This window comes from Christiangramia qingdaonensis (genome assembly GCF_048381525.1).
In the GTDB taxonomy this organism is placed as follows: domain Bacteria; phylum Bacteroidota; class Bacteroidia; order Flavobacteriales; family Flavobacteriaceae; genus Christiangramia.
The window spans coordinates 1-43,038 of sequence record NZ_JBLWIM010000008.1; the positions used below are offsets into that span (position 1 = coordinate 1).

Consider the following 43,038-nt stretch of genomic DNA (forward strand, 5'->3'; position numbering starts at 1 on the left):
TAAATTTTAATTCAATTTTTTAAAGCCAGATCCTTCCGCATTACCCACCATTACTACTCTCAACGAACATACGCCTTACTCCCAAAGCGGCTGCAAATATACACCCCAATTTTAATTACACAATAGCTTTCTCAAGAAAAATATAAAATAAATACAAGATTATTTATAAGTGGTTGAAGATCAAATACTGATCTTTAAAATTAATTTAAAGCTTTTCTTAAATCCTGTTTTTTATTCCACTTATCACTAAGATCAAGATATTCGAAATCCAGTGCAGAAGATTGTCTTTCCAGAATATTATCCCTGAATGATCTTTGTAGGATATCTTCTATCAGGAAATCTTCCTGATTATTTTTCGGGTCGTACTCTTCCTTTAAGGAAATATCAAACATACTGGCAGTTGTATTATACCAGAAAGCTCTCCACCCACTCTTGAGATCTTTTACGAGTTCAAAAGCTGTTGTTCCAGTTTGACGGTGGATAAGCTTTACCAGAATCTGACCTTCAGTTCTGGTTAGTTTCTTTAATTCAGCAGAAAATTCATCTTCAATATAATCCTGGACGATCTTCGTATACTTCTTACGGGCACGCCTTGACTTTATGTCGTCCAACCTGGAATTGAGCGTAAGTAATCTTTCCGAAGCCATTTTAGCATAAGGATACACTTTTCTGGTTTTTCTCCTTAATATAAGGTAACGCTTCCTATCTGCATTACTATCAAACTTCAGTCGTCTCAATAGCACCACTTCTTCCAGATCAATAAGTTCTCTGGGAATCGAATCTCCTGCAATAATCATATACTGTGTGGTCATGGACGTATCGACTTCCGTAGAATCCGTAGGCCTTGATAAAGTATCAGATTGAGCTACTACTGTAGCTGAAGTAAGTAAAAGTAAGATGTAAAATATACGAATCACTATAAATTTTAAATTTGGATCATCAATTCTTTTTGCTAAAACCATTCCAAAATTAGTCAATAGCCTCTTCTCTCCAATCTAAATTTTTTAAATTCGTGAAAATTAAAAGAAACTATGGATAAAACTGAAGTACTGGATAAGAAATCCCTCGAATTTCTAGAAAAATACCTTAATAATGCAGCTCCCACCGGTTATGAGTCTGAAGGCCAGAAATTATGGATGGAATATCTAAAACCTTACGTGGATGAATTCATTACTGATACTTATGGAACCGCAGTTGGTGTCATAAATCCAGAAGCTAAATATAAGGTGGTTATAGAAGGTCATGCTGATGAAATTTCATGGTATGTGAATTATATCTCAGACGAGGGTCTTATATATGTAGTTAGAAACGGCGGTAGTGATCACCAGATTGCTGCTTCTAAACGTGTTAATATCCACACTAAAAATGGTATCGTTAAAGGAGTTTTTGGATGGCCGGCGATCCATACCCGTGATAAGGAAAAGGAGCAGTCCCCAAAAATGGACAATATTTGTATAGATGTTGGATGTACCAATAAAGAGGAAGTTGAAGCTTTAGGTGTTCATGTAGGATGTGTAATTACTTATCCTGATGAATTCTTTATTCTGAATAAGGACAAATTCGTATGTCGCGCTCTGGATAATAGAATTGGTGGCTTTATGATCGCCCAGGTAGCCAGATTGTTGAAAGAAAAAGGCGAAAAATTACCTTTCGGACTTTATATCACCAATTCAGTTCAGGAAGAGATTGGTCTTCGTGGTGCAGAAATGATCACACATCGTATACAGCCAAACGTTGCTATAGTGACTGATGTTACTCATGACACCACTACTCCAATGATCGAAAAGAAAACCAACGGACTTAATAGGATTGGTGACGGACCAGTAATTTCTTACGCTCCGGCGGTACAGAATAAACTAAGAGAGTTGATCATTGATACTGCGGAAGAAAAGAAGATTCCTTTCCAGAGACATGCTTCTTCAAGATTCACAGGAACAGATACCGATGCTTTTGCTTATAGCAATGGCGGTGTTCCTTCGGCATTGATCTCTTTACCTTTGCGCTATATGCATACAACCGTTGAAATGGTGCACAAGAATGATGTTGAAAATGTGATCAATCTTATATATGAATCATTGTTGAAAATAAAGGACGGAGATACATTTAGTTATTTTGACTAATTGAACACTTCTCAAGATGTTGTTAAACTCCCTGTAATCAGGGAGTTTTTTATTTTGAAACCTTAAACTTTCACTTTTCTTTAATTCTGAAGTGCTCAATTTCATCCTATATTTAAACAAAAAAAAGAATGACGCTATCGCCTGATGATGTAGAAGTAATGATGAGTGATACTCATGAAGCCGTAAAACTTGCAAATCTTAGATATGTAAATGAAAACTTACTCTCAATAAGCAGGAAGAAAGTAGGACGCGGTTTTGCATACTATCGTAAGGACGAAAAAGTTACTGACACTAAAACTATCGAGCGTATAAAAAGTCTAGTGATTCCACCAGCCTGGAAAAATGTAAAGATTACGCATCTACATAATGGACATCTTCAAGTAGTAGGTAGAGATGAAAAGGAGCGAAAGCAATATATGTATCACCCAACCTGGTCCAAAGTTCGAAATCAGACGAAGTTTTTCAAAATGACTGCATTCGGGAAGATGTTACCAAAGATCAGAAAGCAGGTGGATGAAGATCTCAATCTTAAAGGAATGCCCAAGCGAAAGGTTCTCGCCTTGATCATTAGACTTATGGAGGAAACTCATATAAGGATTGGTAATGAGTATTATGCAAAGAATAATAAGACTTATGGTCTATCTACTTTTCGTACCAAGCATGTGAAAACTATGGAAGACGGACTCAAATTCGAATTCATAGGAAAGAAAGGGAAAGAACATTCTATTTCAGTAGAAGATAAAAGACTAATTAAATTAATCAATCAATGTGAGGAGATTCCTGGATGGGAACTTTTCAAGTTCTATAATGAGAATGGTGTTAAGCAAACCATAGATAGCGGTATGATCAACGATTATATCCATGAAATTAGTGGAGACATGTACTCAGCTAAAGACTTTAGAACCTGGTCTGCCACTAAAATATTTTTTGAAACCCTGCACGAATTAGGATATACGGAAGAAGAAAAGCAAAACAAAAAGAACATTCTTATTGGTTTTGATGCTGCTGCTGAAGGCCTTGGCAACACACGTTCTGTTTGCAGAAGTTACTATGTTCATCCAAAAGTGATTGAAACTTATGAAAACGGAGAGATAGAACCATACTTCAAAAAGGTGAAAGAAGATATAAAACCTGAATACATTCAACTTTCAGAAACTGAAAAAGCAATCTATAAGCTTATCAAAGATTACGAGATAGAAATTGCTGACTAATCTAGAGGTGTATTGTCGAATTTTCGGATAAATTTGAAATATGACAAATTCCATTGCCGCCCGTATCGCCGATTTCCTGGAAAATTATCCGCCATTTTCACTTCTGGAAAAATCTGAATTACTGAAAATTTCAGAATCGATTACGGTTTTCTATTTTGAGGCTGGTAGAATGATCTTCAGAAAAGATGAGCAAGTTCATGATCAATTTTATATAGTTCAAAAAGGAGCTGTAGACCTTCAGAAGGTTGAAGAATCGAAAGAACCTGAAACTATTGATAAATGTGATGAAGGTGATATTTTTGGATTACGACCTTTATTCGCAAAAGAGAATTACCAGATCAATGCCATTACAGATGAAGAAAGTGTCATCTATGGAATTCCGCTGAACCTTTTCAAACCCTACGCGATCAACAATCCTGAAGTAGGGGATTTTCTTATGGAAAGCTTTGCTTCGAATACCCGTAACCCCTATTCAGAAAAACACCGTGGGAGACTATTTACAGATGAAGATGATATTCAGCTAAATAAAGATCCTTTATTTGAGCTTCAACCTATCCCGATTGTCAAGAAAATGGTGACAGTATCCAGGAACACCAGTATTCAAAAAGCAGCTACCCTTATGAGTGAGCGCAGGGTTGGATCTGTTATCGTGGTGGAAGATAAAAAGCCTGTTGGCATAGTTACCGATGTGGATTTTAGAGAATTGGTCGCTACCGGCATTTTGCCCATTACCAGTGACATTTCCGAAGTCATGAATTCTCCAGTGATCTGTTACTCGAAGAACCTTACCATAGCACAGGCACAGCTTACGATGATGAAACACAAGATCAATCATATATGCATCACCAAAGATGGTACTCCAAATACAAAAGTAAAAGGGATTGTTTCTGAACATGATATTATCGTTTCTCAGGGTAACAATCCTGCTGTTTTGATGAAAGCCATTAATCGAGCTAATTCTACTAAGAAGCTTAAGAAAATTAGAACAAAGATCATGCTGTTGCTCGATGGATATATTAAAAGCAATATTCCGGTATCCCACATTAGTACGATTATTTTTGAATTAAATGATGCAACCATCAAAAGAACAATTTCGCGTTGCATCGATAAAATGGAGGAACCACTACCGTGTAACTTTAGCTGGATGTCTTTGGGTAGCCAGGGAAGAAAGGAGCAGTTACTACTCACAGATCAGGATAATGCGCTGGTATTCGAAAATGTTGAGGAAGAAGAACTGGAAGAAGTAAGAGCCTATTTTCTCAAACTAGCCAGAAAGATCACTAAAAGACTTAATATCATTGGCTATCAATTTTGTCCAGCGGAGATGATGGCCCGGAATGAAAAATACTGCCTGTCTTTATCTGAATGGAAGGATCAATTTTCGAACTGGGTTACTACTTCAGGCAATGACGAAATTCTACTCTGTCAGATATTTTTCGACTATGACATTAGTTATGGTGAATCGAGGCTAACCAATGAACTTTCAGATCATGTCTATGATATTTTAAAAGGAAATCGCAATTTCTTGAATCGTCTTGCGGCACAAGCATTGCGGAATCCTTCTCCTTTAGGATTCTTCAGGCAATTTTTAGTAGAACATGATGGAGAAAAAAAGGATCTTTTTGATATTAAAAAACGCGGAATCATGCCCCTTACAGATGCAGCGAGACTTCTAATTCTGGAACACCGAGTTAAGAATATTAGTAATACTGCGGAAAGATTTGAAAAACTGGCCCAGTTGGAACCAAATAACAAAGAAATCTACCAGGCTTGCGCCTATTCTTCCAAAGCACTTATTAAATTTAGAACAAAACAAGGTCTTAAAAATAAGGATAATGGTAGATTTATAAATCTTGAAGATCTTGGAAAAGAGGATAAGATCAAATTAAAGCGTTGCTTTAAATCCATTAAAGAAATTCAGGAGCTTATCAAGATTCGTTTTGAAACTACTTATTATTCATGATTCGAGAATGGTTCAAAAAAAATGAGCAACCGGAAGATCTGCCAGAATATTTTACCAGGTATCTTTCTTTGTTTGATAAAGATAAAGCAGAAGAGGTTGCAGATCAACGCTTTGTTATTTTTGATACCGAAACTACCGGATTCGATATAAACGAAGATCGAATTTTAAGCATAGGCGCGGTCGCTATTCAGAATAATCAGTTGAAAGTGAAAGATCATTTTGAAGTCTATCTAAAGCAGAACACCTTTAATCCTGAAACTGTAAAAATCCACGGGATAATTAAAAACGAACGTTTTGCTCAGTTACCGGAAGCTGAAGCTTTAGAATATTTCATTGAATATGTCGGGAATTCCATACTTGTTGCCCATCACGCCGGTTTCGACAAAAACATGATGAATAAAGCATTAGAAAGAAATGGTTTACCTCGCCTTCAGAATAAGTTCTTAGATACCGCCATTCTTTATAAAAAAACCAGAATAGCTACAAACTTTATAGATAAGAATAAAGTGTATTCATTGGATGAGATCGCAGAAGATTATAACATTGATCTTACCGATAGGCACACTGCTTCTGGTGACGCATTTATTACAGCGCTAATATTTATGAAGTTAATAGCAAAGATCGACGCGAAAAATATCAAGATTCGAAAATTACTTAGATATAGATATTAAAAAAGCCCCGTTTCGGGGCTTAATGCTTATAATTTTCCTTCTATAATTTCGTCAACCACTTCAGGATTTAGCAATGTTGAAGTATCCCCAAGATCAGAAGTATCATTACTTGCGATCTTTCGTAAAATTCTACGCATAATCTTACCGCTTCTGGTTTTCGGTAAACCTTCCACAAACTGTATTTTGTCTGGTTTTGCTATAGGCCCAATTTTATCAGCGATTTGTTGATTGATCTCTTTTCTTAAATTATCGTGATTTCTGGATTCTCCAGATTCCTTCAGAATAACGAATCCGTATAGAGCGTTCCCTTTAACTTCATGAGGGAATCCAACAATGGCAGATTCAGCTACCGCCGGATGTTCATTAATGGCATCCTCAATTGGTGCAGTTCCTAAATTATGTCCTGACACTATAATGACATCATCTACTCTACCGGTAATTCGGTAATAACCAACCTCATCACGCATCGCTCCGTCACCAGTAAAATATTTGTTCGCAAAAGCAGAAAAATAAGTATCTCTATACCTATTGTGATCTCCCCATATTGTTCTCGCCATGGAAGGCCACGGGAATTTTATACATAACCTGCCATCAACCTGATTTCCTTTAAGCTCCTTTCCATACTCATCCATTAAAGCAGGCTGAATTCCAGGGAAGGGTAAAGTTGCAAAGGTTGGTTTTGTAGGAGTGGCAAAGGGTATTGGAGAGATCATGATTCCTCCAGTCTCCGTTTGCCACCAGGTATCAACTATCGGACTTTTATTCTTTCCTATATTATTATCGTACCAGTGCCAGGCTTCCTCGTTAATTGGCTCGCCTACCGTACCCAGCACTTTTAAAGAAGAAAGATCGTATTTATTGACAAAGTCCAGGTTTTTCTTCGCTAAAGCCCTAATTGCTGTTGGTGCCGTGTAAAACTGATTTACTTGATGTTTTTCAACAATTTCCCAGAATCTACCGTAATTTGGATATGATGGAACACCTTCAAACATCAGGGTGGTAGCACCATTTAGAAGCGGTCCATAAACTATGTACGAATGCCCTGTAATCCATCCAATATCGGCAGTACACCAATAGACATCATCATCCTGATAGTTAAATATGTTCTTAAAGGTGTAAGCTGAATAAACCATGTATCCTGCAGTCGTGTGCAACATACCTTTGGGTTTGCCTGTAGATCCCGAGGTATATAATATAAAAAGTGGATCTTCTGCATCCATGATCTCAGGAGTACAGGTATCAGCGGCTTTAGACATTTCCTCTTCCAGCCATACATCTCTTCCGGCTTCCATATGTATGTTAGCCCCTGTTCTTTTAGCAACCAGTACTTTTTCGACATTTGGGCAACTATCAAGTGCCTTATCAACAATACCTTTAAGATCAATCTTTTTATCTCCTCGGAAGGAACCATCGGAAGTGATCATCATCTTACAATCGGCATCCTGCGTTCTGGCGGCCAGAGCCGAAGCTGAAAATCCAGCAAACACGACAGAATGTATTGCTCCAATTCTTGCACACGCTAAAACTGAATAAGCCAGTTCGGGAATCATAGGAAGATATATGCATACCCTATCCCCTTTTTCAATGCCGTTTTCTTTTAGAACATTTGCAAACTGACTTACTTTTTTATGTAGCTCCCTATAGCTGATCTTCAAAGTTTCTTCTGAAGGATCATTTGGCTCCCATATAATAGCGGTTTTATCTCCTTTCGCGAGTAGATGTCTATCTATGCAATTTTCAGTAATATTCAGCTTGGCATTTTCAAACCATTTAACTTCCGGCTTGCTAAAATCCCAGCTAAGGACATTATCCCATTTATTTCTCCAGGTAAAATGTTCTTCAGCAACTTCCTGCCAGAAGTTTTCAGGTTCACGTATAGATTTGCGGTACACCTGAAAATATTCTTCCAGGTTCTTTATATGGTAGTTACTCATAAATAATATCGTTTATAAAAGAAGAAAACCGGAATTACCGGTTTTCACTAAAAATATTAAATACTGAGCAATCAGAAAAAGGATCTGCTAAAAAATCATGGTATCAATTACATAATTAATAGAAATGTTCATCTTCTGTACATATTATTTTTGAGTTTCGAGATATTTGAGAACGTTCTGTTCAATTCTAGCGTCAATATTAGTAATGTCTGCCTTTTTAAAAGTTTCGCCGGTAATATTCTCATAAAGCTCAATATATCTTTCAGAAACAGTTTCAATATACTCATCACTCATCAAAGGTACTTCCTGGCCTTCAAGTCCTTGAAAACCTTCACCTATAAGCCATTGCCTAACGAATTCTTTAGAGAGTTGTCTTTGTGCCTCCCCCTTAGCCTGTCTTTCTTCATACCCTTCCTTATAAAAATATCTAGAAGAATCTGGCGTATGTATTTCGTCTATCAATACAATTTTTCCTTCGGAAGTTTTTCCAAATTCATACTTAGTATCTACCAGGATCAGGTTTTGTTGATCAGCGATCTCAGATCCTCTTTGAAATAGTTTACGAGTGTAATCTTCCAGCTGAAGATAATCTTCCTTTGAAACGATATTTTTAGCTATAATGTCCTCTCTGGAAATATCCTCATCATGATCTCCCATTTCTGCTTTTGTAGCAGGAGTGATTATAGGATCAGAAAATTTATCATTTTCCTTCATTCCTTCAGGCATCTTAACTCCACACAATTCTCTCTTCCCTGCTTTATACTCTCTGGCAGCGTGACCAGAAAGATAACCACGAATAACCATTTCAACCTTAAAAGGCTCGCAGTTTTTCCCGATTGCTACATTAGGGTCTGGTGTGGCTTCCAACCAGTTCGGAACGATGTCTTCAGTTTTTTCCATCATTTTTGTAGCGATCTGGTTAAGGATCTGACCTTTAAATGGAATCCCTTTTGGCATTACCACATCAAATGCTGAAAGCCTGTCTGATGCGATCATTAACAACCTGTCACCTTCCAGGGTATATACATCTCTTACCTTACCTTTGTAAACCGATTTTTGTCCCGGGAATTGAAAGTCTGTTCTAATTATGGTATTACTCTTCACGAGTTGAAAATTTAGTCGTTGTGTTCAATTGTTTTATAAGCGGCAATGATCTTTTTAACCAGTCGGTGTCTAATTACATCCTTGTCATCAAGATAAACCATACCAACACCTTTCACATCTTTTAGCACCAGTAGTGCTTCTTTAAGACCTGAAATAGTTCTTCTAGGCAGATCGATCTGTCCTGGATCACCCGTGATCATAAATTTCGCATGTTTTCCCATTCTGGTTAAGAACATCTTCATTTGAGCGTGTGTAGTGTTCTGTGCTTCATCAAGGATCACAAAAGCATCATCCAGAGTCCTACCACGCATAAATGCTAAGGGTGCAATTTGGATAACACCTTTTTCAATAAATAGCTCGAGCTTTTCATGCGGAATCATATCCCTTAAAGCATCATATAATGGCTGCATATAAGGGTCCAGTTTTTCTTTAAGATCACCCGGCAGAAATCCAAGATTTTCACCTGCTTCTACGGCGGGTCTGGTAAGAATGATCCTTTTGACCTGCTTCTCCTTAAGAGCTTTTACCGCGAGTGCTACGCCCGTATACGTCTTTCCGGTTCCAGCAGGTCCAATGGCAAAAATAAGATCATTCTTTTTGGTAAGTTCTACCATCCTGCGTTGATTCGCAGTTTGAGCTTTGATCACCTTTCCACTTAAACCATGAACGATCGTTTCGCCACTTTCTTTAGTGGTTTGGTAATCCTCTTCACTTTCGCTGGTGAGAACTCTTTCAATAGTATTTTCGTCCAGTTTATTATACTTTCCAAAATGATCCATCAACATGGAAAAACGCTTGTCGAACTCCTCCAGCATTTCTTCATCGCCAAAAACTTTAATTTTATTACCTCTGGCAACTATTTTGAGCTTGGGAAAGTATTTTTTTAGTAATTCGATATGTTCGTTCTGTTGCCCGAAGAATTCGCGTGGGCTAATTTCTGAGAGTTCAATAAGAAGTTCGTTCAAAAGCTAGAATTTTAGATGAAGCATTGTGAATTTTTCAGTTAGAATTTATTTGTCCTTCGTATTTGTATGTTCTAATTTTGGGCTGAGAAAAGCGTTACTTTTGACTGCTATCCTCGAGCGAATCACTAAAATAAAATTTATATTCGCTACCTATACAAACTTAAGGAAAATTACCTGTTTCAGGTTAAAAAAATATTAACAATCGCCTATGGCAATCATCACTTTAACGACCGATTTTGGGGAAAAGGATTATTTCGCTGGAGCGGTTAAAGGTGCTATCTACAATGAGCTAAGTGATGTTAGAATTGTTGATATTTCGCATTCGGTTTCACCATTCCATATTAGTGAAGCTTCCTATATCATCAAGAACGCCTATAAAAGTTTTCCGAAGGGAAGTATTCATATTATTGGGATCGATTCAGAACTTACACCAGAGAACAAACACCTCGCGGTAAAACTGGATGACCACTACTTTATTTGTGCCAACAACGGGATACTTTCTTTATTAGCTTCAGAAATAAGACCTGAGAAAATCGTGGAAATCAATATACATGATAAAATACAAACCAATTTCCCTGTACTGGACGTTTTTGTAAAAGTAGCTTGTCATATTTCCCGGGGAGGAACTCTGGAAGTAATTGGTAAGAATATCGAGCAAATTAAGCATCTCAAACAGTTCGAACCCATCATCAATAGTGAAAAGAACCAGATACTGGGACACGTGATCTATATTGATAACTACGGAAATGTGATTACAAATATTTCTCGAAAATTATTTGAAAGCACTGGCAAAGGCCGACCGTTTAAAATTAGTGCACGCAGACATAATTTCGATGCGATCTATGAAACTTACAGTCATGCGATTAATTTTGAGGTAGAAAAGGAAAATCGCAAAGAAGAAGATGGCAAGAAGCTGGCAGTGTTCAATTCTGCCGGCTATATTGAACTGGCCATTTATAAAAGTAATCCCAATACAGTGGGTGGTGCGGCCAGTTTATTTGGTCTGGAATACCTTGACACTGTAACCATAAATTTTGAATAGATGTTCGTAAGAATTGTGAAAATGGGCTTTAAGGAAGATAAGATCGAAGAGTTTCTGAACAACTTTGAGCAGGTAAAATCAAAGATCAGAAATTTTGAAGGCTGTCAATTTTTGGAACTATACCGTGATAAAAACAATACGAATACATTTTTTACGTATAGTTACTGGGTAGATGAAAATGCTTTGGAGAACTATCGGCATTCAGATCTATTTAAAAAGGTTTGGGCAGAAACGAAAGTTCATTTTAATGCAAAACCTGAAGCCTGGAGCGTCGATAAACTTGTAATCCTGGACTAAATGTTCGCGATTTTAAAAAAAGAAATACAATCATTTTTTGCAAACCTTACCGGTTACCTGGTGATTGGTATCTTTCTATTGGTTAGCGGACTGTTCCTTTTCGTATTTAGTGGAGGTTACAATATTCTGGATAGTGGTTTTGCAGATCTTAAACCATTTTTTGATCTGGCACCATGGATCTTTATATTTCTTATTCCTGCGATAAGTATGCGCAGCTATTCCGAAGAAAAGCGAATGGGGACTATGGAGATCTTGCAAACCCGCCCTATTAGTAACTGGGATCTTGTGTTCGGTAAATATTTTGGCGGACTAATTTTGGTTCTTCTTGCGATCATTCCAAGCTTGATTTATTTGTTAGCTATCGGAGAATTGGGACAGATGGCCTACAATTTTGATACGGGTGCAACTATTGGATCTTATCTAGGTTTGATCTTTCTGGCAGCAAGTTATACCGCAATAGGCACCTATGCCTCCAGTATTACTTCCAATCAAATTGTGGCCTTTTTACTGGGAGTTTTTCTTTGTTTTGCCATCTATTATGCATTTGAAGCACTCGCCACGATCAACATTTTAGGCGATTTTACCTATCTACTGGAATACTTCGGAATAAGTTATCATTATCGCAGTATTAGCCGCGGTGTATTAGATACTCGCGATCTCATTTATTTTGTTAGTGTGATCGCTTTATTTCTGAAGCTTACCCAGGTAAATATTTCATCAGCAAAAAACCGAAGATGATCCGTAATAAGAACATATCGAGTTTATTGGTTTTTGTGATCATTTTGATCGTACTTAACATAATTGCTGCCAATTACTTTACAAGACTGGATCTTACAGAAGACCAGCGGTACAGCCTATCTTCAGCAGCCAAAGAGATCGTGGACGATGTGAATTCCCCAATTATCATCGATGTTTTTCTTGAAGGCAGTTTTCCTTCGGAATTCAGACGGTTAAAAGAAGAAACACGGCAAATGCTTGAGGAGTTTTCTGCCTATAATTCGAATATAAAATTCAATTTTATCAATCCTTTAGCTGAAGGGGATGATGCCAATGCCATTGCTGAAGAGTTCTATAAATTAGGGATGACTCCTGCCCGACTCAAGGTTCAGGAAAACGGAAAAAATAGCGAAACCATCATTTTCCCCTGGGCTATTGCTAATTTCGAAGATAAAACGGTCAAAATTCCTTTGCTGAAGAACCAGATTGGAGCAACCGATGAGGAGCGAGTGAATTCTTCCGTACAGCAATTAGAGTATGCTTTTGCTGACGGTTTAAACAAACTTATTTATCCAAGAGAAAAAAAGATCGCGGTGATGCGTGGGAATGGAGAGCTTCCAGACTCGAGAATAGCAGACTTTATCAAAACCGTGCAGGCATATTATTTCCTGGCACCTTTTACGCTGGATTCGGTTGCCAGCAATCCGCAGAAAACGCTGGAAGACCTAAAGTCTTATGATTTGGTGATCGAAGCTAAACCCATAATCCCTTATTCTGAAAAGGAGAAGTATGTGCTCGATCAATATTTGATGAATGGCGGCAAAATGCTCTGGCTTGCAGAAATGACCAGTATGGAGAATGACAGCCTATTTAATGAAAGGGGTTCAGCTCTTGCCTTACCAAGAAATCTAAACCTTGGTGATTATTTCTTCTCATATGGCTTGCGCATAAATTCAGAACTGATAAATGACCTGTACTCTGCTCCTATCATTCTTGCCAGTGGAACTGGAAATGAAACTCGTTTTAATCCATATCCATGGTATTATAGTCCGCTTACAAGTTCTATGGCCAATCATCCAATTGTCAAAAATATTGAAGCTGTAAAATTTAATTACGCCAACCCGATCGATCTTTTGAAGAATGACCTTGAGAAAACTGTTTTACTTAGCAGTTCTACTAAAACAAAGCTGGAAGGAGTTCCGCTGCAAATTGGACTGGATATCATTGGTTCAAAACCAGTAATGGAAAGTTATACTGCCGGTGAACAACCTTTGGCTGTGTTACTGGAAGGTCGTTTTAAATCTGTTTACAACAATAGATTAAAGCCTTTTGAGACTACGCACCTGGATAACAGCGAGAATACCAAAATGGTGGTGATCTCTGATGGAGATGTGATAAATAACGAACTTCATCAAGGAAAACCACTGGAACTTGGTTTTGAACGGTATACGGGGATGACCTATGGCAATAAAGAGTTTTTGCTTAATACTGTCAACTATCTGCTGGATGACTCGGGACTGGTGGACGTGAGGACAAAAGAGATCAATCTGGCATTTCTAAACAAGGACAAAGTTGCCGCGCAACGTGAAATGTGGCAGGTCATTGCTATTGGTGCACCATTGTTAATGCTTGCACTACTTGGTGCTGCCCTTACCTACTTCCGTAAACGAAGATATATACTTTAAAACTTCGATAGAAGCCTACGGGGTATTCAATTTGAACATATTAACAATTATTACTAAATAAAAATCTGTAACAATTTATTTTACAGCTATTTAGATCTAATAATAAGATAATTTCTGTTAATAAAAACTATGGGTTTAAAGGGTCAATTTCTACATATTAAAATATATTTGTAATTGATTCAAAATAAATCAATAAAAGCCGATGAAATTTATTGTATCCAGCAATTACCTGCTGAAACAGCTACAAATACTTGGAGGGGTAATCAATAATAGCAATACGCTACCAATTTTAGATAATTTTCTTTTTGACCTTCAGAATGACGAATTGACTGTATCTGCTTCAGATCTTGAGACTACCATGTCTGCAAAGCTTAAAGTAGAGTCAGATTCAGAAGGAAAGATCGCAGTTCCTGCAAAACTTCTTCTGGACACCTTGAAGACATTTCCGGAGCAGCCTCTAACTTTTGTAGTTGAAGACAATAACACGATAGAATTGAGTTCGAACCATGGTAAATATGCACTTGCCTATGCCGATGGTGAGGAGTTCCCGAATCCGGTCGCTCTGGATGAACCTAGCAGTACGATCGTGGAAGCCGATATTCTTTCTTCAGCAATTAGCAAAACAATATTTGCTTCAGGAAATGACGATCTCAGACCAGTAATGAGTGGTGTCTTTTTCCAGTTTAAGGAAGACGGATTAACTTTTGTCGCTACAGATGCTCACAAACTTGTGAAATATTCACGTGAAGACATCCAGGCGAATGAAGCAGCAGAATTTATTATGCCGAAGAAACCTTTGAATCTTTTGAAAGGAATTCTGGCAGGAAGTGAATCTGAAGTTTTGATCGAGTACAATGATTCGAACGCTAAATTTACTTTCAATGATACTCAGTTAATCTGTAGATTGATCGACGGAAAATATCCTAATTACGAAGCCGTAATTCCTAAAGAGAATCCGAACAAACTTACTATAGAGAGAAATCAATTCTTAAGCTCTGTAAGAAGGGTTTCTATTTTCTCCAATAAAACTACGCACCAGGTAAGACTTAAGATCGCCGGGGCCGAATTGAATATTTCAGCAGAAGATGTAGATTACAGCAATAAAGCTGAAGAACGTTTGACCTGTGATTACCAGGGCGACGATATGCAAATAGGCTTTAACTCTCGCTTCCTTATTGAGATGTTAGGAAATCTTACAGCAGACGAGGTGATGCTTGAAATGAGCTTACCAAACAGGGCAGGAATTTTAACTCCTGTAGATGGGCTTGACCCGGGAGAAAAAATTACCATGTTGGTTATGCCCGTGATGCTTAATAGCTAAATAAAATTCTCAAATAATAGAAAAAGCACGTTCGATCGAACGGGCTTTTTTATTGTTGTACTTCAGCATCACTATTTTAAAAACTGGATGGTAAGAGGATAATATGGCATTTCTCCATTGCTTACTTTAATCGCATTCAGAATAGGTAGAACAAGTGCTAGCAAACCAACAAGAATTAGTAAGATGATTCCCAGACCTAGAAAAATGATTAACGGAATACAGATAATGCTATAAATAAAAATGCTGATCTGGAAATTGATGATCATTTTGCCATGCATATCCATCCCTGCTACTTTATCCTTTTGTGTAGCCCATATGATTAACGGAACGATAAATCCCCCAACGCCAGTCACCAGGTCAAGTAACTGACTTAGATGTGTGATGACCAGTAATTGATTGTCTTCTCTCATTTTTTGATTTTTGATGGTTAGTGATGTATTCTACTTAAAAGACGGTAAAAATCTATGTTTGTTACAGAATTTGCTACAGCAATGAATTCTTTCATAAATTTGCCGCATGAAATTGAATGATACTATCGTTGCTCTCGCAACACCTTCAGGAGCCGGCGCCATTGCTTTAATTAGAGTTTCCGGTCCCGATGCCATTAATATAGTTACCCCGTTATTCAAAGCAAAAAGCAGTAACGAACTCTCATCGCAACCTACTCATACCATTCATCTTGGAAATGTGGTGGATGGAGAGAGAACGATCGATGAAGTTCTAGCTTCGGTTTTTCGTGCTCCAAAATCCTATACCGGTGAGGAAACCGTGGAACTATCCTGTCATGGGAGTCCATATATTCAGCAAGAAATCATTCAATTATTAATTAGAAAAGGCTGCCGTTCTGCGGAAGCTGGAGAATTTACCTTACGCGCGTTCTTAAATGCAAAAATGGATCTTAGCCAGGCAGAGGCTGTTGCTGATCTTATTAATTCTGAAAATGCCGCTTCTCACCAAATGGCCATGCAGCAAATGCGTGGTGGATTTTCAAATGAGATTCAGAAATTACGCGAAGAACTAATGAACTTTGCATCACTTATTGAACTTGAACTTGATTTTGCTGAAGAAGACGTAGAATTTGCAAACAGAGATCAATTCAAATCCCTTGTTGCTAAGATACAAACCGTTCTTAAACGATTGATTGACTCCTTTGCTACTGGAAATGTTCTCAAAAACGGAATTCCAGTTGCTATCGTTGGCGAACCAAATGTTGGTAAATCTACTTTGCTTAACGCACTTCTAAACGAAGAAAGAGCCATCGTATCAGATATTGCCGGAACCACTCGTGATACGATAGAAGATGAACTAAGTATTGGCGGTGTGGGATTCAGATTTATAGATACTGCTGGGATCAGAGAAACCCAGGATGTAGTGGAAAGTATTGGGATCAAGAAGACATTTGAAAAAATTGGTCAGGCCCAGGTTGTGGTTTATTTGGTGGATAGTTCCCGCATAGAAAATGATGAAGATAGGCTAAAGCAAGTTTTAATTGAAATTGAAAAGATCAAGAACAAATTCCCTCAAAAACCAATTGTAATTATTGCAAATAAAACCGATCGACTGACTTCCGAAGAACTTGATCATCTAAAGACTCATTTAGGATTTATTTCGAATACAAGTTTCCAGCCTTTATCCGCCAAAACAGGGACTGGTGTAGAAGAATTAAAAGAAAGATTACTGGAATTTGTAAATACCGGAGCACTTAGAAATAGTGATACTATTGTAACCAATAGTAGACATTACGCTGCGTTATTAAAAGCACTTGAAGAGATCAATAAAGTAGAAGATGGTTTAAACGCAGACCTTTCCGGAGACCTTTTAGCTATTGATATAAGGCAGGCCTTGCATCACTTTGGTGAGATCACCGGGGAAATCACAAACGATGATTTACTGGGGAATATTTTCGCAAACTTTTGTATTGGGAAATAGAAAAAAAACGAATATCACCAATTTCATGAGCGCTAAAATTCAACCTTTAGCTTCAGTATTAAGAGCTTAGTAGCGGGAATTGGTAAAATATGTCTAATAATCATAACAACTAATCATCAGCATTTCCCATGCTTTCAGCAGCTTTCAATTCTTCTATAGTATTTAAATTCTGTAAGATCTCTGTATTCTCAAGTGAGTTTAGATCTAAAACGACATGAGATTGCTTTGAAATAAAATCCTGCATTTTTAATTCATCGGCTAAAAGTGCATTCGCCACCTTATCTTTTAATGATCTTGGATAGCATGCAAAAAGCGGAGAGATTTGTGTCCTATCAGTTGCTATAGCTATTTTCCCGGGTTCGGCTACAGTCATCAAACTCTGTATTCCTTTCCTATTAATTGAAGGCATATCGCAAGCCAGCAATAAGACCATTGGAGCTTGAGAATATTCCAAAGCAGTATATAATCCTCCTAGTGGTCCTTTGTTTGGTATCACATCCTTGTATACAGGTTTACCGAACTTCAGATATTCTTCATTACTACTAACTATACTAGTTTTTAAGTTTAATTTGTCAAGAATCTCTATAATATGAGAAATCATAGGGTTGCCTTTGAATTTGACTAAACCCTTGTCTGTCCCCATCCTTTTACTCTTTCCTCCCGCAAGTACAAAAACTTCGATCGCTGCTTTATTTATCACTATCCACTAAATTTCAGAATATAAAAATAAGCTAATTACGAATAGACAATCTTTTGGATCCAAATCTGGATATGCCATTACTGAACAAATAATCAGACCAATAAATACAGTTTGAAACCCAGGCTATTCTAATTATTTATTGTTGCGTCTCACTCATAAATCACCAAAAAACCATAAAAGCATCTTAAAACCTATACTTCCATGATTGTTCCTGTTATAAGTTTGAATCTTTAAGCTTAACTTTAAATGGTTGACTGGAAATAGTCAATACCCAATAAAATCACTTTAAGATGAAAATAAGGATTCGAGGAAATTCTGTGAGATATAGATTAACGAGAGATGAAGTAGAGCATTTATGCAGAGAAAAATCTATTGAAGAAAGAATTAATTTTTCCAAACTGGATTTGATATACGAAGTAAAAGTTGCTGATACTGAGCAACTGGATATTCATTTTTCTGATAATAGGATCACTTTAAAGATTTCAGATTCACTCATTGAAAATTGGGAAACTAACAACCGGGTAGGATTTTCTCATACTTTAGTCACTTCTAATGGCAAATCTATAGATGTACTTCTCGAAAAAGATTTTACATGTCTGGAAGATCGCGGCGAAGACGAATCTAATAATTATCCAAACCCCAAATCTCTTGCGCTCTAGATGGAAAAGAAAATCGATAGAAACGTAAATCACCGAGGACCCGTTAAATTTCAGGAACTCGAATTTAAAGATCCAGTAACCCATGCTGCAGGAAAACTAGGAATTAGGGAAACCGTAAAGCACACCTTCAAAGAAATGGGAGTTGTGGATTCCATGCGAGCTCTCTTTACGATCAATCAGCAAGATGGTTTTGACTGCCCTAGCTGTGCCTGGCCAGATCCCGAACATCCTTCTAAAATTGGAGAATATTGTGAGAACGGAGCAAAAGCGCTGGCAGATGAAGCTACGCATAGTCATATTGATGCCGTTTTCTTTCAGAAATATTCAGTAGAAGAACTTTCTGAATTAAGTGATTTTCAGTTAAATAAATTCGGCCGACTTATAGAACCGCTTGTTTTACGTGAAGGTAGCATTCATTACGAAAGTATTTCCTGGCAGGACGCGTTTGAATTAATTTCCGAAGAATTACGCAGTCTAGATTCTCCAAATGAAGCTATTTTCTATACTTCCGGGCGTTCCAGCAATGAAGCTGCCTTTTTATACGGAATGTTTGTTCGTGCTTTAGGAACTAATAATATGCCAGATTGCAGCAATATGTGCCATGAATCTAGCGGAGTCGCCCTTGACGAAACCCTTGGAATTGGAAAAGGAAGTACGAAACTGGAAGATTTCTATGAAGCCGAAGTGGTGATAATCGCAGGACAAAATCCGGGAACTAATCATCCAAGAATGCTCTCGGCACTCGAAAAATGCAAGGAAAACGGCGGCTATATTATTGCTATAAATCCGTTAGAAGAAACCGGACTGGTTAATTTTAAAAATCCCAAAAACGTAAAGGGTTTACTGGGTAGCGGTGAAGATATTGCCGACTTACACTTAGCAGTCAATATCAACCAGGATATTCCTTTGGTAAAATTAATTCTCAAACGTCTTGCTGAAAAAGATGCTTTAGATCAAACGGTTTTTGACCATGAATTTTTAAAAGACTACACTCAAGGATATTCAGAATTGATAGAGGATCTAAAATCCTTCGATGAAGCAGAATTACTCGCTTTAATGGGAGTTTCTAATGAAAAAATAAATCAAGCAGTAGATGTACTTGCCAAAAAGACCAAAATTATTGTCTGTTGGGCCATGGGACTTACTCAGCATAAAAATGGTGTAGAGACCATTCGGGAATACGTGAATCTATTGCTTCTAAAAGGAGCTATTGGTAAGGAAAATGCCGGTACCTGCCCCGTGCGAGGTCATAGTAATGTGCAGGGCGATAGAAGTGTGGGAATAATGCACTTTGTAGATGAAGATCTTAATGAGCGTATTAAAAAATATATGGGATTTGATCCGCCAACTGAAAAGGGAATCGATGTCGTAGAATCTATGGAAGCGATACACGAAGGGAAAGCCAGTGTTTTTATCGCTCTTGGAGGTAACTTTTTAATGGCCGCTTCGGATACAGATTATACAGCGCAGGCACTCAATAACTGTAAATTGACAGTCCAAATTAGTACTAAGCTAAACCGCTCGCACCTGGTAACAGGTAAAAAAGCATTGATTCTGCCTACGTTTGGAAGATCTGAAAAAGATGAGAAAAACGGAAATCCGCGTTTCCTGACAATGGAAAGTAGTATGGGACGTATCAGGCAATCTAAGGGTGTTTTAAAACCTGCTTCCAGCACTATTATGAGCGAACCAGAAATTGTGGGGAATCTAGGTCATACTTTTTTTAAAGGAAATCATTCTGTGGCCTGGAAAGCAATGGGAGAAGATTACGAACTCATTCGGGAAAAAATAGATCTGGTAGCAAAAGGATTTGAGAAGACCAGTGAGCGATCTAAAGGTTTTGGATATTACCTTCCAAACAATGCACGGCATAGAGATTTTAGTATGCTGCCAAATGGCAGAGCACAAATTACTATAAATAAACTTCCAGATCATCAGCTACAGGAAGATGAATTAATGTTGATGACCATTAGAAGTCATGACCAGTTTAATACAACTATTTATGGCTTAGACGATAGGTATCGAGGAGTATATAATGAGCGCCGGGTTATATTTATGAATGCTAAGGATATGGAGAAGCGGAATTTGAAGCAATTTGAAATTGTAAATCTAACCAGTACTTATGATGGCAAGAAGAGGACTGCCTACAAATTTAAAGTGCTGCCGTATAAGATCCCTGCTGGTAATATCGCAGCATACTTCCCGGAAACCAATCCTTTAGTTCCTTATAACCATTTTGCAGAGCGTAGTAATACACCAATTAGCAAGTCGGTAAAGATTCGAATTGAAAAGGAAATTTAATTAACGTACGATCTTCAGTGAAAAAAAATATTCTCTATAGAACTAACTTAAGTATCAAAAGCCCATCGGAATAAGTTGGCAAGGTAGAAACTTGTGAAAAGTAAAATCTTCAGAGGGCACCTTAACCTGAAGCCTGCCCGCGTTTGAAGTGTCAATAAAAAAATGATTTTAGTAGTGAATTTGTAGCTATAAAATTTTAGCAACGAGAGAACTTGTACCACTTATTTAATAGAGTTATTTTAGAGTTGAAACCACCTACTTCGCTATGCCTAATATATGTTCAGTTATTTATCAATATACCTATTCAAGGGTCATAAACTAAATTCAAAATGAGAAGTCACAATTATAATTATATCCTGAGTACGATCTTCTTTCTTAGTTCCATGACATTCAGTTTTGCTCAGAAAGTTCCGGATTTTATTAATCCTGAAGAACTAAAGAACGTAAAGTTTAAATGCCTGGAACAACCAGAAATTTATTCCGAAGAGGAACAGAAATATATTGATATTTTATGGAAAGAATCCCTGCAATATCTTGAAGCTTATGCGGTGGCTTTGACAACTTCTCCAGATGGAAATTCGTGCATAGATTCAGACGTGGCAACTTATGAAACCGTAGACGGAATTAGTCAGTTATGTGTGATGGAGCGTCGCGATATGCAATTGTTGGTCAAAAACATCTACCAGATCCTACACAATCCTCAGGCTGCAAAAGCATGCTTCGCTGCAAGAGGAAATGTTGATTGGCTCTATAGTCCCGGCGGTGAACTCGAAGCAAGATCTGAAGTGGCAAAATGGCTTGATAGAACTACGTTCGAGGAATTTTTCGAGACAAAAGTAAGTGATCCGGAAGTGAGGACTAACGGTTATGTCTTCTCTAAGAACTTCTATGAAATGGTAACTGATGAAAAGGTGAAGACACCTCGAAATTTTCCTTATGATGTAAGTGCCAGATCACTTCCAAATCTTTGGGCATCTGTAGGCTGGTTCCCAATGTATGCTGAAGAAAGTGAAAGGAATCAAAAAAATTTCGCGAATGTAAGAGGTGGATATGCTTATGCTGAAATCCTGGGACATTGGGGATTGTTAAGAATTGAAGATATCAACGGACAAAAAGTTGGTGCCGAGGTTGGAATGACCGTTTAAGCTGTAAACACTCTATATCCATACCACAACCATGCTACTTCAGAATTATATTATACGATGCGCCAGCCATCCTGTATGAATCAATTTAAAACTTTTGCCATAAGGGATACTAACCAAAAGCTTACAACCATTTCAGAAAATGCAAATGAGCGAGTTGTTCAGTTTGATACGGAAATGCCTAATGAATTCAGGATGTGGGCAACTTCCTCGTATGAACGTGATCCTTTAGTCTATTTTTATGAAAATACTATTCATGCATTTGAAATTGACGGAGATTGTGAAGAAAATCCTGAAGAAAATGCGCTTGTATCTATATGGGCACGCTCCGATGCTCATGAAAAGCTCAATGACTATGGAACTACTAAGCTATGTGAATGTGCTGAAGACCCTGGCAAACCAGCCGCCAGAGGTGAAAAAATCCAATGTCATCTTACTAAGCTGAAATACTAGAAGGCTTTCCATCAAATGATCCAAAGTAACCTTTGACCATAGTTATTGGCTTCAAAAGAACCTATGGGTATACCCGGATAATCAAGACTTTAGCCTATATTTAAAGAAAAAGTTATGTTCGGTTTATTTAAGAAGAAATCTGAAGTTGAAAAGCTAAATTTAAAGTACAAACAACTTTTTGAGGAAGCTCATCGCTTATCTACGAGTAATAGAAAACTAAGTGACGATAAAGTGCATGAAGCCAATGAAATTTTAAAGAAAATAGATAAGATAAAATCTGCAGAAAAAGGTAACTGAGAGGTTCATTTCAGTAGGAACTGTACTGTATGATAAAAAGATTTTTACAGGCAAATTTAGTTTGGGAAATTGGTCAGCTGGCACTCGCAGTTTTTCTGGCCAGTCTTGGACTAAAAGCTTTTTTGCTTCCCAACGGCTTTCTTGATGGCGGAGTAACCGGAATTTCAATTCTACTAAGCAAACTCACAGGGATAGAAATTTCTATCATTCTGCCAATCATTAGCATACCATTCTTTGTCATAGGCTGGTTTACCATCTCACGAAAAACTGTGATACGGTCAATCATTTCAGTACTTGTACTTTCGCTCATTATTCATTTCGAGAACTTTCAATCCATCACAGATGATAAATTGCTTATTTCAATATTCGGCGGTTTATTTCTGGGCGCAGGAATTGGCCTCGCCATAAAAAATGGATCTGTTCTGGACGGGAGCGAGATCCTGGGTATTTTCCTCAATGAAAAAACAGGTATTTCCATTGGTCTTATAATTTTCTGGTTCAATGCGGTGCTTTTTTTACTGGCTAGTTTACTATTTTCGATCGAGGTCGCCATGTATTCTGTGCTAACCTATATTATTACTGCAAAAACCATAGACCTTATTCTGGAAGGCTTCGAGGATTATGTTGGACTCATGATTGTTACCGAAAAATCTAAAGAAATGCAGATAGCTTTACTTAAGCATATAGGTCAGGGTTTAACGATCTATAACGGTAGTAAAGGTTACGGAAGTCAGGGAGAAAAGCAGGATCTAAAGATTATCCATACGGTTGTAAACAGGATAGACACCAAAAAAGCATACAGAATTTTGCATGAGGTAGATACGGATGCTTTTGTTATAGAATTTGATGTAAACAGAGTTTCTGGAGGCGTTCTTCGGAAATATTTAACGAGAAGTAAACAAAGAGAGCTCTCGCCTACCTTATTCCGGAATAATGAGATCGATATTTGATATTAATTATTCTGAAGTTGGCCCCATCAATTTCAGAAGAACTGAATATTAAAATATTCCGAAGTATAAGTGATCATTTATATTAGAAACAGTTAGAATTATATGGAGGTTTATGTACTTCAGATTTTGCTCCATTTTGTGACATAATATTTTTTATAAGATCTTCGGAATTCGTCTTCAAAGGCTGGAATGGCTTGCATTCTTTGCTAGTTTTTAAACTTTCCAATTAAGTATTCTGGGTTCCTCAGTTTTTATATATTTTCGCTAAATGCAAATCTCAAAGTATTTTCTGATCTACCTCTGTATTTGTCTAAGCCTGACCGCTTGTGACCAGGCTTCTGAAAACAGTTCAGAAGAAATCAAACCAGGAACCGGAGAATATTATTTTCAGGAAGGATTAAAATCAAAGTTGCCAGCAGAAATGCTTGCTAATTTTAAATATGGTCTGACCTCTTCCAGGATCGACAATGATACAGTGCATCTCAAGTTATTGGATGGCGTTATCTATAGCTTTAATCAATTAAGGTATTATGACAGCTCTCTGGTCTATTCCTCAAAAATGATCGATCAATCCAGGATCTATGAAAATATTCATTTTGAAGCCACAGGTTTTTACCGTAAAGCTATTATTCATCGCTCTGTAAACGATTATAAAGAATATTTTAGAAATGCATTTATCTCCAGAAAATTACACCTTGCGGATGGAGATTCTGCGAAGGCAGGGCGCAGAACTATAGAAATGGCTGATGCACAAAGCAGATTAACAGATTATACCGGAGCTCAACAAACTGCTGCTGAAGCCCTCAAACTACTGGATCCCATTGACTCCACTTACTTTAGTACCGCTTACAACATTATTGCAACAGCATATCGTAACCAGGGTTTCCAAAGTGATGCCATACGTGAATGGAGAAACGCTCTTGCATTCGCTGCTAATATCAAAGACAGCTTAAGTAATCTTAACAATATTGCACTTTCTCTTCAGGATCAAAAGAATTACGATGAAGCCATAGCTGTTTTTAAAAGCATCCTTCGTAGATCTGATTCAACAAATATTCTCTCTAAGGCCAGATTCTTAGATAATCTGGCTTACACCAGGTGGTTGCAGGATTCTACCGCCAATATGGAAGTTGAATTGCTGGAAGCAAGGAATATAAGGCTTCTAAATAATGGCATAAATGGCCTGCTCGCCAGTTATGATCATCTGGCTAATTATTACCGGAATAGTGATGAGAATATTTCAAAACTCTATGCAGATAGCCTGCTTCTTACTGCGAGGGAACTCAATAGTAAATCGGCTCAATTAAATGCCATAGAAAAATTGATCCAGCTATCGCCAATGGAGTCGGTCAAAGAACTATCAACACGCTATATTGAGCTGAGTGATAGCATACGTACGGAAAGTATTCAGGCAAAAAATATGTTCGCTAAAATTACATTTGACGAAGAACAGAAAGAATTAGAGATCAATCAATTACAAGATCAAACGGCTCTACAGGCTATAGAGAAAGAGCAACTGCAGGACCAGATTATCATATTATCATTAGGAAGTTTGCTGGTCTTAGTTAGTGGTGGATTCGGCTTCTATTATTTAAGACAAAGACATACCAAGGATAAAATTCGCGAAGCGCATCGTACAGAATCCAGAATTTCCAAGAAGATCCACGATGAACTGGCAAACGATGTCTACAATGTCATGAGCGGCATGGATACGATTGCTCCAAATACACTCATGGATAAGCTGGAAAACATTTATAACCGGACACGTAATATTTCCAGGGAAAACAGTAGTATACCAACAGGAGCAGACTATTTACCCCATTTACTTTCCACGCTTAGTTCCAGTTTACCGGCAGATACCAGACTAATTCTTCGCGGGGAGAATAGCATCAACTGGAAAAGCTTAAGCCCGGAGAAAAAGATCATTCTTTATCGTGTCCTTCAGGAGATCATGATCAATATGAACAAGCACAGTAAAGCCAGTTTGGTAGCTATTGTATTTTCCGAAGAAAGAAGAACGTTGCACATTCAGTATTCTGATAATGGAATAGGTACTTCACGTCAAAGTCTGCAATCTGGTAATGGTTTTCTAAATATGGAAAACCGTATTCTTTCTATCAAAGGAAAACTTAATTTTGAAACTGAACAGGAAAAAGGATTGAAGGTTTTAATTCAAATTCCCATATAATTTTCACATGTTTAAAAAAGTTCTGGTTGCTGAAGATATGGACAGTATAAATCATGCTGTCGCTTTTGTTTTAAAAGATTTGAAAATTGTTCAGGTAGATCACGCACAATATTGTGATAAAGCCTGGCTTCTGGCAAAAAAAGCCATTCAGGAAGGGAAACCTTATGATCTTCTTATTTGTGATCTTTCCTTCAAACCAGATTACCGGGAGGAAAAATTGACTTCCGGAAAAGAACTGATCGCAGCGTTAAAACTCGAAGATCCTCAACTTAAAGTTATCGTGAACTCTATAGAAGACCATCCTCAAACAGTCAGGGAACTCTGGGCAAGCGGTAATATAGATGCCTATATTTGTAAAGACCGAAGCGGACTAAAAGAGTTGAAAGAGGCGATCCTGAATTTGAATGAAGGGGCTGCCTATAACTCTCCGTCGATTGAAAAGATACTAAACCAGAAAAACGTGCTTACATTAAATGATTTCGAAATCAATATTGTAAAATATCTCGCAAATGGGTTTACCCAGGACGAAATTCAAAAGGAATTAAAAGATAAGAATATCAAGCCAAGTAGTAAAAGTGCGATCGAAAAAAGGCTAAAGGAATTAAGGGATGAATTTAGAGCGAATACGAATCCGCATTTGATATCTATCATGAAGGATCTGCAATTGATCTAAGTTTCCTCCATGAGCTGTTCCTATATACCACAATAGCCGACTTCAAATTTCTAATTATACAAAGTAAACAGTGATGATTAAAGCATTGATGCTAGTCTAAGAAAATGCTTATGCAGCTCTAACCTGCAGTTATTCTTAGAATTTCATGTCATCAATCACTTTTTCACCTAAAACTTTTTAGATTTGAAAATGGGACTGGAAGCGAAACCTCTCGCCGTTACTCCTTCGGAATAAATTATTGCCGACACTTTTATGGAAACAGGATACAATCTCTTACTTCGGAATACCAAACTTGGTACTGAAGATTTGCTACAGGATATCTGGATCCAGAAAGATTCGATCGTACGCATCACTCCCACTGAAGAATTGGAATATAAACCTGCCAGATCATTAGGTGCCATAGTTCATTTAGTTTCTCCCGTCCTCTTTGATACCCATATTCTTCTCGATAAAGCATGCATTCTAGATCGTTGCACTATTGAAGAAGGAAATTTTAATGAAGTTGTAGAACAGACCGGAAAAGCCAGAAAATCATTTATAGTTGAGGACGCTTGCAATCGTTCATCGAGAATACTTGAAATGGCGACTGAAAATACATTTTTTTGGGTATGTATAAGTATATTAGCCAAGGTTCACCGGCGCATATATTCATGCTGGAAACCAGTGCTGCTATTGATCCGAAAAGAAATATTGACCAGCCCCTTAGAGGCTTAACGAACAACAGACAATATATTAGAAAAGGAATCTGTAATAATTTTAGAAGCAGATTAAATAACAACAAATTTTGAGGGATGACCTAAGTTTAGAACGGGATTCATCCTTTTTAAAAAGTGAAAATAATGATTAAAGTAGTCATCATCGATGATGAGTTAAGCGCTCAAAATGTACTAGAAAAAACACTTCTAAGGCATTTTCCTAACAAATTCAATATTGTAGCCAAATGTCATTCTGTTGACACCGGCGTTATTGCTATAAACAACTATACACCTGAGCTGGTATTTCTTGATATCCAGATGCCTGAAAAGAGCGGTTTTGAATTATTCAAGCAATTCGATCTTATAAATTTTGAAGTGATATTTACCACCGCTCATAACCGTTTCGCTGTTCAGGCCATAAGGCAGAGTGCTCTGGATTATATCCTGAAACCCATCAATCATATCGACCTGGGTGATGCGATCAAGCGTTTTGAGGAACGAAAAAGAAAATTATCTACAAAAGATAAATTGACGTTACTGCTGGAAAATTTGAATGTAAATGATCAAAATATAGCGAAACTTGCCTTTCCTACGCTGGAAGGTTTTGAGCTAATTCATTCTAATCAAATTCTCTATTGTAAGGCTGAAAGTAATTATTGCTCTATTAAAGGTATTGATGGAACTACTAAAACTGCCACAAAAACACTTAAGTTTGTAGAAGAAATCCTCCCTTCAGCATTTCTAAGAATACATAAAAGTTATGTCATCAACCTGAACTTTGTAGTGCGCTACCATAAAGCGAACAAGGAAGTTGAGTTAACCAACGGAGAGAAACTTCCGGTTTCCTTTCGTAAAGAAGAGGAATTCATTAATGCGATCTTACAAAATCAGTAAAAGCTTTATCTGCTTTCTTTTTTGTGTCCAGTGCATCTGGGCCCAGAACTTTCCCTCCAGAAACTATTCTGCTGCGAATGAACTCCCAAATAATGCAGTCCGAGCATTGTTCGTTGATAGCAATAATGTGCTATGGATAGGAACCGAGAATGGGATCGTGAGTAAGCAGAACAATATTTTTCAAAGTTATTTTGAAGAAGATGGCCTGGCCCTTAATAGTTGCTGGGCGATCACTGAAGATAAGCAGAAGAGGATCTGGTTTGGAAGTTACGGCGGCGGCATAAGCGTTTTCGATGGTGATGATTTCAAGATCATTTCTACAAAAGACGGACTCGTTCATGATGAGATCGTACATCTTTTTCCATACAAAGATTATATGTATGTTGGAACTAGTGATGGTGTTTCAAGAGTTGATTTAAAAACATTTGATATTCAGTCCTGGAAAAATGAAGGATCTGAAGCTTTACTAAGAGTTTCCGGATTTTTCGAATTTGAAGAGGAACTCTATGTTACAACCTATAGAACCGGAGTTTTTAAAATCTCTTCGGAAGGGTCTTTCAGTTTAAAACAGGTAAACGATCAAAAGTATATCTATTCCGCATTCGTTGAAAATAACAGTCTCTTCAGCAGCAATAAGGGGCATTATACTAAATCTGAAATTTCAGAATATATAAAATCAGAAGACCTTGTTTCAGAAGAACTTGGGAGTTCAATAATCTGGGATTATGTAAAAACGAGGGACTCTACTATCTATGCCGCAGCCTGGGGAATTTATGACAGTAATGGGGGTGTTTTCGAACTGAATGAAGATTTCAGCAATCGCTCAAATTCCTTTGGGATACCAGGTAAAGACATATTTTCCCTCGCTTATGATGCATTATTTCAAAGATTATACGTAGGAACTTTGAACTCGGGACTTTACGAGATCCAGTTAGAACCTTTAATAAAATTCGAGGAACTGAAGGGGCATTATATAAAGGGGTTTGCAAAGATCAATGGAACTTCAGCTTATATTCATGACGAAGGTATTCAGATAATATCCTCTAGTGATTCGATCGATATTCCTTTGAGAAAATTCAAGAATTGGCAACAGAATTATATCGATACCACTTCACTACCACTTCCAAAGCATGAAGATCATTTTTACGAACTAGATCATTCTACCGCGGCCAGCGATATTAAATTCTATGATATCAAAACTTCAAATAACCAGTACTGGATAAATGCTAATATTGGCTTATTTGCGATAAATCAAGATGGAAAACTGGATACATATTTGCCATTACATTCAGAAGAGATCAATTTCACGAACGATGGGACATTGATCGAAACCAATCCGTATGGTGGTGTTAGGGTGTACAACGACCTGGAAACCTTCTCATACCAATATTATCCACAAGACCATAAGGATACACCAACCATGGTGGTTAGCAGTCTACAAACTGAAAATAAAACCTATTTCACATCAGTATTTTCTGGTCTTTATAGTTACGAGGAAGGTCGTTTCAAGTCTTTACTAAATTCTAAAATCTGGAAAGAAAAAAATCTTCGGCATATTATATCTTATAATGACAATCTCGCTATTTCCAGTGAATTTGGTGATGTATACATTATTCGGGATAGGCCTGAATCCTTTGAAATAGTACGCAAAATTCCTCGAGCCAGCATCCAGGGAAACACCATTTCGTTTCTAAATTCTTATGATACAACGCTTATAATAGGTACCGAGCGCGGAATTACGCTGGTGGAGGAAAACAGAATCATCTTTCTGGATGAAGAACAAGGCCTGGAACAGCCTTTTTTCAGCAGTAAAATCGAGAATGACGAATTACATATTGGCAGCGAGAATGGGATTTTCAGGGTCAACATCGAAGAAATTCTTGCATCATCAAATCGTGTAATCGAAATTCAACTAAAAGATTTATCTATTAATAATAGCGTATACGATCTGCCTGAAAATATTTTAAATGATCTCGATCTTGATTACGATGAGAATACTGTGCTGCTCAATTTTTCGACCAATACACATCCATATCCTAAGAAATTACAATATCAATACAGGCTAAATCAGGATGAAGAATGGAGTACTCCAACCTCCAATTCTGAAATTCTATTGCCATATCTGCCAGCTAATGAATATGAAGTGCAGGTTCGTGTTCTGGATTCCAGCACAGGATTAACGTACTCTCAGAACGTTCTTAACTTCAATATTAAACCGCCATTCTGGAAAACCTGGTGGTTCTTTACTTACATTTTTCTGGCAATAATGGCGATCGTATACGCGATCTATAAATATGAACTTGCTAAGAACAAACGATTCGAACGGCAAAAACGAGCTATTCAAAGAAGATTTGAAGAAACTAAAATGGAAGCTTTACTCGCCCAAATGAATCCGCATTTTATCTTCAATGCCATGAATTCCATTCAGAATTATATCATGGATAGCGATATCGATAACGCCACGATATTCCTGGGTGATTTTGCCAAACTCATTCGCCTCAATCTTGACCACTGTACCAAACCAACAATTTTACTGGTTGAAGAAATCGAATACTTACAATCTTACATACGGGTGGAAAACACACGGATGAACAATGCTGTAGAGGTTCATTTCGAGCTGGATCCTACAATCGACACTTACGATGTAGAGGTTCCTACCATGATTCTTCAAACATTTGTCGAAAATGTATTTGTTCATGCATTTACCGTTGAAAGCATAGATCCAAGACTGGATATAATTTTTACAAAGTTGGATGAGCATGCTCTGTGCTGCAAAATCATCGACAATGGTTCTGGTTTTTCGGCTACTGGAAAGAATCCGCTGCATAACTCCAAAGGTTTAAGCTTAGTGAAAGAAAGACTCGCCCTTTTAGACTATGATATTGAAGATGCTCTGAATATTGAATCTGAGCCTGAAAAAGGTACTGTAGTGAGCCTGAAATTGCGTTTACAACGATAACTTAAGAAATCCCTACGTTTACTAATTCGGTAATTTTGTACTGAACATAAGTTATAAATTCACCAAAAATTAGATGGCGGTAGCTGCTATATAAGATTTAACCATCTAATTGTATTTTATGAGTAGGGTCATAAACTATAATTGAATTACAGTTGCCGCTTTTCTAACTTTTTCACTTCCAGGGTTTAAAACGTGCATCCTAATAACCATCTCAGATAATATTTCTACAGTTTTCATTTTCATTCAGAAATTTTTGTTTTCCTAATATCCACATAGAGAATTGCGATCGTAATTTTTCTTAAAATAAGTGATTTGAACTATATTCCCGCCTATCTAAAATTACAGGTAATGGAAAAGTCTAAAGTGACCAATTATATTGAAAACATACTCCCGAACATTCCCGAAGACTGGGTGAAATTAACTACTCACAGACTGGATATTTATAATGAAGATCTAGCTAAAACTGAGTTTCTGGAGAAGTTTGAGGCATTATACGCTAATAATGATCATAGTGCTGAAAAACTAGCTGAGCTTCCAACCGCCTATGACTATATAAGATTAGGACATCCTCTTTCCTCTATTCTAGAATGGTACGTGGGTAAATTGAATGCTTTGAAATCTGATCATATTGTTGGTTTTTCATCTCAAACTACTCCTCTGCTGGCTGTACTTCGGAAGAATTTATTTGAGAAGAAGAACACGCAAATAATTTATTCTGAAAACCTTCCGGAACATTTCAATTTTGAGCTTTTCCGAAGTGTATATGGATATGATTTTGAGACCTTACAGATCAAAGAAGGTGAATCACTTCCAGATTTTGATGGTAGTAGCATTTATATCACTTCCAAAGCAGATCTAAAAGATCTGAATATTGATAAAAATATTGATTTTCTGCTAAGCCTTCAGCAGGAACTGGGTAGTGTAATTATTGTAAATGGCGAAAAGAATGCTTCTTATATTTCTGAAATTCAGCATGTACGTAGAAGGGAAACGATCTCGATGACTCCGGCCGATACTCATAAATTACTATACAGGCTGGTAAACCTTTCTTCCGAAGAGAATTCGAAGAAAGATGATGACAATCTTAAAAAAGTGATCGAAGAAGTTCAGAAGATCACTGCGACAACATCAAAAGTTCTTGTAGGCTCTTGTGGTCTTTCCATGCAGTACGCGATCATGATGGGGCTTATCGATGATGCCTTAGCCAAACATCCAGGTAAAGGCATTCGAATTATTGTGCCACCAAACTGTTATGGGGGAACTAATGATCAGGCTCGTCGCGTTGCCGCCTGTCTGGATAATGTTGAGATCATGGATCTACCGGTAGATGGTGATAATGATATGGTCCAGAGCACCGACAAAGTACTTGCTCAGGCTGCAAATGAAAATGCAGTGCCGTTGATTATTGCTGAAATCCCTACAAATCCACGTGTTGAAGTTCCTGAACTTGAAAAACTACAGGAGGTTCTGGCAAAAAACCGTAAGACTGCAGATGGTGAAGCTGCTGTATATCCTGTTTTTATTCTGGATCAAACCTTTTGTCCGAATGTACAGTTCTGCGGTGAGGATGGTATTCTTTCCGGGATAAAGGTAATCTCCTACGTAAGCGGATCTAAATTCCCGAGTGGTGGAAAATGTACGGCCGGTTATGCTGTAGCGAACCAAAAGGCTGCAGGATTAATGGATAAAATCGATACGCATTTGAAGGTTTGCGATAATGAAGCAACTTCCCTGCAGGTCGAAATTCTAGCGGAACAATTACCGTCCATGAATCAAAGAATTGCAAATGCCTATAAAAATACCCGTGAATTTGTGAATTTCATTAAATCTGAACTTCCCGAAGCAAAGATCAATTTTGTTTCTGAAGAATTAGCTGCTGCAGGTTTCACACCTTCCGTATTTTCTCTTGACCTTCCAACAAAAGGAGAAACCGCTGCAGATCGTGAATCTTACAAAAGATCCCTGAATCAAAAACTGATCACTATGATGATCACCAGGATTCCTGAAGAAAGCAAGTATTGTGTAAGTTACGGTCAGTTAAAAGGTTGTTACTGGACGATACCAGCTACCTCAACACAGGGTACAACAAAGGAAGATGACAAGGATTACATTGCGAGAGTTTCAGTTTCACCAGATCTTGATCTTGAGATGCATAGAAAAGTATTTTCTCAGTTCGTAGAAGATATGAAATAAAGCTATAGCTTATTTAGTTAAAGATCCGGTAAGAAATTAAATCTTCATACCGGATCTTTTGTTTTGATAGTAATGCTACTTCAGCTCTAAACCGATTCCAATTTTCTCCAGTAAATAAGGGTTATGGTCGATCACCAGAATATCATTTTCAATACTTAGATCTTTCAGAATCTTTAGGAGCAAATCTATATCTTCATAATGTAAGCCAGTGCTAGGTTCATCAAGTATATATAGTACATCTTTGCTACCTTGCAACAACCAGTTCAGCAATAATAGACGCTGCTTCTCTCCTGAAGACAGGCTTTGAATAGGCTGATCCAAATTTAAATGACCAAGACCTATTGCCTGAAGTTTTTCCAGAACCTCCCCTAATTTCTCAAGTTCACCATGTTCCTTCAACCAGGCCTTAAAGCCATGAAGATCCATATTAAGAACCTCAGCGATATTCTTACTATAAATCGTATGTTCGAGAATTTCTGGTTTGTACCGCTGTCCCTGGCAGGTTTCACAGGTTTCCACAGCATTGGCAGTAACATCAAGACTCGTTGCCACGTAACCCTTACCTTTACAATCGGGACACTGACTCGTCTTTGTTTTATAAGTAAAATCCTTGGGTTTTAATTTCGAATTTTCAGCAAAGATCTTTCCAATATCCTTTAGGAAATCCAGGTAAGAAACCAGTAATGTGGCGGAATGTGATCTTAATTTCTTTGCCTCAAAATAATAGGCATTTTTATAATTTTCAGGATAAACTATCTGTTCACAATAAACCGGTTTCTGATTTCTAATAGAAGGAATAATGATATCCTTGACCAGTGTTGTCTTACCAATTCCACTTTTTCCGCTAAGTGCAGTGATTCCTCCAACTGGAATTTCTAAACAGTTGCGTTGCAAATTATAACGCGAAACTCCCTTTATTTCAATTTTTCGCTCACTTTCAGAAGTAAACTCGAATCCGGCATCTTGTCTTTTGAAATAGGCATGGGTACTTTCTTTCTTTACAAAGTCTTCTGGAGTTCCCTGGAAAGTAATTTGTCCGCCATTTTTCCCAGCCTTAGGACCAATTTCAATTAGCTCGGTCGCCGCCTGGATGATCTCTTTATTGTGTTCTATTACAAGTACTGTATTTCCTTTGGCTACCAATTCCTTAAGAATCGCTATAAGATCTGGAATATTATGTCCCGAAAGTCCTGCGGAAGGTTCATCCAGAAGATAAGTAACTCCTTTTAACGGACTATTTAACTGGGTGATCAAAGCCACCCGCTGGTTTTCACCACCAGATAAACTTTGAGATTTTCGGTTTAACTGAAGATGATCTATATGCAGCTGAGTTGCCCTATGTACCGTATTTTCAATAAATGGCCTAATCTTTTCAACCAATTCCTGATCGATTTCCAGATAAGTGTTTGCATTCTGAATCCACTGGTCAAGCCCGGAAAAATCAAGGTTCTTGATCTCACGAATAGACAGACCTCCAATCTCAAATTTTAATCTTTCAGGTTTTAGTCCACTTCCGAAGCAATTGCTACAAATAGCCGGGGTGAATAGAGCAGTTAAATTCTCAATAAATTTATTTTTTCGGGTCTTATAATATTCCTGCTTGAGGTAATTATCCAGGCCTTCCCATTTCATTTTGACCTGTTGAATTCCTTCCCTGGTTTTAGTTCTGAACTTCCACTGGGTTTCCCAAATTTTTTCTCCGGTTCCTTCAAAAATAATCCTCTTCTGTTCTTCGGAAAATTGGTTGAATGCAGTATTCAGGTCAAAACCATGTTCCTGCCCTACTTTTTCGAGTATTGCCATATACTGGCTGTCCCTCTGCCCATAGTAGGAAAGCGCTTTATTATGTTCAAAAACTCCATCTGAAATACTTAAATTAGTATTGGGTGCAAGCTTCTTGACATCTGGTAGTAGTTCCACGCCAAAGCCGTCACAGATCTTACACTTGCCAAGTTCATGATTGTTGGAAAAATGACTGGCTGAAAGTTCTTCTCCCTCAAACTCCGCTTTTCTGGAAAAAGCAAATCTTAAAAGCTTATCGATCCCAGTTTGCTTGGCAAGATCAGACCTATTGGTGAAATTAGGCACTTTTCGGGTCACGCAAATTGTAGGCGTTAAACCGTCGATTTGATCGACTTCCATTTGAAAGTTTACCCCAACCCTGGACTGTTGATATGCTGAAAATTGCCTTGTCATCTCCTGCATCCCATACGCATGCAGCGTATCTATAAGAAGAGAAGATTTCCCAGATCCCGAGATGCCGGTGACCACGCTCAACGTATTCTTCAGCAATTTAAGATCAAGATCTTTTAAGTAGTGTGTACGCGCTCCCCGAATTCTAATCTCATCTCTCTGCTGGATCGCTAATTCTGGTTTAGAAGTCTCCAGTACAGCTTGTGAATTATCGAAGAAAGAATCAGCCTGCGATTTAAAAAGTTCATGATTTTCAAAACATACGATACCTGCTGTTTGTTCTTTTAGCTTATGTAAAGCAGTAATTAATTGTTGCACATTACGCTGATGCAGTCCAATGCTAGGCTCTTCAAGGATTAGAAAATTGTCTCTGGAAGGTTTGGCAAAATGCTTGGTCAATTTGATTCTCTGGGCTTCTCCTCCAGATAAGGTATTGGAAGGTTGCCCTAATTTTAAATATTCCAATCCTAAGTCTTTCATCAGTTTGAGAATATTTAATATTTTCCTGTCTACTGCGAAAAAATAGATTGCTTCTAATATGCTTAGATTGTAAATGTCTGCAATATTCTTCCCATTCCATTTCACTTCCAGCACTTCCTTTTTGAAGCGCTTACCTTTGCAAACAGGGCAAACCTGGTTGATCGTCCCCATCACATTCATAGAAAGACTAATCACACCGGCACCTTCACATTCTGTACATCTGCCAGCTTTATTGTTAAATGAAAACGAATCTTTACCTAATTTGCTATTTTTTGCGTCACCTGATTTGGCCAAAAGATCACGAATTTTTTCGGCTAAGCCGGTATAGGTCGCCGGGTTGGAACGCGGAGTTTTACCTATGGGCTGATCACTTACTGTCACCAGTTTCAAATCTCTTTCTTTGGAAATTTTCTGAAGCTTCTTTTCGATCGCTTCATTCTTCCGACTTATAACGGTCAGTCGTCCTGATTCCGCCCTTATTGCAGCTATTGAACTACTTGAAACATTTGAAGAAACCTCTTCCGAAGCATTCATTTCTTCGAGAGTAGGACTGGATATGGAATCAGATTTTAAAAATTGATCCAATGGACCGTTAAAGATAATCTCTCCACCTTTGTTTCCAGCTTCAGGACCTAATTCTATGATCCAGTCTGCGGAACGAATAAAACCAAGATCATGCTCTACTACCATTACCGTATTTCCCCTGGCGATCAATCTTTGGAGAATATGTCGTAGATGCTTTTGATAATTTTCTGCGAGGCCAATTGACGGTTCATCGAAAATATATAATATACCCTGCAGGTTGCTGTTTACCTGTTTGATCAATTTCACACGTTGCGCATCTCCAGAAGAGATCTTAGAACTTGGCGTACTTAAACAGTATTCACCCATTCCTAATTGTACCAGATCGTTGAGTTGTACCTGGATCTTATAAACCAGCTCCTTCTCTCCACCCTTAAGTTCCAGGCTATCTAAAAGTTTATGTAATTCCGCAAGTGGAATATCCATCCATTCAGCAAAATTTTTGTTTTGCCACTCAAATTTCAGATGATCTGGCTTGATCCTGGCGCCATGGCAGGCGGGACAGATACTGGAACTAGCGAACCTCAAAATGTTCTTATTTCGGTCTCTTCTAAGAATATCCTGCATAATTGGAAGCATTCCTTTATAATAACCTTCCTCTCTTGGTTTCGCTTTAAAGCCTTCCCAGCGTAATCTTGATTCGAGAGTATGTTTACCGTAAAAAACCTTCAGGCGATCGCTTCCATTCAGGACGACATCTTTTTGCTCTTCTGTTAAGTCCTTCCAGGGAATATCCACGCTAAATCCATGTGCGTGACATACTTTGTCAAGTTCTTCAACAGTGATCTGAGAATAAACGATATAACCACCGGGCAAAGTGGTAGTAATTGCTCCTTCTCTTAAGGTCTTATTTTCATCACCAACCAGTTTTTTAATATCAATATATTCAGCTTCACCAATTCCTCGACAGGTTTCACAGGCACCTTTTGGATGATTAAAAGAGAATAAAGATTTGCTCATTGGCTTACTTGCGGAGTAACGGGCAAAAAGAATTCTAAAAACTGAAGCCAGTTCAGAAAGAGTTCCGAAGGTGGTATTAATGGATTGAAACCTCTTGGATTGCTCAACTTTTATGACCGGAGGAAGATCCTTGATATCATCAACTTCCGCAGTAGGAATAAGATTCGCATTCTGTTGATTATACGCTGGTAAACTTTCCAGGAAGAACCTGTAACCTTCATTGCCGATAACTCCCATTGCGAGCGATGATTTTCCTGAACCTGATAGTCCGGTAAGAACTATTAATTTATTCTCAGGGATCTCGAGGCTTATATTCTTCAGGTTATTCTGGTAAGCATTAACAATGCGCATAGATCTATCTTTCTTTTTAAAAAAATTAAAGATATAGAGATTCTCAGAGCTCATCAACCAATTGAGAAATTATTGCTTTAGGACTATTTTTGAACATGAATCTGTCATTCTAAACCTTGAAAACTTCATTTATTGTACATCCGAAATTGAGTTAGACAATTTGCGGAACGGCGTCAGGAAACGTACTTTTGAAATCCGACCGAATACAGCATCACCTTAAACCTTCGATATGCTACTTATATGAAGAAACCCGATATACCGGAAAACGAAGATCTAAGATTACGAAGTGTACGACAACTTGGCCTACTAGATTCACTCCCTCAAGAATGCTACGATAACATTACGACCCTGGCCAGTGAAATTTGTCGTACTCCTGTAGCGCTGCTTACCATTCTGGATAAGGACATTCAATGGTTCAAGTCTAAAAAAGGTCTGGGAGCAGATCAAACCGGCCGTGATGTTTCATTTTGTGGACATGCAATCCTGGAACCTAACAAGGTTTTCGAGGTGGACAATGCTCTGGAAGATTCTCGCTTTGAAGATAATCCCCTTGTGCTGGACGAGGAAACCCATTTTAGATCTTATGCCGGAGTTCCAATTTTAAATAAGCAAGGTTTACCGCTGGGAACGCTGTGTGTAATAAACAAAACACCTAAGAAATTAAGCATACATCAAAAAAGATCATTGATCGCTTTGGGTAAACAGGTAGAGATCTTATATGAATATCATCTACAGAACACTGAATTAAAAAAGGCGCAAAGCAATCAGCTTGAAAATAATAAGATCCTTAGGGAATTTGCTGGCAATGTGAGCCATGAGCTCAAGATGCCCCTGGCGAACATGATCATTACCTCAGATATCGTAAAAGCTAAATACGCCAGCGTAATCGATGAAAAGGGGAAAGAATATCTCGATTACATTAAAAACTCCGGATTAAAATTAAGTGAATATATCACTGGTTTACTCGAATATTATTCTGAAGATGGTTCAAAAGCTTCGGAAGTAAAAGAATTCTTTCTGAATGATCTACTTGAGGATACTATCGATCTCTTACATATAGATTCCAATTGTGATATTCGCCTTCCGGAAGAAAATTTAAAAATTCGAGTTAACCGAGCAGGACTGGGACAGATCATGATGAACCTGATTAGCAATAGTTTGAAATATAATGATGCTGAAGAGATTATGATTAATATAGACTGCTATGAAAATGGCGCTTTCTACCATTTTTCTGTTTCAGATAATGGAATTGGTATTCCTGAAGAACACCTGGATCAAATATTTGAACTGTTTACTGTCATTAACGTAAACGGAACACCAGATGAGCGAGGTCATGGAATTGGACTGAGCACAGTTCAAAAACTGGTGGATTCCATGAATGGCCAAATTTCAGTGCAGAGCATTTTGAACAAAGGAACTACCTTTAATTTTTCTCTGGAAAAACCTACCTGAAATTAAAAAATACAATAGAAAGTTAATGCCACAACAATCCTTGCTTCGGCATTGCTAAAAGTAATTTGCTGAATCTGTTAAGAGATTCCAAAGACAAACAGCATTTTGTTATAATTCTGCTAAAATCGTTTCAACGGCAAGGAAGCGATTCAATACCGCACATCAGTTTCAATATTACTTGGTAATTTTAGTACAACCATAATGATAAATCAATTCAAAGATGAGTGAGAAAGAAAAGGACAAAAAATCCCAGGATCTGTCCCGGGATACAAAAAATGCTGAAGGTAAAACGATGACCACTAATCAGGGTGTTAAAGTGAACGACACTAATAATTCCCTGAAAGCCGGTGAAAGGGGGGCCACACTCCTGGAAGATTTTATATTAAGAGAGAAAATCACACATTTCGATCATGAAAGAATTCCGGAAAGGATCGTTCATGCGAGAGGAAGTGGAGCTCATGGATATTTTGAACTATATGAAAGTATGGATAAATATACCAAGGCGCCAATTTTCACAGATACCAACAGGAAAACACCTGTTTTCGTAAGATTCTCAACTGTAGCGGGAAATAAAGGTTCTGCAGACCTGGCGAGAGATGTTCGCGGATTCGCCGTGAAATTTTATACAGAGGAAGGAATCTTTGACCTTGTAGGAAATAACATGCCTGTGTTTTTTATTCAGGATTCCATGAAGTTTCCGGACCTAATTCATGCCGTAAAGCCAGAGCCAGATAGAGATATTCCTCAGGCAGCGTCTGCTCATGATACGTTCTACGATTTCGTATCCCAAACTACCGAAACACTGCACAACCATATATGGGTTATGAGTGATCGTGCGATTCCAAGAAGTTTTAGAATGATGGAAGGTTTTGGTATTCACACCTTTAGATTGGTAAATGCTGAAGGCAAGTCACATTTCGTGAAATTCCACTGGAAGCCATTATTAGGTACACATTCCGTAACCTGGGATGAAGCAGTGAAAATTCATGGCGCTGATACCGACTTCCATAGAAGAGATCTTTGGGATGCAATTGATGCAGGCCATTTTCCAGAATGGGAACTTGGACTACAGATCATTCCTGAAGAAGATGAACATAAGTTCGAATTTGATATTCTGGATCCAACAAAACTGATTCCCGAAGAAATGGTGCCGGTACAACGTATTGGTAAAATGACCTTAAATCGTAACCCAGACAATTTCTTTGCAGAAACTGAACAGGTTGCATTCCACCCAGGGCATATCGTACCCGGAATAGATTTTTCTAACGACCCGTTATTACAAGGTAGATTATTCTCTTACACAGATACGCAGTTGTCGAGGCTTGGAAGTCCAAACTTCCACGAATTACCAATAAACCGTCCTGTGAACGAAACGCACAACAATCAGCGTGACGCTCATATGAGAATGACGATCAACAAAGGTAAGACGGCATATTTTCCTAATTCCATAGGTGGAGGTTGTCCTCATCTTGCAAAAATGGCTGAAGGCGGATTCACTCCTTACGAAGAAAGAATTGATGGTAGAAAGACCAGAGCTAGAAGCGAGAGTTTCAATGATCATTATTCTCAACCAGCGATGTTCTATAGAAGTTTGACCGACTGGGAAAAGGATCACGTTGCAGATGCTTATACTTTCGAAATAGGAAAATGTACTTACGATCATATCAAGGAACGTATGCTTTATATCATCAACCAGATCGATGAGGATCTTGCGGCTAAAGTTGCTGAAGGATTAGGTATGGAAATTCCGAGTAAAGTTGATGGTCCGGTAAACTTGGCTATTGGAGCAGATGCCGATGTAGAAAAGCACCAACCTCCTAAGAAAAAAAATTATCTCGATAAATCTGAAGCACTTAGCCTTACTCATCTAAAATCTGATAGTATTGCTACACGCCAGATCGGTTTTCTTGTTGGAAATGGATTTGATGGTGAGTCGATGGGAAAAATGAAACAAGCGTTAGAAGATAAAGGAGCGATGGTTCAATTGCTAGCCCCTCATGGTGGTACTGTAAAGTGTGATAAGGGTAAAAGTCATAAAGTGGACGCGGCTTTATTAACTACGGAAAGTGTTCTATTTGATGCTATTTATATTCCGGGAGGTAGTAAAAGTCTGGAAGCTTTAAACAAAGCTCCTAAAACGGCAAAATTCGTCAATGAAACTCTGAAACATTGCAAAGCAATTGCAATAGACAAGGTGGTGATGGATAAGATAGAGAATACATATCTGGATAAGTTCAAGGAAGATGCAGCAGTTTTAATTGATGAAACTCCAGAAAAGTTCATTGAACAGATCGCTGCTCACAGAAACTGGTCTAGGCAAAAAGAAGCAATGTCTATACCTGTTTAAATGTATATAGGAAGAAAAACCGCTGGTGAAAACCAGCGGTTTTTTTATTTGAACATGTAACGAACTAAATAATTTTTAAAAGTATCTAGTTATGGAAAAATGGTTTGATTTAACATTGAATTCTGCTTTAGCAATTATAATTTCCTGCCTGGGAATTTATGTATCGATAATCATATATACCAGGATCTTCGGGAAAAGAAGCTTTTCAAAAATGTCGAGTTTTGACTTTGCGATGACCGTTGCTGTGGGGTCGATGCTGGCCACCACGGTACTATCTGATTCTGTAACTCTTCCGGAAGGCATGATTGGACTCTTCTTTATATACCTATTTCAATTAGTAGCAGCATACCTGAGAAGATGGGATTTTTTCAGAGAAGCAATAGACAATTCTCCCCTGCTCTTAATGGATGGAAAGGATATCTTACACGATAATCTTACCAAAGCAAGAGTTACGGTAACCGACCTTCGTTCTAAATTAAGAGAAGCAAATATCGTAGAACTGGAAGATGTAAAAGCAGTAGTCTTTGAAACAACTGGAAATATTGTGGTGATCCACTCCCATGATAACAGACCTGTAAATGACTGGCTCTTAAAGGATGTACAGAGAAAATAAGAATAACTAGTCTTCTGTAGACAACATAGAATGCAGACTAAAGTTAAACTTTTGGTAAGTCTGTAGCCAGAACGATTCATTCAACCTACATTTGCATCGTGCACGACATAATCGTGTGTAGAACAAATGTTATGAGGAATTATATTGAAACTACTACCCTGCAGAATATCTTCCGAATACTACTTTCAGTTTTCATGATCTACGCAGGATTTAGTCATTTAAGTTTTAACCGCGTGGATTTCCAGGCGCAAGTTCCAGACTGGGTGCCAATGAGCAAAGATCTAGTGGTTATACTTTCGGGGATCGTTGAAATGATTCTGGGTCTTGCCCTACTCTTCTGGAAAAATCAGCGTGTTAAGGTTGGCTGGTTCCTGGCAATTTTCTTTGTACTGATCTTTCCGGGAAATATCGCGCAATATGTAGATGGTAAAGATGCTTTTGGAGTTCTGGATTCAGATAGAGCGAGACTTATAAGATTATTTTTTCAGCCTGTACTTATAGCCTGGGTTTTATGGTCTACCGGCGCATGGACAGCCTGGAGAAATTCTAAGAAATGATAATGATGGAAGATATTGAGAATCTAAAATTAGAAAATCAAATTTGTTTTCCCTTGTATTCTGTATCTAGATTGATCACAAGGGCGTACAAACCTTACCTGGACACCATGGGTCTAACCTACCCTCAATACCTTGTATTGCTTGTACTCTGGGAGAAAGATGAACAATCTGTCAATCAGATTGGAAAGAAACTATTACTTAACACTAATACTTTGTCACCTCTCATTCAGCGAATGCAAAAAAATGGTTTACTGTTACGTACCCGTTCTTCCGAAGATGAAAGAACGGTAAAAGTCAATTTAACCAGGAAGGGACTTGATTATAAAGAACAAGCCAGGAATATTCCTAAAGATCTACTTGGGAAACTACTCAATGAGGACGTGCAGGTCACAGATGTTATGTTGTTAAAGAAAACACTTGATTCCTGGATAGATATATTG

Annotated in this window: 34 protein-coding genes; 27 read left to right on the forward strand and 7 right to left on the reverse strand. The window is 37.8% G+C overall.

All coding sequences use genetic code 11. The features are described 5' to 3' along the window. Nucleotides 1-200 precede the first annotated feature (200 nt). The gene (locus ACNI3T_RS00775) at nucleotides 201-962 is read right to left on the reverse strand and encodes a DUF4294 domain-containing protein (protein ID WP_418226190.1); all 762 of its coding nucleotides are present in this window, start codon (nucleotides 960-962) and stop codon (nucleotides 201-203) included. Nucleotides 963-1,031: 69 nt separating this feature from the next. On the opposite strand from ACNI3T_RS00775, the gene ACNI3T_RS00780 reads away from it, so the two are divergent. The 4 genes from ACNI3T_RS00780 to ACNI3T_RS00795 all read left to right on the forward strand — a co-directional run bounded on the left by ACNI3T_RS00780 (nucleotide 1,032) and on the right by ACNI3T_RS00795 (nucleotide 5,965). After that, nucleotides 1,032-2,120, forward strand: a complete 1,089-nt coding sequence (locus ACNI3T_RS00780) for a M42 family metallopeptidase (RefSeq protein WP_418226191.1) — start codon at nucleotides 1,032-1,034, stop codon at nucleotides 2,118-2,120. A gap of 128 nt (nucleotides 2,121-2,248) precedes the next feature. Next, nucleotides 2,249-3,331: a DNA topoisomerase IB gene (locus ACNI3T_RS00785; protein ID WP_418226192.1), complete on the forward strand. Its 1,083-nt coding sequence runs from the start codon at nucleotides 2,249-2,251 to the stop codon at nucleotides 3,329-3,331. Between the two features lie 40 nt (nucleotides 3,332-3,371). Then, complete coding sequence (locus tag ACNI3T_RS00790) at nucleotides 3,372-5,294, forward strand: DUF294 nucleotidyltransferase-like domain-containing protein (protein ID WP_418226193.1); 1,923 nt, start codon at nucleotides 3,372-3,374, stop codon at nucleotides 5,292-5,294. Beyond that, nucleotides 5,291-5,965 (forward strand): 3'-5' exonuclease, encoded by a 675-nt coding sequence (locus ACNI3T_RS00795; protein ID WP_418226194.1) that lies wholly within the window; start codon nucleotides 5,291-5,293, stop codon nucleotides 5,963-5,965. The genes ACNI3T_RS00790 and ACNI3T_RS00795 overlap by 4 nt, the downstream gene beginning before the upstream one ends. Before the next feature lie 26 nt (nucleotides 5,966-5,991). On the opposite strand, the gene acs is transcribed toward ACNI3T_RS00795, so the two are convergent. The 3 genes from acs to ACNI3T_RS00810 all read right to left on the reverse strand — a co-directional run bounded on the left by acs (nucleotide 5,992) and on the right by ACNI3T_RS00810 (nucleotide 9,968). Further along, nucleotides 5,992-7,899 (reverse strand): acetate--CoA ligase, encoded by a 1,908-nt coding sequence (acs, locus tag ACNI3T_RS00800; RefSeq protein ID WP_418226195.1) that lies wholly within the window; start codon nucleotides 7,897-7,899, stop codon nucleotides 5,992-5,994. A 144-nt stretch (nucleotides 7,900-8,043) separates the two neighbouring features. Continuing rightward, a complete protein-coding gene (locus ACNI3T_RS00805; RefSeq protein WP_418226196.1) occupies nucleotides 8,044-9,003 on the reverse strand; it encodes a phosphoribosylaminoimidazolesuccinocarboxamide synthase in 960 nt (319 codons plus the stop codon). Nucleotides 9,004-9,014: 11 nt separating this feature from the next. After that, complete coding sequence (locus ACNI3T_RS00810) at nucleotides 9,015-9,968, reverse strand: PhoH family protein (protein ID WP_322302609.1); 954 nt, start codon at nucleotides 9,966-9,968, stop codon at nucleotides 9,015-9,017. Nucleotides 9,969-10,176: 208 nt separating this feature from the next. Between ACNI3T_RS00810 and ACNI3T_RS00815 the strand changes: the two genes are divergently transcribed. The 5 genes from ACNI3T_RS00815 to dnaN all read left to right on the forward strand — a co-directional run bounded on the left by ACNI3T_RS00815 (nucleotide 10,177) and on the right by dnaN (nucleotide 15,030). After that, nucleotides 10,177-11,010 (forward strand): SAM hydrolase/SAM-dependent halogenase family protein, encoded by an 834-nt coding sequence (locus ACNI3T_RS00815; RefSeq protein WP_322302608.1) that lies wholly within the window; start codon nucleotides 10,177-10,179, stop codon nucleotides 11,008-11,010. Continuing rightward, nucleotides 11,011-11,307: a putative quinol monooxygenase gene (locus tag ACNI3T_RS00820; protein ID WP_418226197.1), complete on the forward strand. Its 297-nt coding sequence runs from the start codon at nucleotides 11,011-11,013 to the stop codon at nucleotides 11,305-11,307. Further along, entirely contained in the window at nucleotides 11,308-12,045 is a 738-nt protein-coding gene (gene gldF / locus ACNI3T_RS00825) for a gliding motility-associated ABC transporter permease subunit GldF (protein ID WP_418226198.1), read from the forward strand. Next, a complete protein-coding gene (gene gldG / locus ACNI3T_RS00830; protein WP_418226199.1) occupies nucleotides 12,042-13,709 on the forward strand; it encodes a gliding motility-associated ABC transporter substrate-binding protein GldG in 1,668 nt (555 codons plus the stop codon). Before gldF ends, gldG begins: the two co-directional genes overlap by 4 nt. A gap of 202 nt (nucleotides 13,710-13,911) precedes the next feature. Beyond that, the gene (dnaN, locus tag ACNI3T_RS00835) at nucleotides 13,912-15,030 is read left to right on the forward strand and encodes a DNA polymerase III subunit beta (RefSeq protein WP_418226200.1); all 1,119 of its coding nucleotides are present in this window, start codon (nucleotides 13,912-13,914) and stop codon (nucleotides 15,028-15,030) included. A gap of 71 nt (nucleotides 15,031-15,101) precedes the next feature. On the opposite strand, the gene ACNI3T_RS00840 is transcribed toward dnaN, so the two are convergent. Continuing rightward, nucleotides 15,102-15,440, reverse strand: coding sequence for a DUF4870 domain-containing protein (locus tag ACNI3T_RS00840; RefSeq protein ID WP_418226201.1), 339 nt, complete (start codon nucleotides 15,438-15,440; stop codon nucleotides 15,102-15,104). 106 nt (nucleotides 15,441-15,546) lie between these two features. Here ACNI3T_RS00840 and mnmE point away from each other — a divergent pair, with 106 nt between their 5' ends. Beyond that, nucleotides 15,547-16,959 (forward strand): tRNA uridine-5-carboxymethylaminomethyl(34) synthesis GTPase MnmE, encoded by a 1,413-nt coding sequence (mnmE, locus tag ACNI3T_RS00845; RefSeq protein ID WP_418226202.1) that lies wholly within the window; start codon nucleotides 15,547-15,549, stop codon nucleotides 16,957-16,959. Nucleotides 16,960-17,068: 109 nt separating this feature from the next. Here mnmE and mobA read toward each other — a convergent pair whose 3' ends face one another. Continuing rightward, entirely contained in the window at nucleotides 17,069-17,659 is a 591-nt protein-coding gene (gene mobA, locus ACNI3T_RS00850; protein WP_418226203.1) for a molybdenum cofactor guanylyltransferase, read from the reverse strand. A 290-nt stretch (nucleotides 17,660-17,949) separates the two neighbouring features. Between mobA and ACNI3T_RS00855 the strand changes: the two genes are divergently transcribed. The 12 genes from ACNI3T_RS00855 (at nucleotide 17,950) to ACNI3T_RS00910 (ending at nucleotide 33,063) form a co-directional block, all read left to right on the forward strand. Further along, complete coding sequence (locus ACNI3T_RS00855) at nucleotides 17,950-18,318, forward strand: DUF7009 family protein (protein ID WP_418226204.1); 369 nt, start codon at nucleotides 17,950-17,952, stop codon at nucleotides 18,316-18,318. Next, nucleotides 18,319-20,619, forward strand: a complete 2,301-nt coding sequence (locus tag ACNI3T_RS00860) for an FdhF/YdeP family oxidoreductase (RefSeq protein WP_418226205.1) — start codon at nucleotides 18,319-18,321, stop codon at nucleotides 20,617-20,619. A 329-nt stretch (nucleotides 20,620-20,948) separates the two neighbouring features. Next, nucleotides 20,949-21,764, forward strand: coding sequence for a cupin domain-containing protein (locus ACNI3T_RS00865; protein WP_418226206.1), 816 nt, complete (start codon nucleotides 20,949-20,951; stop codon nucleotides 21,762-21,764). Nucleotides 21,765-21,839: 75 nt separating this feature from the next. Further along, on the forward strand, nucleotides 21,840-22,214 hold the full coding sequence (locus tag ACNI3T_RS00870; RefSeq protein WP_418226207.1) for a cupin domain-containing protein: 375 nt from the start codon (nucleotides 21,840-21,842) through the stop codon (nucleotides 22,212-22,214). A gap of 114 nt (nucleotides 22,215-22,328) precedes the next feature. Further along, complete coding sequence (locus ACNI3T_RS00875; protein WP_418226208.1) at nucleotides 22,329-22,511, forward strand: Lacal_2735 family protein; 183 nt, start codon at nucleotides 22,329-22,331, stop codon at nucleotides 22,509-22,511. A gap of 29 nt (nucleotides 22,512-22,540) precedes the next feature. Then, nucleotides 22,541-23,461, forward strand: a complete 921-nt coding sequence (locus ACNI3T_RS00880; protein ID WP_418226209.1) for a YitT family protein — start codon at nucleotides 22,541-22,543, stop codon at nucleotides 23,459-23,461. A gap of 268 nt (nucleotides 23,462-23,729) precedes the next feature. Next, on the forward strand, nucleotides 23,730-25,649 hold the full coding sequence (locus tag ACNI3T_RS00885; protein ID WP_418226210.1) for a tetratricopeptide repeat-containing sensor histidine kinase: 1,920 nt from the start codon (nucleotides 23,730-23,732) through the stop codon (nucleotides 25,647-25,649). Nucleotides 25,650-25,656: 7 nt separating this feature from the next. Next, nucleotides 25,657-26,322 (forward strand): DNA-binding response regulator, encoded by a 666-nt coding sequence (locus ACNI3T_RS00890; protein ID WP_418226211.1) that lies wholly within the window; start codon nucleotides 25,657-25,659, stop codon nucleotides 26,320-26,322. Nucleotides 26,323-26,574: 252 nt separating this feature from the next. Further along, a complete protein-coding gene (locus ACNI3T_RS00895) occupies nucleotides 26,575-27,036 on the forward strand; it encodes an amidohydrolase family protein (protein WP_418226212.1) in 462 nt (153 codons plus the stop codon). 125 nt (nucleotides 27,037-27,161) lie between these two features. Next, nucleotides 27,162-27,911, forward strand: coding sequence for a LytR/AlgR family response regulator transcription factor (locus ACNI3T_RS00900; RefSeq protein WP_418226213.1), 750 nt, complete (start codon nucleotides 27,162-27,164; stop codon nucleotides 27,909-27,911). Further along, a complete protein-coding gene (locus ACNI3T_RS00905) occupies nucleotides 27,889-30,870 on the forward strand; it encodes a histidine kinase (protein WP_418226214.1) in 2,982 nt (993 codons plus the stop codon). Before ACNI3T_RS00900 ends, ACNI3T_RS00905 begins: the two co-directional genes overlap by 23 nt. A gap of 348 nt (nucleotides 30,871-31,218) precedes the next feature. After that, nucleotides 31,219-33,063, forward strand: a complete 1,845-nt coding sequence (locus ACNI3T_RS00910; RefSeq protein WP_418226215.1) for a PLP-dependent aminotransferase family protein — start codon at nucleotides 31,219-31,221, stop codon at nucleotides 33,061-33,063. A gap of 75 nt (nucleotides 33,064-33,138) precedes the next feature. Here the strand turns inward: ACNI3T_RS00910 and ACNI3T_RS00915 are convergent, their stop codons facing one another. After that, the gene (locus tag ACNI3T_RS00915) at nucleotides 33,139-37,629 is read right to left on the reverse strand and encodes an AAA family ATPase (protein WP_418226216.1); all 4,491 of its coding nucleotides are present in this window, start codon (nucleotides 37,627-37,629) and stop codon (nucleotides 33,139-33,141) included. 240 nt (nucleotides 37,630-37,869) lie between these two features. Here ACNI3T_RS00915 and ACNI3T_RS00920 point away from each other — a divergent pair, with 240 nt between their 5' ends. The 5 genes from ACNI3T_RS00920 to ACNI3T_RS00940 form a co-directional block, all read left to right on the forward strand. Then, the gene (locus ACNI3T_RS00920; RefSeq protein ID WP_418226217.1) at nucleotides 37,870-39,081 is read left to right on the forward strand and encodes a sensor histidine kinase; all 1,212 of its coding nucleotides are present in this window, start codon (nucleotides 37,870-37,872) and stop codon (nucleotides 39,079-39,081) included. Nucleotides 39,082-39,301: 220 nt separating this feature from the next. Next, nucleotides 39,302-41,428, forward strand: a complete 2,127-nt coding sequence (locus ACNI3T_RS00925) for a catalase (RefSeq protein WP_418226218.1) — start codon at nucleotides 39,302-39,304, stop codon at nucleotides 41,426-41,428. A 91-nt stretch (nucleotides 41,429-41,519) separates the two neighbouring features. Further along, nucleotides 41,520-42,041 (forward strand): DUF421 domain-containing protein, encoded by a 522-nt coding sequence (locus ACNI3T_RS00930; protein ID WP_322302548.1) that lies wholly within the window; start codon nucleotides 41,520-41,522, stop codon nucleotides 42,039-42,041. Nucleotides 42,042-42,172: 131 nt separating this feature from the next. Then, nucleotides 42,173-42,598, forward strand: coding sequence for a DoxX family protein (locus ACNI3T_RS00935; protein WP_418226219.1), 426 nt, complete (start codon nucleotides 42,173-42,175; stop codon nucleotides 42,596-42,598). Nucleotides 42,599-42,600: 2 nt separating this feature from the next. Next, a partial coding sequence (locus tag ACNI3T_RS00940) for a MarR family winged helix-turn-helix transcriptional regulator (protein ID WP_418226220.1) occupies nucleotides 42,601-43,038 on the forward strand: 438 nt, incomplete at its 3' end.

Excerpts from the sequence above, each read along its gene's own strand:
- ACNI3T_RS00775 (WP_418226190.1), bottom strand. The coding sequence starts at position 962 with ATGGTTTTAGCAAAAAGAATTGATGATCCAAATTTAAAATTTATAGTG.
- ACNI3T_RS00780 (WP_418226191.1), top strand. The coding sequence starts at position 1,032 with ATGGATAAAACTGAAGTACTGGATAAGAAATCCCTCGAATTTCTAGAA.
- ACNI3T_RS00785 (WP_418226192.1), top strand. The coding sequence starts at position 2,249 with ATGACGCTATCGCCTGATGATGTAGAAGTAATGATGAGTGATACTCAT.
- ACNI3T_RS00790 (WP_418226193.1), top strand. The coding sequence starts at position 3,372 with ATGACAAATTCCATTGCCGCCCGTATCGCCGATTTCCTGGAAAATTAT.
- ACNI3T_RS00795 (WP_418226194.1), top strand. The coding sequence starts at position 5,291 with ATGATTCGAGAATGGTTCAAAAAAAATGAGCAACCGGAAGATCTGCCA.
- acs (WP_418226195.1), bottom strand. The coding sequence starts at position 7,899 with ATGAGTAACTACCATATAAAGAACCTGGAAGAATATTTTCAGGTGTAC.
- ACNI3T_RS00815 (WP_322302608.1), top strand. The coding sequence starts at position 10,177 with ATGGCAATCATCACTTTAACGACCGATTTTGGGGAAAAGGATTATTTC.
- ACNI3T_RS00820 (WP_418226197.1), top strand. The coding sequence starts at position 11,011 with ATGTTCGTAAGAATTGTGAAAATGGGCTTTAAGGAAGATAAGATCGAA.
- gldF (WP_418226198.1), top strand. The coding sequence starts at position 11,308 with ATGTTCGCGATTTTAAAAAAAGAAATACAATCATTTTTTGCAAACCTT.
- gldG (WP_418226199.1), top strand. The coding sequence starts at position 12,042 with ATGATCCGTAATAAGAACATATCGAGTTTATTGGTTTTTGTGATCATT.
- dnaN (WP_418226200.1), top strand. The coding sequence starts at position 13,912 with ATGAAATTTATTGTATCCAGCAATTACCTGCTGAAACAGCTACAAATA.
- ACNI3T_RS00840 (WP_418226201.1), bottom strand. The coding sequence starts at position 15,440 with ATGAGAGAAGACAATCAATTACTGGTCATCACACATCTAAGTCAGTTA.
- mnmE (WP_418226202.1), top strand. The coding sequence starts at position 15,547 with ATGAAATTGAATGATACTATCGTTGCTCTCGCAACACCTTCAGGAGCC.
- ACNI3T_RS00855 (WP_418226204.1), top strand. The coding sequence starts at position 17,950 with ATGAAAATAAGGATTCGAGGAAATTCTGTGAGATATAGATTAACGAGA.
- ACNI3T_RS00860 (WP_418226205.1), top strand. The coding sequence starts at position 18,319 with ATGGAAAAGAAAATCGATAGAAACGTAAATCACCGAGGACCCGTTAAA.
- ACNI3T_RS00865 (WP_418226206.1), top strand. The coding sequence starts at position 20,949 with ATGAGAAGTCACAATTATAATTATATCCTGAGTACGATCTTCTTTCTT.
- ACNI3T_RS00870 (WP_418226207.1), top strand. The coding sequence starts at position 21,840 with ATGAATCAATTTAAAACTTTTGCCATAAGGGATACTAACCAAAAGCTT.
- ACNI3T_RS00875 (WP_418226208.1), top strand. The coding sequence starts at position 22,329 with ATGTTCGGTTTATTTAAGAAGAAATCTGAAGTTGAAAAGCTAAATTTA.
- ACNI3T_RS00880 (WP_418226209.1), top strand. The coding sequence starts at position 22,541 with ATGATAAAAAGATTTTTACAGGCAAATTTAGTTTGGGAAATTGGTCAG.
- ACNI3T_RS00885 (WP_418226210.1), top strand. The coding sequence starts at position 23,730 with ATGCAAATCTCAAAGTATTTTCTGATCTACCTCTGTATTTGTCTAAGC.
- ACNI3T_RS00890 (WP_418226211.1), top strand. The coding sequence starts at position 25,657 with ATGTTTAAAAAAGTTCTGGTTGCTGAAGATATGGACAGTATAAATCAT.
- ACNI3T_RS00895 (WP_418226212.1), top strand. The coding sequence starts at position 26,575 with ATGGAAACAGGATACAATCTCTTACTTCGGAATACCAAACTTGGTACT.
- ACNI3T_RS00900 (WP_418226213.1), top strand. The coding sequence starts at position 27,162 with ATGATTAAAGTAGTCATCATCGATGATGAGTTAAGCGCTCAAAATGTA.
- ACNI3T_RS00905 (WP_418226214.1), top strand. The coding sequence starts at position 27,889 with ATGCGATCTTACAAAATCAGTAAAAGCTTTATCTGCTTTCTTTTTTGT.
- ACNI3T_RS00910 (WP_418226215.1), top strand. The coding sequence starts at position 31,219 with ATGGAAAAGTCTAAAGTGACCAATTATATTGAAAACATACTCCCGAAC.
- ACNI3T_RS00915 (WP_418226216.1), bottom strand. The coding sequence starts at position 37,629 with ATGCGCATTGTTAATGCTTACCAGAATAACCTGAAGAATATAAGCCTC.
- ACNI3T_RS00920 (WP_418226217.1), top strand. The coding sequence starts at position 37,870 with ATGAAGAAACCCGATATACCGGAAAACGAAGATCTAAGATTACGAAGT.
- ACNI3T_RS00925 (WP_418226218.1), top strand. The coding sequence starts at position 39,302 with ATGAGTGAGAAAGAAAAGGACAAAAAATCCCAGGATCTGTCCCGGGAT.
- ACNI3T_RS00930 (WP_322302548.1), top strand. The coding sequence starts at position 41,520 with ATGGAAAAATGGTTTGATTTAACATTGAATTCTGCTTTAGCAATTATA.
- ACNI3T_RS00935 (WP_418226219.1), top strand. The coding sequence starts at position 42,173 with ATGAGGAATTATATTGAAACTACTACCCTGCAGAATATCTTCCGAATA.